The organism is Martelella sp. AMO21009 (genome assembly GCF_053484295.1).
Window position 1 is genome coordinate 1 of the sequence record NZ_JBAKFR010000036.1, and the last position, 44,455, is coordinate 44,455.

General features: G+C 63.9%; 33 protein-coding genes. 13 read left to right on the forward strand and 20 right to left on the reverse strand.

Going from position 1 to position 44,455, the window contains the following annotated elements; translation table 11 throughout:
- Nucleotides 1-79 precede the first annotated feature (79 nt).
- Both V6766_RS22460 and V6766_RS22465 read left to right on the forward strand, forming a co-directional pair.
- Nucleotides 80-1,345, forward strand: a complete 1,266-nt coding sequence (locus V6766_RS22460) for a TRAP transporter large permease (protein ID WP_448470378.1) — start codon at nucleotides 80-82, stop codon at nucleotides 1,343-1,345.
- Between the two features lie 98 nt (nucleotides 1,346-1,443).
- A complete protein-coding gene (locus V6766_RS22465) occupies nucleotides 1,444-2,139 on the forward strand; it encodes a Crp/Fnr family transcriptional regulator (RefSeq protein ID WP_448470380.1) in 696 nt (231 codons plus the stop codon).
- A gap of 37 nt (nucleotides 2,140-2,176) precedes the next feature.
- On the opposite strand, the gene trpA is transcribed toward V6766_RS22465, so the two are convergent.
- The 11 genes from trpA to V6766_RS22520 form a co-directional block, all read right to left on the reverse strand.
- Nucleotides 2,177-3,010, reverse strand: a complete 834-nt coding sequence (trpA, locus tag V6766_RS22470; RefSeq protein WP_448470382.1) for a tryptophan synthase subunit alpha — start codon at nucleotides 3,008-3,010, stop codon at nucleotides 2,177-2,179.
- A 1-nt stretch (nucleotide 3,011) separates the two neighbouring features.
- Nucleotides 3,012-4,199 (reverse strand): tryptophan synthase subunit beta, encoded by a 1,188-nt coding sequence (trpB, locus tag V6766_RS22475; protein ID WP_448470384.1) that lies wholly within the window; start codon nucleotides 4,197-4,199, stop codon nucleotides 3,012-3,014.
- Between the two features lies 1 nt (nucleotide 4,200).
- Entirely contained in the window at nucleotides 4,201-5,133 is a 933-nt protein-coding gene (locus tag V6766_RS22480; RefSeq protein ID WP_448470386.1) for an ABC transporter permease, read from the reverse strand.
- Nucleotides 5,130-6,644 carry a sugar ABC transporter ATP-binding protein gene (locus tag V6766_RS22485; RefSeq protein ID WP_448470388.1) on the reverse strand — a complete coding sequence of 505 codons (1,515 nt, stop codon included), beginning with the start codon at nucleotides 6,642-6,644 and terminating at the stop codon, nucleotides 5,130-5,132. Before V6766_RS22485 ends, V6766_RS22480 begins: the two co-directional genes overlap by 4 nt.
- 69 nt (nucleotides 6,645-6,713) lie before the next feature.
- Nucleotides 6,714-7,631, reverse strand: coding sequence for a sugar ABC transporter substrate-binding protein (locus tag V6766_RS22490; protein ID WP_448470390.1), 918 nt, complete (start codon nucleotides 7,629-7,631; stop codon nucleotides 6,714-6,716).
- A 39-nt stretch (nucleotides 7,632-7,670) separates the two neighbouring features.
- A complete protein-coding gene (locus V6766_RS22495; RefSeq protein WP_448470392.1) occupies nucleotides 7,671-9,146 on the reverse strand; it encodes a xylulokinase in 1,476 nt (491 codons plus the stop codon).
- Entirely contained in the window at nucleotides 9,139-9,918 is a 780-nt protein-coding gene (locus V6766_RS22500; protein WP_448470394.1) for a tryptophan synthase subunit alpha, read from the reverse strand. The genes V6766_RS22495 and V6766_RS22500 overlap by 8 nt, the downstream gene beginning before the upstream one ends.
- Before the next feature lie 168 nt (nucleotides 9,919-10,086).
- Nucleotides 10,087-11,040, reverse strand: coding sequence for an AraC family transcriptional regulator (locus tag V6766_RS22505; protein ID WP_448470396.1), 954 nt, complete (start codon nucleotides 11,038-11,040; stop codon nucleotides 10,087-10,089).
- A 373-nt stretch (nucleotides 11,041-11,413) separates the two neighbouring features.
- Nucleotides 11,414-12,646, reverse strand: coding sequence for a styrene monooxygenase/indole monooxygenase family protein (locus V6766_RS22510; protein WP_448470398.1), 1,233 nt, complete (start codon nucleotides 12,644-12,646; stop codon nucleotides 11,414-11,416).
- Between the two features lie 138 nt (nucleotides 12,647-12,784).
- On the reverse strand, nucleotides 12,785-13,564 hold the full coding sequence (locus V6766_RS22515; RefSeq protein ID WP_448470400.1) for an SDR family oxidoreductase: 780 nt from the start codon (nucleotides 13,562-13,564) through the stop codon (nucleotides 12,785-12,787).
- A 39-nt stretch (nucleotides 13,565-13,603) separates the two neighbouring features.
- A complete protein-coding gene (locus V6766_RS22520) occupies nucleotides 13,604-14,107 on the reverse strand; it encodes a flavin reductase family protein (protein ID WP_448470402.1) in 504 nt (167 codons plus the stop codon).
- A 148-nt stretch (nucleotides 14,108-14,255) separates the two neighbouring features.
- On the opposite strand from V6766_RS22520, the gene V6766_RS22525 reads away from it, so the two are divergent.
- Nucleotides 14,256-15,245 (forward strand): AraC family transcriptional regulator, encoded by a 990-nt coding sequence (locus tag V6766_RS22525; protein ID WP_448470404.1) that lies wholly within the window; start codon nucleotides 14,256-14,258, stop codon nucleotides 15,243-15,245.
- Here V6766_RS22525 and V6766_RS22530 read toward each other — a convergent pair.
- A complete protein-coding gene (locus V6766_RS22530; RefSeq protein WP_448470406.1) occupies nucleotides 15,197-16,141 on the reverse strand; it encodes a LysR substrate-binding domain-containing protein in 945 nt (314 codons plus the stop codon). The two genes, V6766_RS22525 and V6766_RS22530, sit on opposite strands and share 49 nt — an antisense overlap.
- A gap of 159 nt (nucleotides 16,142-16,300) precedes the next feature.
- On the opposite strand from V6766_RS22530, the gene V6766_RS22535 reads away from it, so the two are divergent.
- The 8 genes from V6766_RS22535 to V6766_RS22570 all read left to right on the forward strand — a co-directional run bounded on the left by V6766_RS22535 (nucleotide 16,301) and on the right by V6766_RS22570 (nucleotide 31,302).
- A complete protein-coding gene (locus V6766_RS22535) occupies nucleotides 16,301-17,182 on the forward strand; it encodes a carbon-nitrogen hydrolase family protein (RefSeq protein WP_448470408.1) in 882 nt (293 codons plus the stop codon).
- A gap of 79 nt (nucleotides 17,183-17,261) precedes the next feature.
- Nucleotides 17,262-18,854, forward strand: a complete 1,593-nt coding sequence (locus tag V6766_RS22540; RefSeq protein WP_448470410.1) for an ABC transporter substrate-binding protein — start codon at nucleotides 17,262-17,264, stop codon at nucleotides 18,852-18,854.
- Nucleotides 18,855-18,863: 9 nt separating this feature from the next.
- Nucleotides 18,864-20,519 (forward strand): dipeptide ABC transporter ATP-binding protein, encoded by a 1,656-nt coding sequence (locus tag V6766_RS22545; protein WP_448470412.1) that lies wholly within the window; start codon nucleotides 18,864-18,866, stop codon nucleotides 20,517-20,519.
- Entirely contained in the window at nucleotides 20,516-21,448 is a 933-nt protein-coding gene (locus V6766_RS22550) for an ABC transporter permease (protein ID WP_448470414.1), read from the forward strand. Before V6766_RS22545 ends, V6766_RS22550 begins: the two co-directional genes overlap by 4 nt.
- Nucleotides 21,445-22,293: an ABC transporter permease gene (locus V6766_RS22555; RefSeq protein ID WP_448470416.1), complete on the forward strand. Its 849-nt coding sequence runs from the start codon at nucleotides 21,445-21,447 to the stop codon at nucleotides 22,291-22,293. The genes V6766_RS22550 and V6766_RS22555 overlap by 4 nt, the downstream gene beginning before the upstream one ends.
- A gap of 31 nt (nucleotides 22,294-22,324) precedes the next feature.
- Nucleotides 22,325-22,816, forward strand: coding sequence for a hypothetical protein (locus tag V6766_RS22560; RefSeq protein ID WP_448470418.1), 492 nt, complete (start codon nucleotides 22,325-22,327; stop codon nucleotides 22,814-22,816).
- A gap of 243 nt (nucleotides 22,817-23,059) precedes the next feature.
- A complete protein-coding gene (locus V6766_RS22565; RefSeq protein ID WP_448470420.1) occupies nucleotides 23,060-30,037 on the forward strand; it encodes an autotransporter outer membrane beta-barrel domain-containing protein in 6,978 nt (2,325 codons plus the stop codon).
- A gap of 92 nt (nucleotides 30,038-30,129) precedes the next feature.
- Nucleotides 30,130-31,302, forward strand: coding sequence for a TIGR03032 family protein (locus tag V6766_RS22570; RefSeq protein WP_448470422.1), 1,173 nt, complete (start codon nucleotides 30,130-30,132; stop codon nucleotides 31,300-31,302).
- A gap of 249 nt (nucleotides 31,303-31,551) precedes the next feature.
- Here the strand turns inward: V6766_RS22570 and V6766_RS22575 are convergent, their stop codons facing one another.
- Nucleotides 31,552-31,851: a UxaA family hydrolase gene (locus V6766_RS22575; RefSeq protein WP_448470424.1), complete on the reverse strand. Its 300-nt coding sequence runs from the start codon at nucleotides 31,849-31,851 to the stop codon at nucleotides 31,552-31,554.
- A complete protein-coding gene (locus V6766_RS22580) occupies nucleotides 31,848-33,014 on the reverse strand; it encodes a UxaA family hydrolase (protein ID WP_448470426.1) in 1,167 nt (388 codons plus the stop codon). Before V6766_RS22580 ends, V6766_RS22575 begins: the two co-directional genes overlap by 4 nt.
- Nucleotides 33,015-33,440: 426 nt before the next feature.
- Between V6766_RS22580 and V6766_RS22585 the strand changes: the two genes are divergently transcribed.
- Nucleotides 33,441-33,596, forward strand: a complete 156-nt coding sequence (locus tag V6766_RS22585) for a hypothetical protein (RefSeq protein ID WP_448470428.1) — start codon at nucleotides 33,441-33,443, stop codon at nucleotides 33,594-33,596.
- 36 nt (nucleotides 33,597-33,632) lie between these two features.
- Nucleotides 33,633-35,174, forward strand: a complete 1,542-nt coding sequence (locus V6766_RS22590; RefSeq protein WP_448470442.1) for an acetolactate synthase large subunit — start codon at nucleotides 33,633-33,635, stop codon at nucleotides 35,172-35,174.
- A gap of 218 nt (nucleotides 35,175-35,392) precedes the next feature.
- Here the strand turns inward: V6766_RS22590 and cysG are convergent, their stop codons facing one another.
- Genes cysG through V6766_RS22620 form a run of 6 tightly spaced genes read right to left on the reverse strand, consistent with a single transcriptional unit; the run spans nucleotide 35,393 to nucleotide 43,969 of the window.
- Nucleotides 35,393-36,892 (reverse strand): siroheme synthase CysG, encoded by a 1,500-nt coding sequence (cysG, locus tag V6766_RS22595; RefSeq protein WP_448470430.1) that lies wholly within the window; start codon nucleotides 36,890-36,892, stop codon nucleotides 35,393-35,395.
- A 12-nt stretch (nucleotides 36,893-36,904) separates the two neighbouring features.
- Nucleotides 36,905-37,240, reverse strand: a complete 336-nt coding sequence (gene nirD, locus V6766_RS22600; protein WP_448470432.1) for a nitrite reductase small subunit NirD — start codon at nucleotides 37,238-37,240, stop codon at nucleotides 36,905-36,907.
- 10 nt (nucleotides 37,241-37,250) lie between these two features.
- Complete coding sequence (nirB, locus tag V6766_RS22605) at nucleotides 37,251-39,698, reverse strand: nitrite reductase large subunit NirB (protein ID WP_448470434.1); 2,448 nt, start codon at nucleotides 39,696-39,698, stop codon at nucleotides 37,251-37,253.
- A gap of 5 nt (nucleotides 39,699-39,703) precedes the next feature.
- Entirely contained in the window at nucleotides 39,704-41,470 is a 1,767-nt protein-coding gene (locus tag V6766_RS22610; RefSeq protein WP_448470436.1) for an ABC transporter ATP-binding protein, read from the reverse strand.
- Nucleotides 41,471-41,477: 7 nt separating this feature from the next.
- The gene (locus V6766_RS22615) at nucleotides 41,478-42,554 is read right to left on the reverse strand and encodes an ABC transporter permease (RefSeq protein ID WP_448470438.1); all 1,077 of its coding nucleotides are present in this window, start codon (nucleotides 42,552-42,554) and stop codon (nucleotides 41,478-41,480) included.
- 41 nt (nucleotides 42,555-42,595) lie between these two features.
- Complete coding sequence (locus tag V6766_RS22620; protein ID WP_448470440.1) at nucleotides 42,596-43,969, reverse strand: CmpA/NrtA family ABC transporter substrate-binding protein; 1,374 nt, start codon at nucleotides 43,967-43,969, stop codon at nucleotides 42,596-42,598.
- Nucleotides 43,970-44,455: the final 486 nt, after the last annotated feature.

A 44,455-nucleotide genomic window follows, 5' to 3' on the forward strand; every position in this document is an offset into this window, starting at 1 on the left:
GGAACTACTTCAAATCAACAGCATGCGTTGCAGACTAATCGCCCGACGCTCTAGCCCCTGCCGAAGAGGAGCAGATGGAATGATGGCCCTGCTTCTTCTCGGGGTCGCGGTCCTGCTTCTGATCCTTCGGGTCGAACTGGTGCTGATCCTGATGTTCGTCGCGGGCGCCGCCCAGCTCATCTGGGGCGGTGGCGCGCTCGAATATTTCCTTCAGGACATGTGGGCGACGATGGATCGCGAGCTGCTGCTGTCCGTGCCCCTGTTCATCCTGGTCGGCGCGGTGATGAGCCGCGGCAGCATCGCCGAGCGGCTGGTGGCGGTCATGTCCGCACTCACCCGCCCCATTCCCGGCGGCCTGGCAGTGGCCACGATCCTGTCATGCGCGGTATTCTCGGCGATTTCCGGCTCCTCCATCGTCACCATGCTGGCGGTGGGCTCGGTGCTTTATCCGGCGCTCACCGCGAATGGCTACTCTAGGTCCTTTGCGATCGGGGCGCTTTGCGCCGGCGGAACGCTGGGCATCATCATCCCGCCATCCCTGCCGTTGATTCTCTACGGCGTCGTCACCGACACCAATATCTCGGACCTGTTCCTGGCCGGGATCGGGCCGGGCCTGCTGCTGACCGGCGTATTTTCGGCCTATGCCATGGCGCGCAACTGGTCCGTGCCGCGCCAGCGTTTCAGCATGAGCGATCTGCGAGAAGCCATTTTCCGGGGCATACCCGCCCTGCTGATGCCGATCATTCTGCTGGGCGGGATTTACAGCGGCTACTATTCCCCCACCGAAGCAGCCGCCGTTGCGCTTCTCTATGCGATTGTCGTCGAGATGCTGTTCTTCCGCGAGCTGAAATCCCGCGACTATGTCGAGATATGCGTGAAGTCGGCGAAACTGGTGGGCGCGCTCTTCCCGCTGATCGCCGTCGCCGTTTCCCTCAACCTGCTCCTGGCCGAACATCGCATTCCGAACCAGATCATCGCCTTCATGACGGAGCATGTGCACAACGAAACCGTGTTCCTCCTGCTGACCAATGTGATGCTGCTCATGATCGGCTGCTTCATGGATACGGCCTCGGCCATCGCGATCACGGCGCCGCTGCTAAAGCCGTTGGCCGAGGCCTACGGCGTCGGCAGCACGCATCTGGGCGTGATCATCGTCCTGAACCTCGAAATCGGCATTCTCACGCCCCCGCTCGGGCTGAACCTGATCGTGGCCATGACGGCCTTCAGGGAAAATTTCGGCTTCGTCTGCCGCTCCGCCATACCTTTCGTGCTTTTGATGTTCCTGTGCCTTCTGCTGGTAACATTCCAGCCATGGATAGCGCTGGCGCTGGTCGGTTCGCGATAGGAGGCCGCGGCCCGGCGGGACCGGCCCGAGCAATAGAGATTGCGAGATTGTATATATTGTTACATTCTCCCTCCAACGAGCATTGAGGGAGTGCGATCATGGCAGAGAGTGTTGCCCGACTTTTCGAAGAGTTCGGCGACTCGCACGAGTTTCTGAACGGCATGACGGCCGAGCAAAAACAGCAACTCATGACGATGGCCTCGGTCAGGACGCTCGCCAATCGTCAGTTGATCGCGACGCTCGACGCGCCCGTGGACGGGATTTATTTCATCGTCCGCGGCAGTATCAGACTTGAGAACATCGGTGAAAACGGAGACCGGTTTCTGTCGGGGGATTTGCTGGCTGGCGACGTTTTCGGGTTGCTGTCCGTCATCGACGGCAAGCCCCCGGATCACTTCGCCTCCTCGCACGGCGGGAGCACGACCGTTTTCGTGCCGGCCGGCCAGTTCCGCAACTTCATCTACTCCGATATCGGTCTGACCAGGGCCTTGCTGGAGATCGTGTGCCGGCGGCTGCGCATGTCGCTGAAAATCCTCAACCGTTTCGCGCCCGGCAACCTCACCGCCCGGGTGGCGCGCAGTCTGTTGACCTACATCGATCAGCGCGGTTTCCCGGCGGAAAAACCGGGGCGGAAACAGATAGCGATCAATCAATATGATATCGCCGCAATGCTCTCTGTCTCCCGGCAAAGCGTCCATCGCGTCCTCAAGGAACTCGAAGCGAGCGGCATACTGACGGTCGGATACAATTCCATCGAAATCCGCGACCTGCAGAAATTGAGAGCGCTTCATTAGCTTCCAGGACGAATCCTCCCAGGAACTGATCGGCTTTTCAGATCGCGGCCCGGAAGGCCGCAAGCTTCTCTGCAATACGGGCCTGAAAGGCCGGATCGGCAACCGGGACTTCCTGTTCCAGCGCCACAAACGCGTCAATCAACGCAGTGGCGACGATGACGCCGTCGGCCACGCTTGCCACGCCCGCGGCCATTTCCGGCGTCTTGACGCCGAAGCCGACCATGATGGGGAGCCGGACCTGCCGGCGGCAGCGTTCCACCGCTTCGGCAATCGCGTCCTGCGAGGCCGAGGGGCCGCCGGTGGGGCCGACCACCGGTATGCAGTAGAGGAAACCGCCAAGCCCCGGCTGATCCGCGGCGAAGTCCTTGGCGTCCAGCGTCGGCGCGGCCAGCGGGATCATGTAGAGGCCGTGGCGGGCGAGCGCCTTCAACAGGTCGCCGGCCTCGCGCAGCGGCAGGTCGGCGGCGATGATGCCGTCGATCCCGGCCTCGGCTGCCTTTTCAGCGAACCGCTCGTAGCCGAGCGCGATGATCGGGTTGGCATAGCCCATCAAAACCAGCGGGGTCGTGTCATCCTCTTTCCGGAAGGCCGTGCAAAGTTCAAACGTCTTCGAAAGATTGCCACCGGCGGCAAGCGCGCGCCGGTTCGCCTTCTGGATCGTCGCCCCATCCAGGATCGGGTCGGAGAACGGATAGCCGATCTCGATCAGGTCGATGCCGGACCTAACGAATGTCTTCAGCCGGGCAAGGCTCTCCTCGAAGGTGGGGTCGCCGCCGACCGTAAAGGTCGCGAACGCCGTTCGCTTTTCGGTCTTGAGGCGGGCGAACATGGCATCGATGCGGTTTTCGCGTTTGTCGGTCTTGCGCGCCATGTCAGTCATCCTGCCAGAGAATATCGATGTCCTTGTCGCCCGAGGACGGGGCCATCACCACGACCGCCTCATGCGGCTCCATGGTCCGCGCCACATGCTCGGCGGCGGCGAGCGCGTGTCCCGCCTCCAGGCAGAGCAGAACGCCCTCGGTCTCGGCGAGCCGGCGCACGGCGGCGCGGGCCTCGCCATCCGTCACGGAAACCGTTTCGACGCGCCTTCGGTGAACGAGATCGGCAAGCTGCGGCGCGGAACCCGGATAGGCAAGCCCCGGCGCGATCGAGGCGGCCGGCAATATCTGCCCTTCCACGTCGGAAAGAACCAGCGTCTCCGCCCCGTGGAAAATGCCGCGCTGTCCGTGCGAAAGCCTTGCGGCATGGAGCGCGCCCGGCTCTCCGGTGCCCGCCGCTTCCACCGCGATCAACCGGATCGAGAGGTCGTTCACGAAGGACGAGAACAGGCCGATGGTCGAGGAACCGCCGCCGACGGCAGAAAACACCGCCGCCGGGAAAATGCCGCCCTCGATGAGTTGAAGACGGGTTTCCTTGCCGATAACCGACTGGAAGGCCGCAACCATCTCCGGATAGGGATGCGGGCCGATCGGCGCGCCGGCGAGATAGGCATCGGTGTCGGAATGGCCCATCCAATGACGGATCGCGGCGCTGGTGGCCGCGCTCAGCGCCCGGTCGGCATCGTCGACGATCTCGAGCTTCGCACCGAACAAGCGCATCTTCTTCACCGCCGCCGCCTGCTGCGCGGCATCGCGCGTGCCCATATAGATGGTGCAGCCCATGCCAAAACGGGCGGCGGTGGCCGCCGCCGCAATGCCGTTCTGGCCGGAGCCGGTGTCGGTGACCACGGCGGAAAGCCCCATGCGCTTTGCCAGCAGGCACTGGCCGACCGCCGAATTGGCATAATTTCCGCCGTTGAAGGTCAGGTCGTCGCGCTTGAGCACGATCCGCGCCCCGCCGGGGCGCGTCGGAAAGGCCGGGATATCGAACAGCGGCGTCGGGCGGCCCACGAAGCGGTTGAGCAGGAAGGTGAGCTCCGTGTGGAAGGCGGGATCCGACCAGGCCTCACGGTAGGCCGCCTCCAGCCTGTCGAGCACCGGAAGCAGCACGGGGGCGACGAACTGGCCGCCGAACGTGCCGTAGCGGCCCGGCCGCGCCTCCCGCTTTTGCATGCGCGCCATGTCAGCCTCTTTCCTTTCCGGCGCGGCGCACGAGCACGGCGGCGAGAATGATGGTTCCGGTGATGATATCCTGCAGGAAGGTAGAGACGCCGAGAATGGTGAGCCCATTGCCGATGACGGCGATGATCGCAGCCCCCACCAGCGTGCCCGGCACATTGGCCTCGCCCTCGCGAAACGCGGTCATGCCGAGAAACACCGCCGCATAGGCAGACAGAAGGTAACCGCCGCCGCCCGTCGGCCCCGCCGAGCCGATGCGCGCGGTCAGCAGAATGCCGACCAGCGCGGAAAACACGGCGGAGACGACGAAGGCGAACATGGTGTTGGAGACGATCCGCACGCCAGCAAGCCTTGCTGCCTCGCGATTGCCGCCGATCGCATAGAGCCGCCGCCCGATCTCGAACTTGTCGAGGATCAGCCAGGCGAGGATCGCGATCCCGATCAGCCACCAGGTCAGCGTCGGCAGGCCGAGCGTGCGGCCGCGACCGATATCGCGAAAGCCTGCCGGGATGTCGCCGAACAGCGTCGCCCCCTCGCTCAGCCAGAAGGTGATGCCGCCAACGATGGTGCCGACCGCAAGCGTCGCAATGAAGGACAGCACCTCGAAGCGGGCGACCACGAAGCCGGAGACCATGCCGAAGACGGAGGCCACCGCCAGCACGATGATGCAGGCGAGCGGTGCCGGCACGCCGGCCTTGAACAGAACCACCACGAATATCCCGCCGAAGGACACGATCGAGGCGGTGGAAAGGTCAAACTCGCCGACGGCCATGACCACGGTCGCGCCGATCGCCACGATGGCGAGCAGGGTCATCTGCTGCGTGATGTTGATAAGATTGTTCGCCGAACCGAAGGCGTTCGGAGACGCGATGGAAAACGCGATGATGATGACGACAAGCGCGGCAAGCGTGCCGTAACGTCTGACAAGGCCGGTCATGCAGCGGGGTCTTTCCGTGATTGATGTTGAAAGGCGGCGTCGATAATGCGCTCGGGCGTGAGCGCCGCGCCGGCAAGTTCCGCGGTCACCTCGCCCCCGGCCATCACGAGCACGCGGGCGGACAGCGCCAGCAACTCGTCCATGTCCGAGGTGGTCATCAGCACCGCCGCGCCCTCATCGGCGAAACGGCGCGCGACCGCGTGGATTTCCGCCTTGGCGCCGACATCGACGCCGCGCGTCGGCTCGTCCAGGATCAAGAGTCGGATCGGCCGCCCGAACCAGCGGCCGAAGAGAAGCTTCTGCTGATTGCCGCCCGACAGCGTCAGCGGCCTGGCGAAGGGCGATCCCATCTTGACCGACAGCGCGTCGCGTACCTCTTCCGCCCGACGCTTCAGCGCGGAAACGCTGGTCCAGGGCAGGCCGGATGAGGCCCGCACCGAGGCCAGATTGGCGATAGCGAGGTTTTCGGCAATCGTGCGGCTCACGATCAGCCCCTCATGACGGCGGTCCTCCGGCACATAGGCCCCGCCGCGCTTGATCCTGTCGTCGATCCGGCCGGGGCGAAGCGGCTTGTCCGCAAGGCTGATTGCGCCTGCGCCGTGCGAAGTCGCGCCCCAGATGATCTTCATCAGCGAAGACCGGCCCGCGCCGACAAGCCCGTAAAGGCCGAGAATTTCGCCGGCCCGGATGTCGAAGGAAACGCGCGAGCCATGCGTGCCGAAAGGCAGATCGCGAACCTTCAGCACGGTCGGCGCATCCACCGTCATCGGCCCCGGCGTCAACCGCACTTCCTCGCGGCCGGACATGAGGCGGACGAGACCGGCGCGGTCGATATCGCCGATGGCCCCTGCCCCGGCGGTCGCGCCGTTTCTGAGCACCGTGAACCGGTCGCAGATCTCCATCACCTCATCCAGCCGGTGCGAGATGAAGATGACGGCGACGCCGCGTTCGGCGAGCCGGGACACGGCGCGGTAGAGCCGGCGCGCCTCGCCATCGGACAGCGAGGCCGTGGGCTCGTCCATCACGACGAGGCGCGCGGGTTCGCCGATCAGCGCGCGAATGATCTCGACAAGCTGTTTCTGCCCGGTCGTCAACCGCGCTGCCGGCACATCCAGCGGCAGGTCGGGCGCGATATCGCGCGCGGTTTCGGCAATCTCCGCGGCCATTTTCCTGCGGTCGATGAACAGACCGCTTTTGGGATAGCGCCGGCCGACGAACGCGTTTTCCACAGCGTTGAAATGCGGCACCAGGCTCAGTTCCTGATGAATGAAGCGAAAGCCGAGCGCCTCGGCATGGCGGACATTCTCGATCTCGACCGGCTTGCCGTCGATCCGGATCTCGCCCGCATCCGGCGCAATCAGGCCTGAGAGCGTCTTGATCAGCGTCGATTTGCCGGCGCCGTTTTCGCCCAGCAGCCCGTGCACGGAGCCCGCCTCGACCGCAAGGTCAGCGCCGGCGAGCGCGCGCGCGCCGCTGAAGCGCTTTTCGAGCCCTTTTATGCTCAGCAACATAATAGTCGTCCTGCGATAGGTGAAAGACGGAGCCGCCGCTGCCGGCGGCCCCGGTTCCGAAACGGCCTGTCAGGGGCAGGTCACGCCGAGGGTTTCCGGCGTGATCATCACGGCTGGCACGTAGATTTCGTCGCTTTCGGGTGCGCCGCCGGCCAGGATCTTCTCGAGCTCTTCCGCGCCGACCGCAGCCATGCCGGGGAAATCCTGGCGGAAGGTGGCCTTGTAATGGGTGCAGGACTTGATCATGTCGACGGCCTGCTCATTGCCGTCGATGCCCATGATGATCAGGCTGGAATCCGGCAGTTCCGACTCCGTCGCCAGTTCCGCGCCAATGCCCGGATCGTCGAAGGCGGCCCAGACACCGTCGATCTGGTCGCCGTACTGGCGCAGGATGTTTTCCATGGCGATGCGGCCGTCATCGACCGGGCCCGGCACCTTGACGAAGTGATCGGCGATCACCTTGATGTCCGGATATTGCTTCAACGTCTCATCCAGTCCGAGTTCGCGCTGATGCACGCCCGGGTGGGCGGAGTGATAGAACTTCACGATATTGCCCTTGCCGTCCAGCGCCTTGAACAGCGCCTCGGAAAGCTGGGTGCCGAGCTCGAAATTGTTGGAGGTCACGTTGACGTCGACATTGTCGTGCTTCGAGCCGTCGAGCGAAATCACCGGAATGCCGGCTTCGGCCGCCATGGCCACCTGATCGCCGACCTGGCCCGGATCGGTCGAGATCAGCACGATGGCGTCGGCCTTGGCATTGACCGTGTCTTCCATGCGCGAGGCAAGCTGGCCGAAATCGTTGCGGGTGTCGATGATGGTGACATCCCAGCCGCGCTTCTCTCCTTCCGCCTTGAAGCTCTGCGCCATCTCGTTGGTCGGGATCGAACTGATATAGGGGGTGAGAATGGTGACATCCATCGCGAATGCGGCGGTGGTGCCGGCAAGTGACAGCGTCAGCGCTGCAAGGGTTGTTCTGATCAGTCTCATGGTCTGTTCCTCTCGTTTCTTTGCTGCATGTGTGACCCGTTAGCGGAGCGGGTCGCCCGTATCGATGATTCCGATGGGTTTGAGTGCGTCGATGGCCCTGGTATAAGCCTCGAACATGCGATCATAGCGTCGCGCGCGCTTCGGGTCGGGCTCGAAGACGGTCTGGACCGATGTCATCGCCGGCACCGCCTCGGCAATGGTCGCAAAAGCGCCGACGCCGACGGCGGCCATGATGCCCGCGCCAAGGCAGCCGACGTCGTTATAGGAAAACCGGTGGAGGGCGACGCCGAGACAATCGGCGCGGATCTGGCTCCACAGATCCGACCGCGCGCCGCCGCCGCCATAAAGCAGCCAGTCGGGGCGATAACCCGCCGCATCGGTCAGCGCATTGAAGAGCTGCCGGGCCGAAAGCGCCACGCCCTCCAGCACCGCGAGCGCGAATTCCGGTCCGCTCGTGCGGCTGTCGAGGCCGATGAAGGAGCCGCGGATATCGGCGTCCCACAACGGCGCGCGCTCGCCTTCCAGATGCGGCAGGAACAGGATCGGGCGGCCATCGCGGTCGGCTTTTGCGGCCAGTTCGGCGACATCTCCCGGCTCCATGCCGACGGTGCGGCTCCACCATCTGAGCGAATCCGCGCCGCTCTGGGTCGGTCCGGCATTGACGACCAGATCGTCAACCGTGGCGAAGGTGACGACACCCGGCGCGCCGATGCGCCTAGACCCGGCAAGCGCCAGAATTTCGCTGGTGCCGCTGACATACATGCCCTGGCCTGCCCTGAACACGCCGCAGCCGAACAGATTGCCCCAGGCATCCATGGTGCCGACGATCACCGGCACGCGGCGTGCATGGCTGCCAAGCTGCATTTCGCCGGCGATATCGGTGAAGAAACCGAGCGGCGGCAGCCGTTCGGCAGCGCCCTCGACGCGGGCGATCAGAGGGTCGATATAGGTGAGGTCGAGACCGACATGGCCAAAGGACGCGATCGGATCGGCAACCGCCTTCCCGGTCAGCCGCAGCAGGCAGTAATCCTTGGGCGACAGCACATAGCGGGTCTTTTCCCACAGATCGGGATGATGCTTTTGAAACCACATCATCTTGGCGAGCGCATGGCTCGCGCCGATCGGCATTTCCGCGCCCCACCAGGCCTTCTTGTCCTCGGGCGAAACCGTCCGGTCCAGCGCCTCCGCCTCGCGCGCGGCGCGCACGTCCTGCCAGACGATGGCGGGGGCGAGCGGTTCGCCGGCGGCATCCACGAACACATCGGTATTCACCTGGCTGCAAAGCCCGACGGCCACAACGCGGTCGGGATCGCGACCGACGAGGAGCCCGTCAATCGCATCGCGCACGCCATCGAGCCAGTGCTGCGGGTTCTGTTCGACGATCCCCGGGCCGGGCCGATCCGTCGGATAGTTCCGGCTCCAATGATCGACGACCGCGCCGCCGAGCGTGAACAGCCCCGCCTTGACGGCGGTCGAGCCGATATCGAAGCCGATCACATAGGAATCGTCACGCATCGAGCCCGCTCCTCAGGTCACGCAGCAGCGTTCGCAGAGCCTCGCCGCCGGCAAGCGCCGCGCGCAGCACCTGCGACCCGACGATCACGCCATCGGCGCCGAGCTCCATCGCCTGGCGCGCCTGCCGGCCGCCGGAAATGCCAAAGCCGAGAAGGATTGGCCGCCTCGCGCCCGCCGCTCGCAATCGCGCGATGCGCGCCCCGTTTTCGGGATCGAGCGTCTCGCGCGGTCCGGTCGCGCCCGCATGGGCCTGCAACATGATGTAGAAGCCGGCCTCGCGCGCGCGCTCGATGGTGTTTTCGTTGAGCGGCAGCGACAAAAACGGCGAAAGCGCCACGCCATTCTCGGCGGCGGACCGCTCCAGCCGCATGGCCAGCGGGTCGTCGTGTTTCGCGACCACCAGAAGACTGTCGAGCCCGCGCCACAGATCGCTGTCGACAAGACCCGGATGGGCCGGATCGGCATAGGTCATCAAAAGGGCGCGCGGCGGATCCCGAAATTTCGCCAGCCTCTCCAGCACGGCATCGAGGTCCGTCCGCCAGCGTCCGCGATCGGCGCGCTGCATCGACTGGCGGACATCCGGGCCGTCGAGAAACGGATCGGGCGAGGCCATGCCGATCTCGATCACGTCGACCCCCTCGCCGGCATAGATGTCCAGAAGGTCCGGGGAGACCTGCTGATCCCCCAGCGGGAAATAGCAGCTCAAAAGCGCCCTTTCCGGCAGGGCGCGCCCGCGCGCCCTCGTTTCCTCAATCTCCGTTCCGGCACTCATTGCCAAACTGCCTTCCTGCGCATTTTCAGATATCGTGTCATTGCAGCGGAAGATGCGGCAATGTCATGCGCTTGTCATCCCGCGCGCGGGGTTTTGGCCGCGCCAAACGGCGATTTATGCAGGATGTGGATAAGACGGGCCGCAGCAGTAGCACGGCGGCGGCGGCCTTCAGTGCCGGCTCTTGCTGTCCTCGGACGGCAGGGCGTCGAACAGGGCGCGGTAGGCGGAGGAGAAGCGGCCGAGATGGCGCATGCCGACGCGCCGGGCGGCGGCGCTGGCCGACAGCCCGTCCTCGACGATCAGTCGCCGGGCTTCCTCCATGCGAATCCGGCTCAACATTTCATAGGGCGTCTTCTGGTAGTGGCGCTGGAAGCCTTCATAGAGGGCCCGTTCGGAGACGCCGATCTCCCAGGCGACAGCAGACATCGACAGCCGTTCGCCGAAGCGGGCGTGAAACAGGTCCATCACCCGTTTCACATGGCGCGGCGTGGCGCTGAGGCGGTCGGGCACGACCGACTGGCCGTTCAGATAGGGAATATTGCCTAGGATGAGGTCTATGATCCGATCGGTGATCGCCTCGCGGTGCGGATCGTCCGCGTCGCCGCTCTCGGACAAATCGGCCGCCAGCACCTGAAATGCCTCCACAAGACGCCTTCCATGCGCGCTATTCAGATCGATCACCGGATCGAAGATTGGCGTTTCTGCGCTCGCGCGATGGGTGAGCCGCGCGATCCGCTGCTCCAGCCGACAGCGATCGATCTGGAGCATCCACTGCCGGGTCGCGGCCTGCCAGCGCGACCGGAACCGCGGCCCGGGCGACAGGAGCAGCGCCTGACCGGGGGCGGAGCTGATCTCCTCCTTGCCGAAATCGATCCGCACCCCGCCGCTCAGCGGCATTTCCAGCATGTAAAATTCTTCGAAGCCGTGGGCGCTGACCTCGATCTCGGCGCCGTATTCGAGGCGGTTGAAGGCCCCGCAGGCCGTCTTCACGGCATGGTGGCGAAAGCCGACCTCGCGGCCGGCATAGACCTCGAGGCGATGATCGCAGAACGACCGGGTCATGTAGTATTCGGCTTCGAGCGGGTCGCTCGCCCGATAGCTCACCGTGTTCTCGAAGTCCAAAACCGTCCCCTCCAGGACATGCGGCCCCCTGCCGCGACAGACGATCATATTGATACAATGCGTGGCATCAAGTCCACCGTGGTGCAATGGTCGGACCGGGGCAGCGTGAGATTGCCACGCCCTAAACTTATTGAGGAAGCCTACCCTATTTTTTCGGCGTCATGCTCGGGCCTGTCCCGAGCATCCAAGCACGCATCAACGCGACGGGCGTCTCGGACGAGGCCAAATCAAAGCCCTTCCAGACCGCCTACGCTGCTCGCGCGGAACCGTGGTTAGATCCTCGGCACAAGGCCGAGGATGACATCCGTAGAGAGGGTAGGCTTTCTCCGTCCGAGGGGACGGAGAAGTTCATCCCTGTCCGGGATCCAGGCCTTTAAGCGGCAAGCCGTGTCAGATAGGCATCCGCCTCTTCGGGAACCGCGAACCATGGGAAGAAATCGCGCGGATCGTTGAAGCCGTTGGCGATGCGTTTCGCCAGCTCCGGATAGGCCTGGGCCGAGCCCATGATGTTGAGCACATGCGGCGGCGGCGGGGCGAGCAGCGCGTTGGTCCAGCCGACCACGAACTGCGCGTAAGCCCAATAAGCCTCGAAGGTGGCGACCATGAAGGCCTCGTCGAAGGCCTTGTCGCCATGGGCGAGGATCGCGTCGAGATAGCATTTCGCCGCCTTGGAGGCGTTGTTCGACCCCTGCCCCGTGATTGGATCGTTGAGGCAGACCGCATCGGCCATACCGAGCACGATGGCTCCGGACGGCAGACGCCCGACCGGTTTGCGCACCGTGGGCGGGAACGCGCCGGCGAGAATGCCGTTGTCGTCGGTGAGCGCGATATCGGTGTTGCGCTCGGCTTCCCATGGCAGGAAGGTGTCGAGAATCCATTTTGACTTCGCCAGATGATCCTCCGGCGACACCACGCCCTTCCAGCAGTCCATCGGCCCGCCGGGAATGCCCTCGAACACCATGATGTCGCAGGGGCCCGTGGTCGTCAGCGCCGGGAAGGTGAAATACTCGCCGACCGTCGGGATGAGGTTGAAGCTGACCGCCGAGTGATCCGGGCGGGGGGCCATGCCGGTAACATAGGTCAGCGCCAGCGCGCGCTGCGGCCGGTCATAGGGCGAGCGCTCGGCGTCGCGTTCGAACATCTTGGCGATGTCGCCCTTGCCGGCGGCGACGATCACCAGATCGCTCTCCTTCGCATAGGTTTCGAGATCATCGAGGCTGGCATCATGGATGACCATGTCGCCGCCGAGACGGGTGAATTCCTTCATCCAGCGCGGGATCTTCACCCGCTGGTCGACGCTCTGGGCGTAGCTGTCGAGCTTGCCGTTCCAGTCGATCGCCTTGACGCCCGGCGCATCCGGCGCGGGTACGGTGAAGTTGATGGAATCGACCGTCGGGCATTCGGCCTCCCAGAAATTGATGCCGAGATCGCGCTCGTTCTGGAGTGCCGCATCAAACATGCATTGGCTGGAAAGGACCTTGCCCTTTTCGATCTCCTCGCCTGTGCGGTTCTGGACGATGCGCACGGCATGGCCGGCCTTCAGAAGGCCGATGCCGAGCTGGAGGCCGGACTGGCCGCCGCCAACAATGGTGAAATGTTTCGTCATGTCATTCCCCTTTTCGTGGATTGTTTGTTGTTGCGGTATCAGAGCGTTTCCAGGAAAAGTGGATACCGGTTTTCCGTCCGGAAACGCGTGAAAAAAGGCTGAGAGCGCCGATCTGATCCAATCAGATCGAAACGCGCTCTAGTCCATCAGCAGCGGGATCGCCGGGTCGGCCTGTTCCGGCCCCATCGCCGTGTAGCCGCCGTCTACGCGGATATCCGTGCCGGTGATGAAGCTCGCGCTGTCGGAAAGCAGGAAGGCGACCGCCTCGCCGACCTCGTCCGGGCTGCCGGTGCGGCCGAGCAGATGGAAGGGCTTGGCGACATTATCGGCCTTGGCGCGCGTGTCGTGCGTCAACTCCTGCATGATGTTCGACCATGTCCAGCCGGGCGAGACCGCGTTGACGCGAATGCCCTCGGGGGCGAGGTCCATGGCCTGGTTGCGCGTCAGTTGCAGGATCGCGGCCTTGGAGACCGGATAGACCCAGCGCCCGGTCTGGGCAACGCGGGCGGAAATCGAGCCGAAATTGACGATCGCGCCCTTGTTTGCGGCAAGATGCGGACGTGCCGCCTGCATCAACATCACCGAACCGACAATGTTGACGTCGAGGGCTGCGAGCCAGTCGGCGCGGCTGGTTTCCGCACCCTCGTCCAGATAGGTACAGGCGACGTTGACGAGATAGTCGAGCCGGCCGGTTTGCTCGACCGTCTTTGCCACCAGCGCGGCGATATCCTCGTCTTTGGTGATGTCGGTGGCGATGAAGCGCGCGCCGGTGGCCGCCGCCGCCTTTTCGCCAGCCTCGGCGTTGATATCGGCAATCACGACGTTGATGCCGTAACCCGCAAGCACCGTTGCGATGCCCTGGCCGATCAGTGTCGCGCCGCCGGATATGATGGCGGTCTTTCCGTTCAGACCTTTCATGATGGCTTCCCCTTTATTGTTGCAAGAGATTTCGAAAAATCAGGCCGGCGATGCCGCCAGGCAGGTCGTGAGGAAGGCGCCGTCGCCATAAAGCAGCGGCGGCGCCTCGCCTTCGGCGCAGCGCGTCGCGGCGACCTTGCCGATCAAAATCATGTGGGTGCCGAAGGTAACGGTTTCGGCGAGCCGACAATCGAAGCTGACGGCGGCATCGGCCAGCACCGGCGCGCCGGTTTCGGCTACGCCCCAGTCGCCGACCGAAAACCGGTCCTCGCGCTGATGGCCGGTGCGGCCGGCGAAGGTTTCGGCAACCGCACGCTGGGCTGTCGCCAGCACGTTGACGGCGAAGACGCCGCGCTGTTCGACCACTGCCGCGATCGAAGTCTCGCGATTGACGCAGGCCACCAGCGAGGGCGGATCAGTCGACAGCGAGCAGACCGCCGTCGCGGTGATCCCGCAGCGCCGCCCTTCGGCATCCAGCGATGTGATGATGGTCACGCCTCCGGCAAGGCGACGCATGCCGGCACGGAAGAGTCCGCTTCCCATATTTTCGTTCCCGCGATTGCGAATGGATTTCCCATTCATTTTATGTTTAAATTAATCATCCGCCGAACTTGACGAACCGCAATCCGGATTGCGCAACGCCTTGTCCGTTTTCGGCAGACGTGCCTTGTTTTCGATTGGGAAGCCCCCGATGATCGATGCGCATGCCACACCTTTGAAGCAGCATGGTCTTGTCGACACCAGAAGCGTCGACGAGGCGCGGGATGCGATCGGCCGCATCTTCTGTCCCCATTTCCTGACCGTGCATGACAGGCGCGCCGGGGGTTTCCACGCCGTCCACAACGTCGTCGAGCAGCCGGGCTACTCGGTCAATTTCGTCGCCTACGGGGCCGAGGTTGAGATCGATCCGGGAGAACTTTCCGATTTCTTCTTGCTGCAGCTTCCCGTCGCCGGCGCAGCGCATGTGCGTTGCGGCACGCGTGTGACCGAGGCCGAGGCCGGCCGGCGCGCCTCGCTGCTGTCGCCGACGCTCGCCTCGCGCATGGTCTGGCGCGAGAATTGCGAAAAGCTGATCGTGCTGATGCGCCGCCGCGTGGTCGAGGATTTCTTCGAGACGCTGACCCATCGCGCCGCGACGCCGCTCGAATTCGAACCCGGCGTCGATCTGACGACGCCGGTGGGCGCCAGCGTCATGTCCCACGCCCGGCTGCTGTTCGAGGCGGCGGAAGGCGGCGAGGCGCTGCCGGATTCCTACCGCGTCATGCTGCGCGACGGGTTGCTGTCGCTGCTCCTCATCGGGCTGGAGAACAACCGCTCCGAAATGCTGCACGCCCCCGCCGCCGCGGCGGGGCCGCTATCGGTGCAGAAGGCCGACGAGTTCATCCAGACGCGCGCCGCCGATACGATCGCGATGGCGGATATCGCCGCCGCCGCCGGCCTGCCGCTGCGCACCCTGCAGGATGCCTATCGCAAGGCCCGCGGCCACACCTTGTCCGACGCCGTGCAGAAGGCCCGCCTTCAGAAATTGCGCGAGCTGCTTCTCAAGCCCGGCCCCGGGCTTTCGGTCGCCGACGCCGTGCTGGCCTCCGGCTTCGGCCATCTCGGCCGCGCCGCCTCGGCCTACCGCGCAGCCTATGGCGAAAGCCCCTCCGAAACGCTGCGGCGGACGCGATTGGCCTGAGCGCCGGCCCGGCCAAGGCTTGAGCGTTCCAGCAGCCAGTCGGCAAGCGCCCTGGCGGTGCGACGATCCATGCCGTGCTGGGACAGCGCCAGATAATAGACGGAAGCATGGTCGATCCGGATATCGGACAGGCGCACCAGGTCTCCGCGCGCAAGATAAGGCTCGATCAGCGCCTCCCGGCAGAGCGCGACGCCGAGCCCGCTCAGCGCCGCATCGCAGATCAGCGCCGAGCCGGAGAAGAACAGCCGACGCCCCTCGCCGTCGGCCTTCCCCTCCATGCCGGCGGCGGACAGCCATGTGCGCCACATCCGCATGTCCTCGTCATGCAGCAGCGTGGCGCGGGCGATGTCGGCTTCGCGTCTTACGTTATGGCGAGCCTGGTAGGACGGCGCGCAGACCGGGATCGCCGAACCGGGGATGATCGGTTCGGCCCCTTGCGGAATCTGGCCGTCAAGCGAAAAGCCGATCATGAGATCGGGTTCCGGGCTCACCGGCTGGTCTGAAATATGCTCCTGAACGTAGACGGAAACATCCGGGTGCTCCGCCATGAAGGCTTCGATTTCAGGCAGCAGCCAGTTGGGAATGACGAAGCGCAGCGCCGCAACCGAGACCGGCAATTTCTCGCGCATGGTCAGCCGGTCGATCTCGTGACGGATCGCGCCGAAGCTTTCATTGATGACCTGCGCCAGGCTGTCGCCCGCCTCCGTCAGCGCCGTCTGCCGTCCGTCCCGCCGCATCAGGCGAATGCCGGCCCAATCCTCGATCTGCTTCAACTGATGGCTGACGGCGGAATGCGAGACATTCAGAACCCGCGCCGTCGCCGTAACCGATCCGCTCTGGTGAAAGGCTTCCAGCGTCTTCAGCGCCCTCAGCGGCGGCAAGCGATCCTGGGCCATGTCGGTCTCTCCCGGTCATGCAAAAATATGTTAGATTTATAGACGAGAAGGGGAAATTTTGTACTTTTTTTGTCGAATTTCTCACCGTAGCCTGTCGTTGATCTGTTTTTCAGCTCTGCCGTTTTCGAAGGCATTGCAAACCGGCCGGAGGCACCGAGGATGACCAAAACGACAAGGGGCGACCGCGCGACACTCCGGCTGGCAATGGCGCAGATGTGTTCCTCCAACACCCATGCGCGCAATATCGAGATCGTCACGGGACTTGCCGCCGAGGCCCATGCGGCGGGCGCGGAACTGCTGGCGCTTCCGGAGGCTTCCGGCATGGTCAACAAGGATGTCGCCTCCGCCCGCCTTTCCGTCACCGACGAGGCGCGCGATCCGTTTGTCGCCGCCTGCCGTGAACTCGCGGCGAAATACGGGCTGTGGATCCACACCGGCTCGACGCCGCTTGCCGGCGCGGATGGCGGCCGGTTCTCCAACACCAGTCACCTGATCGATGGCAGCGGCGCGATCGTCTCGCGCTACGACAAGATTCATCTGTTCGACGTCGATCTTCCGGGCGAGGTTTCGCGCCGCGAATCCGACCGTTATGCGCCGGGCGGAGAGGCCGTTCTCGCCGAAACGCCCTGGGGACCGTTCGGCATGTCGGTCTGCTACGATGTGCGCTTCCCGCATCTCTACCGCGATTATGCCCATGCCGGCGCGACGATCCTGTTCATCCCGTCCGCCTTTGCGATGTCCACGGGCGAGGCGCACTGGCCGACGCTGCTGCGCGCCCGCGCAATCGAGAACGGCTGCTATGTCGTGGCGGCGGCCCAGTGCGGCCATCACGATGACGGGCGCGAAACCTGGGGCCAGTCGATGATCGTCGATCCTTGGGGCACGGTCGTGGAGGACATGGGCAAGCGCATCGGGCTTGCGGTCGCCGATCTCGACCTTTCGAAGGTGGAAGCGACCCGCCGCTCCATCCCGTCGCTCGTCAATGAGCGCGACTACAGGTTTGAACCGGCGGCGATGCGCCGGGGGCGGAAGACCGCCTGAAGGATCGCAACAGCATCGTCAGCAAAATGGCGGGCAAACGGCGCGCCAGAAGAAATGATTTTCAGAGGGATCGCACATCATGTTGAAACGCAGAACGCTACTGACGACCGCCATGCTCGCGCTCGGCGCGGGCGTATCGCCGCTGGCAACGGCCCCGGCCTTCGCGCAGGAAGATAGCCGTCCGGATTTCGCCTTTGCGGTCGACAATCTCTGGTCGACGCTCGACCCGGTGATCGGCCTTTCGACCACCGGCGGCCGGGTCTACGGCAATGTCTTCGACACGCTGGTGAAGCGCAATTATTTCGAGGATCCGGAAGGCAACACCATCATCCCCGGGCTCGCCACGAGCTGGGAGCAGGTGACGCCGACCACCTGGCGGCTGCACCTGCGCGAAGGCGTGACCTTCCAGAACGGTGATCCGATGACCGCCGAGGACGTCGCCTTCTCGCTGTCCGAGGAGCGCCTGTGGGGCGAAAAGCCGCTGGCACCGCGCGGCAAGAACTATGCGCGCGGGCTTGTCGGCGTCACCGTCGTCGATGACTATACGGTCGACCTTGAGACCGCCTTTCCCGACCCGACCTTCATCAACCGTCTGACGACGCCGATCGGCTATGTTCTGCCGAAGGACTATTATGAGAGCGTCGGCACCGAGGCCTTCGGACAGAAGCCGATCGGGACCGGTCCTTACATGATCACGGATTTCGATCCCTCCGACCATGCCGTGGCCGTCGCCTATGACGATTACTGGGACGGCGCGCCGCCGCTCAAAAGCGTGACCTGGAAGATCGTGCCCGAATTTTCGACCCGCTATGCCGGCCTCGTCTCGGGCGATTACGACCTGATCATGAGCGTTCCGATCGACCAGTTGGAGGCGGTCGAAGCCACCGACGGCGTTCACCTGATCGTCAACCAGATCGGCAACTATCCGATGTTCGCCTTCAACACGCTCACCATCGAGGGCATGGACGACAATCCGCTGGTGGACGCCAATCTGCGCAAGGCGATGGTGATGGCGATCGATCGTGACGCCATTACCGAGGCGCTGTGGAACGGCATGACGTTTACGCCGACGCCGTTCAACTTCCCGGAATACGGCCCCTATTTCGACCCCGACCGCAAGGCGACCTATGGCTATGACCCCGAGCGCGCGGCCGAATTCCTGGCCGAGAGCGATTATGACGGCCAGACCCTGACCTGGAATATCGTGCGCGGCTTCTATCCGAACTACGAGGCGGCCGCCGAATACATGGTCGAGATGTGGCGCGACCTTGGCATCAATGTCGAACTCAACATCGTCGACAACTTCTCGCTCGCCTATCAGCGACCGTTCCACATGCTCAACATGTCGATGTCATCCGAGTTCACCGGCGACCCCTACCGTCCGCTGTGGCTGGACTGGGGCCCGTCGTCAAGCCGCGTCACCGCTGCCCACCGCACCTGGACCCCGACCGAAGCTTTCCTGGCCGATGGCGAGCGGTTCGAGCGGGCGCAGACCTTCGAGGAGAAGAATGCCGCCTATCTCGATCTGGTGAAGGACTGGGAAGACGTCACGCCGGGCATGTATCTGTGGCGCAATGTCCAGACCTTCGCCATGAGCGACAAGTATGAGTGGGACCCGGGCAGCTCGCAGCTGACGATCTTCACCAGCGACTTCCTGACGATCGAACCCTAGGAAACGCCGGTGGCTGACCGTCAGACCGACCTGCTCGCAATCCGCGGCCTGACGATAGCGCTGCCGGAAGGCGCGGACCGCGACCATGCGGTCCGTGGCCTCGACCTTTCGATCCGGCCGGGCGAATGCGTCTGTCTCGTCGGCGAGAGCGGCTCGGGCAAGTCGATCACCGCGCAGGCCCTGCTCGACATGCTGCCGCGCGGGCTGATGAAGACTGAAGGCGAGATCGTGTTCGAGGGCGCGCCGCTTCCCGTCGGCGACCGGTCGGCGATGCGCCGCATCAGGGGCGACCGGATCGGCCTGATCTTTCAGGAGCCGGCAGCCACGCTTGATCCGGTAATGACGGTCGGAAAGCAGATCGAGGAACTGTTGCAGGTCCACGGCATGGGTTCGGCGCGGGCGCGGAGGAGCCGTGCTCTGGAGATGATCACGGCCGTGCGGCTTGCCGATCCCGAGCGCATTCACAAATCCTATCCCCACCAGCTTTCCGGCGGGCAGGCCCAGCGGATCGCGATTGCCATGGCGCTGGCGCTGAAGCCGGCGCTCTTGATCGCCGACGAGCCGACGACGGCGCTCGACGTGACCACGCAGGCGGAAATCCTGGCGCTGATCCGCGAGCTGCAGCACGAATTCCAGGCCGGCCTGCTGTTCATCACCCACGATCTGTCCGTGGTTGCTGATATCGCCGACCGCGTGATGGTGATGCGCGAGGGCGAGGTCGTGGAGACCGGCACTCGCGATGCGATTTTCGAAAAGCCCCGCCATCCCTACACGATCCGCCTGCTGGAAAGCCTGCCGAAACCAGGCGCCAAGCCCTCGGGCGAAGACAAGCCTGTGGTGCTGGAAGCGCGCGATATCGCCATCACCTATCATCAGCGCGACGGCGTTTTCGGCAACCGCGCCATCGAGGCCGTGCGGGGCGTATCGCTTGTCCTGAAGCGCGGCGAGACCCATGGCCTTGTCGGCCAAAGCGGATCGGGCAAATCATCACTGGTGCGCGGCATCCTCCAGCTCGAGCCGCTCTCCGGCGGAACCGTGATCCTCGACGGCGCGGATATCACCGCGACCGGCATGACGCGCGCCATGCGCAAACGAATCCAGCTTGTGCAGCAGGACCCGTTCAGCGCGCTCAACCCGCGGCAGAAGGCCGGGAGGAGCGTTGCCGAGGGCGCGCTGATCCATGGCGCGACCCGGAAGCAGGCAGCCGAACGCGCCCGCGAAATGCTTGCGCTGGTCGGTCTGCCGGAACAGGCCTTCGACCGTTTCCCGCATGAATTTTCCGGCGGCCAGCGCCAGCGGCTCTGCATTGCCCGCGCGCTGGTGGTGGAGCCGGAAATTCTTGTGGCCGACGAGGCGATCTCGGCCCTCGATGTCTCGATCCAGGCACAAATCCTGGCGCTGTTTGCGTCGCTGCAGAAAAAGCTCGGCTTCGCCATGCTGTTCGTGACCCACGACCTCCGCGTCGCCGCCTCGATCTGCGACGCGGTGACGGTCATGTATCGCGGCGCGGCGGTGGAACAGGGGCCGGCCTCGCAGGTTCTGGTGACGCCCGCCCATGACTACACGCGCACGCTGCTCGACGCGGTTCCCGACCGCGCCGGTCGCGCAACCTCGTCTCTCGCCCGCGCCGGAAACGCTGCAGCCACGGGAGGCGATCCTTCATGACCCGGGTGATCCTGTTCCGCATTCTGCGTTCGCTGGCAACGCTGCTGATCGCGGTGACGATCGTGTTCTTCTTCATCCGGCTTTCGGGAGACCCGGCGCAGGCGCTCGCCCCGCCGGATGCGCCGCCCGAGGTCGTGGAGGCCTATCGCGTCAAGCTGGGACTCGACAAGCCACTGCCGGTTCAATACGCCAATTACGTTCTGGGCCTGTTTCAGGGCGATTTCGGCTATTCGATCCACACCGGAAAATCCTCGCTGACGCTGTTTCTCGAACGGCTTCCGGCGACCCTGATGCTGGGCGGAACGGCGCTTGCCATCGCGGTGATCTTCGGCATTTCGATCGGCGCGGTCGCAGCCCTCAATCGCAACAGTTTCGTCGACCGGCTGGTGATGGGCTTTTCGGTGTTCGCCTTCGCGATGCCGAACTTCTTCTTCGGTCTCGTGGTGATTTTGACGGGCGCGCTGGTCTTCGGCGTGTTCTTCGGCGCGGCGGCAAACGGCCAGATTTCGCTGCTTCTGCTGCTGCCGCCGGCGGCGACGCTGGGGCTTGCCTCGATGGGCGCCTTTGCCCGCTTTACCCGATCCTCGCTGCTGGAGACGATCAACCAGCCCTTCATGATGGCGCTCGAGGCGCGCGGCGTGCCGGCATCAAGACGTCTGTGGCGGCATGCCGCGCCCAATGCCGCCATACCGATCGTCACCATGCTTGGCCTCAGCCTCGGCAGTCTCGTCGCCGGCGCGGTGGTAACAGAGCAGGTGTTCGCATGGCCGGGCGTCGGGCAGTTGCTGGTGCGCTCGGTCGCCACCCGCGATATCGCGGTGGTGCAGTTCCTGGTGCTGGCCGTCACCTTCTCGATGACCTTCGCCAATCTCGCGGTCGATATCCTCTATTCGTTTCTCGACCCCCGAATCCGGAGGGCTGCGTCATGAATACCTTCCGCGATATGCCGCTTGCGGTGCGCATCTCCATTGGGTTCGTTATCCTGTTTGTGCTGTTCGCCCTGTTCGGCGGCTTCCTCACGCCCTACGATTTCCGCCAGACCTCGCTACTCGACCGGTTCGAGCCGCCGGTCTTTCTCGGCGGAACCTGGGACCATGTTCTCGGCACGGACGGGCGCGGCCGCGACCTGCTGGCGCGGCTTGCCATGGGCGCGAAGGTGACGCTTCTGGTCGCCATCTTCGGCACGCTGATCGGCGCGGTGTTCGGCTCGCTTCTCGGGCTGATCGCAGGCGGGCGGCGCGGCAAGGCCGATACGCTGATCATGATGGCGGTCGATGTCCAGGCCTCCGTCCCGATTATCATCATCGCGCTCTTCGTGCTGGCGCTGTTCAAGAGCAGCCTGCTGCTGATCGTGATCATGGTCGGCTTCAGCGGCTGGGAGAATTATGCCCGTCTGGTGCGCGCCTCCACGCTTTCGGTGCGCGAACGCGGCTATGTCACGGCCGAAAGGGTTCTCGGGGCATCGCCCGCGCGGATCTATCTGCGCTATATCCTGCCCAATATCTTCAACGTCATCCTGGTGCAGTTCACCATCAACCTGCCGCTGACGGTGCTTCTGGAAACGGCGTTGAGCTTCCTCGGCCTCGGCGTCCAGCCGCCGATGACCAGCCTCGGCCAGATCATGAGCGACGGGCGTGACCGGCTCTTGACCTCGTGGTGGCTCACCATGTTCCCGGGCGCGATCATCTTCTTCCTGGCGCTGTCGGTTTCGATCGTCGGGGACTGGCTACGCGACCAGCTTGACCCGACGCTTCGCAATGCCGGCCGCAGGTGAAGCTGACCCGCCCTTCCCTTCCGACAACAGAATGAAAGTGACCACCATGCTGATCGACGCTCTCGCCACGGGCCAGGGTCTCCCCGCCATCGAACCGAAACGCTTCGACAATACGCGCCTGAGCGGAATCTACCGGTCGCAACATCCGCAGAGCTACTGGAGCAACGGCCTGTTTCCCACCGGCTTCCGCCTGACGCTAACCATGCGCTTCGCGGAGAATTTCCTCGCCTATGAGGGCGTCAACGACACCAATCCCGACAAGCTCTACATCAACAAGTTCGATGCGACGCTCGACGACAAGCCCGCGCCGATTACGGGCAATGCCCGCTACAACGAAGTGCGCATCCGCCAGCTCGGCACCCTCGAATTCCAGGTGCTGGAACAGCTCGACGGCGACGTGATCATCGGCCAGTACTGGTGCTTTTCCGAGGACGCCTCGACGCTGATGCGCTGGGGCGTCGGCAAGGCGCCCGACGGCGCTTCCAAGGCATTCTTCGAGACCTTCGGCCGCGTCGCAGACTGATTCGCCAATTGAATTCGCGAGCGGAATCCGTCGCTTGGGATCCGCGATTCAGCCCGGAGTTTGGCCAAAAATACCAAAAAAAGTCCTGCGTCCGGCGGCCTTGGCGGAAAATTTCCTGATCAAACCGGGTAAAACACGTATTGTCATATGAAGTACCGCTAAAAGTGGCGGCCTGGGGGGACAATACGCATGAACAGGTCTGACACTCGGAAAGCGGCGGAGCGTCCCGCAGACCGGAAACGGATGAAATGGATCGCCTCGTCGATCCTGTTCCAGTCCACCGCCATTGCCGGAACGCTTGCCGGCGTTCCGCTGCCGCTCTATTCGCGCGGGTACACCCGCGCTTATGCGGCGGTGAGCTGCAATCCCTCTTCGGTGACGACGGAGACGGCGTCAAATATCGATGTAGACCAGTTCCAGCAGCGAAACACTGATGTCGCGGGCCAGACGATCAGTTGCACCATAGGCTCCGGAACCCTGACAGGCCCGCAATATGCCTATGGCGGCCCCTATATGGCGCTCTACAATGTCGGTGATGGCGGCAGTGACACCTATCGCGGCCAGACCTACAACGTCCATTCCAACTGGGCCTGGTCGGGATTTGGCGTCAGCGTCACCAACAATGCCGATATCACGGTCACCGAGGCCGGCGGCACGCAATTGCTGTTCGCCCCGGGCGGAAGCATAACGCTCAGCGACCTTCGCGTCTCGGATACGCAGTATAATGCGCTCGGCGCGGTCTCGCTCGGCGCGCTCAACTGGAGCGGCTCCGACGACAACATGAAGACCGGCGCCGGCAATGGCGGCGCGGTGACGATCATAAGCTCCGGCGATGTGTCGAGCACGGTCGGCGGCGGCATCTTCGCGCTCTCGCAGGGCGGCACCAACAAGCATGCCGACGATATCGGAAAACAATATGCCGGCAGCGGTTTCGCCGTTACCGTCAAATCCTACGGCACTGTCTCCGGTTCCCGTTTCGGAATTGCCGCGCTAAGCATCGGTGGACCCTCGACTTACAGCAGCGACAGCGACTTCTCCGGATCGGGGGACGGCGATTCCGTATATGTTTATGCCGGGGCCTCGGTCTCCGCCACCGCCAGCGGACCGGCGATCCTCGCTGCATCCTATGGCGGCAATACGCCTTACAACGTCAACAGTTTCGGCGATGGCGTGCAAGGCGGCAATGGCGGAAACAGCTTCGACCTGAGCGCAACCAACTGGCAGAATCGCCAGGCCTATACGGCAGCCAAGGTGCAGGTTGGCACCTCCTCCAAACCGATGGCCGGAACGATCAGCACGCAGTCCGCGGGCGCGGTCAATCTCTGGCTCAACAACCACACGGTTCAGCTGACACGCGAGACGGGTGCCGCGATCGCGGCGATCGCGCGCGGCGGCAACGGCCTTGCCGAAGGCGGCAAGCAGGCGATGTTCGGCGGTTCCGCGGTCCAGTCGAACGTCTATGTCTATGGCGCGTCAACGACAACCATCAAGACCAGCGGCTCACAGTCGCCGGGGATTTTCGCGCTCAGCCAGGGCGGCACGTCCTACGAGACGGACAAGGACGACAATGAGCGGCCAGGCGGATATGGCTCGGCGGTTCACGTGACCGTTTCAGGCGGCGGCACGATCTCGACCGGCGGCAGCAACGCGAGCGGCATTATCGCCCAGTCGCTGGGCGGCGGCGGCACATCGACGTTCAAGCAGACCAAGGGGATGGGGGCGCCGGCGGGCGCGGTCACGGTCTCCAGCGATTTTTCCATCGTCACGTCCGGCGATCATTCGCACGGCATCATCGCGCAGTCGGCCTCGGCTGCCGATGGCGACGGGATCTACACCAATGCCGGCACCGGCGCGCTGACCTGGGGAGACACCAGCGCCAGCGGGTCAACCAGCAGCGACGTGACGGTGACCAATTCGGGCAACATCACCGTTTACGGCATCGATTCGCACGGCATCGTCGCCCAATCGATCGGCGGCGGCGGCGGCCTTTTGCAGTCCACCGGAACGATATCGACCACGAGCTACGCCACCGGCTCGGCGGTTTCCGATCCGGGCGGCGGCCAGACGATTGGCGGACAGACCGCCGGCTCGGCCCCTGGTCAGGTCACCGTCACGAACAAGGGCAATATTTCCACCTATGGCGGCTATGCCGGCGCGAAGACTTCGGCCAGCAGTTCCGACCAGACGGCGCTTGGCGGCGGGATCGCGATCCTCGCGCAATCAATCGGCGGCGGCGGCGGCGTCAATACCGGCACCGGCGCCACGGGGGCGATCGGCGCGGGAACGGGTTCGTCATCCGGCAGCGGCAGCAATGGCGGGGCGGTCACCGTTCACAATTACGGCAATCTGACCACGGTGGGCTCGGAGGCGCACGGCATCGTCGCGCAATCGATCGGCGGCGGCGGCGGCCAGGGCCGGAACAAGAAGGGCCTATTCCACACCGTCGGCGGCGCCGGCGGGCCCGGCGGCGCGGGCGGAACCGTCGATCTCGTCACAGAATCTTCGACATCGATCACCCTTGGCGGCGACTATGCCATGGGCATGGTTGCCCAGTCGATCGGCGGCGGCGGCGGCGCGGGCGGTCAGGCAACCGCCTGGGGATTGTTCTTTTCCAGCGCGACCGGCGGTTCGGGCGGCGCCGGCGGTGCGGGTGGCCAGGCAAAGGTCACCCAATTCGGCTCGGGCACGAAGGGCGCCAGCGATTACAGCGCGCTTTCGACCAAGGGCGACCACGGCACCGGCATTCTGGTGCAGTCGATCGGCGGCGGCGGCGGGATCGGCGGCAATGGCAAATCGACCAGCGCCGGTTTCGGCATCGACATCTCGATTGCCCATGGTGGCTCCGGCGCTTACGGCGGCAGCGGGGGCGACGCGAAGGTCTATACCAACGGCGTTGTTGCCACCAGCGGCACGGATGCACAGGGGATCGTCGTCCAGTCGATCGGCGGCGGCGGCGGTTCGGGCGGCCAGGCCTCCTCCAAGGCGATTGCCGCCGGCGTGCCGTTCGACGAGGACGGCAACACGATCTCGTTTTCCGTTTCGATCGCCCATGGCGGGATCGGCGGCGCGGGCGGCGATGGCGGCACGGCCGAGGCGCATGTCTACAAGACCTCCAGAATTCAGACATCCGGCGATGGCGCGGCCGGCCTCGTGGTCCAGTCCATCGGCGGCGGCGGCGGCAATGGCGGCGATGCGACCGCCAGTTCCGTGGCCAAATCGATCACCTCCTGGCTGGCGGAAGACGAAGAGAAAGTCGACGCGGGCACGGATTTTGCCGTCTCGGTCAATTCCTATGTCGGCGGCTATGGCGGCGTTGGCGGCGTCGGCGGCACCGTCAGCGTCAGCCATTACGGCGCGATCAGCACCACGGGCGGCTATGCCGACGGCATTCTGGCGCATTCGATCGGCGGCGGCGGCGGTAATGCCGGAACCGGCTCCGGCTCGACCAAGGCGGCGGATGGCATCAAGACGGCCGCGTTGAATATCGGGCTCGGCGCCTATGGCGGCGCGGGCACCGATGGCGGCAGCGTCGACGTGCACATGGATGACGCCGGCGCTTCGATCTACACCGGCGGCCATGTGTCGCGCGGCATCTTCGCCCAGTCGATCGGCGGCGGCGGTGGCTCCTCCTCCGGGGGCGGCGGCAGCGGCGACGCGGACTGGGACATCACCATCGGTCTCGGCGCACAGGGTTCGGCGGGCGGCGATGGCGGCGCGGTGAGCATTTCGAGCGAAGGCGCGATCACCACCAAGGGCGACTGGTCGGATGCGATACTGGCCCAATCGATCGGGGGCGGCGGCGGCGCGGCCGGTTCCGGCAAGAGCTCGCTTTCCATCAAGGAAGACGAGGACGACGACAACGATGATGACGATGGCGGCGATGATGCCGAAGCGACGGAAACGTCGCTCGCCATGGTGTCATCATCGGATGAGGACGATGACGATGATGACGACGACAGCGACGACAAGACCCTTACATTCGGCGTAACTGTCGGCTCGACCGGCGGCGCGGGTGGAGCCGGAGGGGCGATCACCATCGGCAAGGACAGTTCGGGCACGGTCGTCGGCACCGGCACGATCCACACCTATGGCACGATGTCGGCCGGCATTGTGGCGCAGTCGATCGGCGGCGGCGGCGGCGCGGTGGCGATCTCCTCGGGCAGCGATGATTCCGATGACAGCGACACCTCCAGCAGTTGCGACACGTCCGGCGGCTCCAGCAGTTCGAGCAGCGACGATTCCAGCTCCGACGACAAGGATAGCTGCGCCACGCTCACCATCGGTTCGCAAGGCGGCAGCGGCGGCGATGGCGGCGCTGTCTCGGTCTATGCCGGCAGCATCTATACCGGCGGTTTTGCCTCCCACGGCATCGTCGCCCAGTCGATCGCGGGCGGCGGCGGCATCGGCTTTTCCTCCGGTCTTGCCGTTTCCAAGGTCAAGATCGGCCTCGGCGGCAAGGCGGACGGCAATGCCGGGACGGCGGGCACGGTAACCGTCAAGACCCTTTCCGACACCAAAATCGTCACCAAGGGCGATGCCGCGCAGGGCATCATTGCCCAGTCGATCGGTGGCGGCGGCGGTCTCTTCGGCGCGGCACTGGGCACCGACAGCGCGGTCAATGACGACAGCATATCGAAGATCTTGAGCGTGACCATGGGCTCCGGCAGCAATCCCGGCACGGCCCATGGCGGCAAGGCGGCGATCACCCACAGCGGCGCGATAACCACTTACGGCACGCGCTCGGTCGGCATCGTCGGTCAGTCGATCAGCGGCGGCGGCGGTTTCATGACGGCGGCTGAAACCGTGCTCGACGAGATCTCCTTCGTCCAGAAACAGGCGCCCAACAGCGCCGATGCGGTGACGGTCGACCTTGAGGAAGGTGCGTCCATCGTCACCTCCGGTGATGGCGCTTTCGGGATACTGGCGCAGACGATTACAGGCGGCGGCGGCGTGGCGGCCGATCTGGCACAGAAGCTCAACGCCTCCTACGGCTATTACGACAGCCTCTCGAGCGGCTCGAACTTCTACTACACAGACAACGGCAATGCCGACAGCGCCGGCACCGTTGGCGTCACCATCGCCTCCGGCGCATCGGTCAAGACCAGCGGCAAATATGCCCACGGCATCGTGGCGCAGGCCATCGGCGGTTCGGGCGGCATCTTCACGAAGAACGGCAAGACCTATGCCGGCACGCTTGGCCGCTTCAACAACACCAAGAACGGCGAGGCTGACGGCAATGCGCAATCCGGATCGCTTGCCGTAACGATCGGCGGTTCGGTTGCCGTGACGGACCCGACCGCATGGGGCGTGTGGGCCCAGACCACCGGCGAGACCATGACGCTGACGCTCGACAAGGGCGGATCGCTGACGGGCTCCACGGCCTCCGCCGTGAACGGAGCCTATCAGGGCGGCGCGGTCTATGCGTCGGCCGCCAAGCGGACCAGCATCACGCATAACAACTACGGCACGCTGACAGGCAATGTCGTGCACCACGCCTTCGATACATCATCGTCTTCCGCGGCCAATGGCGCGGTGCAGATGGCGGCGCTCGGCGGCACCAGCCTTCTCCTCAATCAGGGTACGGGCACGTTCGTGACCGGCGCGATCGCGGACGTCGACAGCGTGCTCAACGCCGGCAGCATTGATCCGGGCGGGGCATGGAACACGATTGCCACGACCTTTACCGGCGATCTGGCCGGCGTGGGTTCGGCGGGCAGCGCCTATGATGTCGCCGATCTCGGCCTTTCGACCGCGTTCTCGCCGTTCAGCTATTTCAAGCGCAGCGACCGGATCGACTGGCGCACGGAAAGCGCCAGCAAGGGCGGGCTGTTCACCAATCTCGATGTCGACATGGAGCACGGCACCGCCGACCGGCTGACGATTGCCGGCGATTTCGCCGGGACCTGGGGCGTCGACATCAACGCCAACGCCCTGCTGCCGCACACGCGCAGCGAGTTTCTGACGGTCGAGGGCAGCGACAGCTCGACGCTCACCGCTCTTTCCTCGCTGGTGTTCGATTTCACCGATGTTACCAAATCGGCAGAGGGCTGGTACGGTTTCTCGGTCGATAATGCGTATTTCACCGGTAATGGCGTCTCGCTCGGCAAGAATGCCGGCGAAGTCTCCAAGGCCATGCAACAGGCCTGGGACAAGATTGCCGACGACAGCGCAACGGAAGTGAAGTTTGCCGAAGACGAGATTTCGCTCGGCCAGGCCTTCGGCGCGTTCCATCAGTCCGAGCCGGACACCTTCTCCGACATGCTGCTGGAACTCGCCTCGCAGACGGCGGCGGCGCCGCTGGCGGATTCGCCATCTGCGGCGATCGCGGCGGCCAATAGCGTGCTGTCCTGCCCGGCCTTCGAGACCACCGGGGTGATGATGGACGAGGGCTCATGCGTGTGGAGCCGCGTGCTTGGCGGCGAGACGACGCAGGACGCCCATGGCGATGCTTCCGGCTATACGCAATCGGTAGGCGGGCTGCAGATCGGCGGCCAGACGGAGCTCAGCGATGGCTGGTTCCTCGGCTCGGGGCTCACCTATGAGAACAGTTGGTTCCGCAACGACAGCGGTTCGGAGAAGATGGATCAGCAATCCTTCACCGGCGCGGTCGCGCTGAAGCGGGAAATGGGCCCGTGGCTCTTCGGCCTTGTCGGCGGCGCGGGTTACAACTGGGGCGATTCCAAGCGCTACATCAACCTCGACACGCTCTCGGCCACGGCGCGGGGCGAACCGGATTCGGCGATGTTCTTCGCCCGGTTCCGCGCGTCCTATGAAATAGCCCTGGGCGATGAGTACTATATGCGCCCGAAGGTGGATTTCGACGTCATCAACATGCACCAGTTCGGCTATACCGAAACCGGCGCGGGCGCGTTGAACCTGATGGTCGACGGCAATTCCGACACCGCGTTCGGCGTGACCCCGGGCATCGAGTTTGGAGCACGGATTCCGTTCAAGGAGAACTGGCCGGCACGGCTTTACGGCGATCTCGGCGTGACCTTCCTGACATCGGATGAATGGGAGACGACGGCGCGGTTTGCCGGCCTCTCCTCAATGGACAGCTTCTCGACCTTCACGCCGATCGCCGATACGGTGGGCCATGTCTCGATCGGGCTCGACCTCGCGCAACGCCAGGGCATGGAGCTGAAGTTCCAGTATGACGGCTCGTTTGCCGACGACTATCAGTCGCATGTCGGCTCCGTGCGGTTCGGCTACCGGTTCTGATCAAGCAGCAGGCCACGGCCTGCCGAAAGCGCTGGAGAGCGGCAAAAGCTGTTGCCGCTCTCCCCAAGCCTACCAACGCACAGGAATGCCGCATGCCTGCCGATCCGCCCGAAAACCAAAGTGCCGCCGACGGCATCGCCGCGCCGCCCGTGCCGGACCGCGCGGATGCACCTGAGGCGCGGGTGGATCCCGCAGTGCTGCAGACCAATGTTACCTGTTCGCGCGGCTTTCCGCAGTGGCTTGCCATGCACAACTGCGCGCTCGCCTTTACCTCCTACCAGACCGGTCAGCTGTTTCTCGTCGGCACGCTGCCCAACGGGTCGCTGTCGCTTCACCAGCGCAATTTCGTGCGGGCCATGGGGCTGATCGGCGACGCCCAGCGCCTGCTTCTGGCTGGCCTTGCCCAGATCTGGCGCTTTGAAAACGTGCTGGCGCCCAATGAGCGCGCCAACGAACATTTCGACAAGCTCTATGTGCCGCGGCGCGGACAGACCGTATCGGACCTCGATGTCCATGAACTGGGTATCGACGCCGCCGGCCGGCTGCTTTTCGTCAACACCAAATATTCGTGTCTGGCAACCGACAGCGTCGCCCATTCGTTCAAGCCGGTCTGGCGCCCGCCCTTCATCTCCCGGCTGGCGCCGGAGGATCGCTGCCACCTGAACGGCCTTGCGATGGAGAACGGCATTCCGCGCTTCGTCACCTCCGTCTCGACATCGGACATCGTCGACGGCTGGCGCGAGCATCGCCGCGATGGCGGCGTGGTCGTGGATATCGAGACGGACGAGATTATCGCCGAAGGTCTGTCGATGCCGCATTCCCCGCGCCTGCATGACGGTGCGCTGTGGTTTCTTGATTCCGGCAATGGCTATCTCACCCGGCTCGACCTTCAAAGCAGATCCCGCGAGCGCGTTGCCTTCTGCCCCGGCTTTCTGCGCGGCCTGTCCTTCCATGACGGCCATGCCCTGGTCGGGCTTTCGCTGGCGCGGCGCGAGGGCGTGTTTTCCGGGCTCAACCTTCAGGACGAGCTCGAGCGCCGCAAGGCCGAGGCCTGGTGCGGGCTGCAGATCGTCAACACGGCCAATGGCGATATCGTCGAATGGCTGCGTCTCGAAGGCGGCATCAAGGAACTCTTCGACGTGCGCGTCCTGCCCGGCGTGCGCTGCCCGATGGCGCTGCCGACCTTCGGTCCCGAACTCGCCAGCTTCATCACCATCGAGGCGCCGGATCAGCCCTTGTCGGAACGCGGCTGGAAACCGGCGTGAAAGGCGTGTTGCGACGATCTCCAGATAGTCAAGCCGGCGCGCTTCACCGCAATGCATCGTGGATTCAGCGTTCGATGTCTCTGGCGCGCACGTCGCGCAGAATATCGGCAACATCTCTTGCAAGCAGCTCGGCGACCTTGGTGGCAATGCGCGGGAGAGCGGACGGCGGGCGCTGTTACCTTGCGAGATGGTTCGCGGCCCTCGAATATATCCTCCATTACCGCTTCTCCTCCTACGTGGTGTCAAAACTCAATTCACGCCATAGCGTGCACTTTTCAGGTTGCTGATGTGCAGATGGCTCCCCGCGGGGACATTTTTCGTGGTCATGCCGATCACCTCTCCCCCCTTGATCACAAGCGTCTTGTCGGCAAGCGGTTCGACCGTGAACTTGTGATAGCGTGGTATGACCTCCCTGATCTCCACGCGGCGCTCGCCGTCCGGCGACGTGATCAGCGCCATGTCCCCCGGCTCAAGCGGCATGAGCGCCAGAGCCACGTGGTCATCACTGTGGAGCATCAAGCCCGAATATTGCGTCGCGTTTTCCGTCATAGCGACTCTCCGCATCTGCTGATGGTCTCAGCCCCCTCGGACAGAATCTCGCCGTAGGTGAGCGTTCCCGAAGCGACGTCAACCATGTGCGCCAGCAGCATTTGCGTCGCCTCGGCGAAACCAAGCGCGCCCGTCAGAATGGCGCTGGCGTCGAAATCGATCTGCTCGGTCAGATTGGCGCAGGTATCGGCATTGGCCGACAGTTTGATGGTCGGCGCCAGCAGGCTGACGAAATTGTTTCCCGGACCTGTGGTGAACAGGATCATGTGGGCGCCCGCCGCGACGAAACCGGACAGGGACTCAGGGCTGTAATAGGGTTGATCCATCAGCCAGACGCCAGCCCCCTTGGGTGGCTCGCCCTGTTGTAGCAGGCCCTGTATCGGCACCGAACCCGATTTCCTGACGGCGCCGAGCGATTTTTCCTCAAGTGTCGAAAGGCCCATCGCTATATTGACCGGACCCGGATTTGTGCCGATCAGGTCAATCCCGGCCGCCTCGGCCCGATCTATCCGCCGGTTGATCGCATCGCGCAGCGCCTGCATGACTTCAGGCGTTTTGGCGCGCTTTTCCAGAAGGTGCTCGGCCCCGAACCATTCCATCGTCTCACCGGCAATGACCCTGCCGCCGGTGTTTGCGATGGCGTCGGCGACATGGCCAACCAGGGGGTTGGACGCAATCCCCGATGTCGTGTCGGATCGCCCGCACTCAACGCCGATGCACAGTTCCGACAGATCGGCCGGACTGCGGCGCGCAGCCGACAATTGCTTGAGTAGACGGGCGCCGGATCTGACGGCGGCATCGGTCAGGCGCAGGCTGTCATGACCGAAGTCATCGAGAACCAGCATTTCGACCGGGCGGCCCGACGCGGCAATCCTGTCGCGAAAACTCCGGCCTTCCGGAAAATTGCAGCTGACCACGAGCACGGCGCCGACATTCGGATGCAGCGCAAATCCTTCCAGCATGCGCAGCCTCAAGCTGGCATCCTCGGCTATGATGCCGCCCGTATAGGCGGTCGTGATAACCTTGGCCTGTTTCAAAATGCCGCCGATCCGCTGTGCAATAGGGACTGTCAGCCCAGATATCGAAAGGATCAGCAGGTCATTTCTCAGCCCGATCGAGCCGTCTGGCCTGCGATAGGCGTCAAAGTGGAAAGTGTCAGTCATCACTGTCGACCATCCTTGCTCCGAAAAAGTGTCCATTCCCATTCTAGCCTCTGCCGACCTGCCGGCCCGAGTTGCCGGAGAAGCAAAGGCAATCGCGATCCGTTCTCGCGCTTGTTTGTGCCCTAGAAGATCTTGCCGCCAGCCGGTGGGTCCACGACGCGCCGCCTCCCGTTACGGTTGCATATACTCTTCACTACCCCTCTCTTTTGTTCGCAATGTGTCCGCCGGTGCGACGGCAAAGACGCGCCCACCTGACAACGATACCGATAGGCGGGCAGATGGAGGAGCGCTCGCCTGGCGGAACCGGCATCAGTACATCCATGCAGAAAGACAATCTGCTACACTCGGTTCGCGGGAAAGGTATCCTCATATCGCCTTTTCCGCGCCGCAGTCTTATGGCGATATTTCCGAAAAGGAACGCTTCCGATGATGATGTTGAATGTTTATCGCTTGCGCGGCGACAGGTTTCACCGGCAGGCGCGTGGCCAGCGTGAGATGGCATTGGACCTCCGGCAGCGCGCGGATGGGAACGTGTCCGCCACTTTGTTTCTGGTTTTAAATCTGCGTCAGGCGTCATTCTGAGGGATAGGAGGAGAGCAAATGTCCATGCAAGCTGAAATGAATGGAGCCGAGAGTCTCGTCCGCACGCTCTTGAAATCGGGTGTCGATACCTGTTTTGCCAATCCGGGGACCAGCGAAATGCACTTCGTTGGCGCGTTGGATCGCATTCCGGGCATGCATTGTGTGCTCGGCCTTCAGGAAAATGTCGTAACCGGGATGGCGGACGGCTACTACCGGATCGCCGGCAAACCGGCCTGCACCCTGCTTCATTGCGGCCCGGGCCTGGCCAATGGAATGGCCAATCTGCACAATGCGCGCCGCGCGCGCGCCGGCATCGTCAACATCGTCGGCGATCAGGCCACCTATCACCGGCCGCTGGATGCTCCCCTGACCGCCGATACCGAGGGCATGGCGCGCACCGTTTCCCATTGGGTCCGCACCTGCTCGAATGCCCGGGATGTCGGGCGCGATGCAGCCGCTGCCGTGCAAGCGTCAAGCGCCGCGTCCGGCCAGATCGCAACGCTGATCCTTCCCGCGGATTCATCATGGAACACGGGCGGCGTGGTTGCAGAACCGCTTTCCGTGCCGCCGCCACCGCCGATCGACCCGCATGCCGTCACGACGGCGAGCCGCATCCTGCGCTCGCAAAAGAACGTCCTGATCCTGATTGCCGATCAGGCGACGCTTGCGCCTTCCCAGCACCTTGCCTGGCGCGTGGCCAAGGCGACCGGCGCCGACCTTATGGGCAGCTACACCAACGGACATTTGCAACGCGGGCGCGGGCGCGTTCCCCTGCCCCGCGTTCCTTATGTCGTCGATGCCGCGGTGGCGGCGCTCGAAAAATACGAGCATATCATTCTGGTGAACGCCGACCCGCCCGTCGGCTTCTTTGCCTATCCCAACCGGCCGTCGGCCTTGTATCGGCCGGATGCCCAGCTTCATGTCCTGTCCCGACCGGATCAGGATTCCGAGGCAGCGCTTCAGGCGCTCGTGGACGAGATCGGTGCACCGGAAACGGCCATTCCGGACCCTGGCCCCCTGCCCGCCGCCGGCACAGGCGCGCCAACGCCGGAGGGGCTGGCGCAAACCCTGGCCGCCCTGATGCCGGAGGGCGCCATCATATCGAACGAGAGCATTTCGTTCGGCGGATATCTCGAGCATTTCACCTATGCCGCCCCCGCGCATGACTGGCTCAATCTCGGCGGTGGGGCGATTGGCGACGGCCTTCCGGTTGCGACCGGCGCCGCGGTGGCATCCAGGGGCGAACGGCGGGTGATCAACCTGCAGGCGGATGGCTCGGCGATGTATTCCCTGCAATCCTTGTGGACACAGGCGCGCGAACAACTGCCCTGCACCACGATCCTGCTCAACAATCGCAGATACAATATCCTCATCGGCGAATACGAGAATGTCGGCGCCGAACCGGGCCCGACCGCAATGGGCATGCTGGATTTGTCCAGACCGGATCTGGACTGGGTGAAATTGGCCAACGGCATGGGGGTCGAGGCCGCCCGCGCGACGACGCTGGAGCAATGCGCGGACCTGATGCGCCAAAGCTTCAATCAGGCCGGCCCGTTCCTGATCGACCTGATCATCTGACCAGCCGGACCAAGGGCAATGCCTGCCGAGGCGGACCCCGTGGTCCGCTCCTTCGGCCCGGTTTTCAGGTCTGCTTGCGAGGTTCGGGTCTCGGATATGCGGGTTGACGCCGCATTGCTTGACGGACTGCCTCTGTCGTCGTGGCGCTACGCTGTAGAGTATGATCCAAAGTGCTTCCCGCCATCCACACGAGAAATTTCCACCATCAAAATCTGCGATCAGCCACCCAAACCAATCAACTGCGTTTGGGGAGCATGCATAGCCGATCGGTTTGAGTGACGGCCTTCATCATACTGGCCGCCTCGGCCAAGATTGCAGCGCGCGAAGACCTTGCCAATGCCGAACAGGACCGGGTTGTCGTGGCCGATCTCCGCCATGCCCCGGCCAAGGCTTGCGAGCGTGCCGTGCCAGCGCCTCTCATCCGCACGACTGATATTGGAGGCGATCAGGACCGGGGTTTCGGGCGGCAAGCCTTCCGCGATCAGCCGCGCACTGATTTCGCCCGCGGTGCGGCCGCCCATATAGAACATTGTCGTGGTCGTCGGGTCGGCGATGGCGCGCCAGTCGATATCCTCCGGCAACGCGCCCTTTTTCGAGTGCCCGGTGACGAAGCGGACCGACTGGGCGCAATCGCGATGGGTGAGCGAGGTGGTGGTTCCGGCGGCGAGCGCGCTTGCAGCGGTAATGCCGGGGATGACAGAGACCGGAATGCCCGCATCGCGAAGAGCCGCAATTTCCTCGCCGGACCGCCCGAACACCGAAGGATCGCCCGATTTCAGCCGCACGACGCGCTTTCCGACCCGCGCCAGATCGAGCATCATCCGGTTGATATCCTCCTGCCGGCAGCTTGTCCGCCCGCCGCGTTTTCCCACCAGCATGCGCTTCGCCTCGCGCCGCGCAAGTTCGAGGATTTCCGGCGAAATCAGGTCGTCGAACAGGATGACGTCGGCCGATTGCAGCGCCCGCATGGCCTTCAGCGTCAGGAGTTCCGGATCGCCCGGCCCCGCGCCGACGAGCGTGACGCTGCCGGTTTGCGGCGATGCCGCGATCTTCGTCGCACGCGCCAGAAGACGGTCGGCTGCACTATCATCAGGGCCGGAAGTACCAGAAAAACTCAGATCAACGAAATGCTCCCAGAAGGCCCGGCGCGGGCCGCCCGGTTTCAGCTTCTGGCCGATGGCATCGCGCAGGGAGGCGGCAAGCCCCGCCCATTCGGCAAGCGCCTTCGGCAGCAGCGTTTCGATCCGCCGCCGGATCGCCTGTCCCAGGATCGGCGCGGCACCGTCCGTGGAGATGCCGACGACAACCGGCGAGCGGTTGACGATCGAACCGAACTGGAAATCGCAATAATCCGGTTTGTCGATGACATTGACCGGTACGCCTTCCGCCTTCGCCCTTGTCCGGAAGGCCTGCGCCTCCGCATCGTTCTCGCAATCGCCCAGCGCCAGTTCAAACCCCGTCCAGTCGGCGGTCGACCAGTGCGCGCCGGAAAGCCGCACCCGGCCATCGGCTTCGAGCGCAAGCAGCACCTCGTCGGCGGCCTCGCGGCCCAGAAAGACCGTAACATCCGCCCCGGCGGCGGCCATAAGCTCTGCCTTCCAGGCGGCGGCATCGCTGCCGCCGGCGACCAGAACCGCCTTGCCCTTCAGCCGGAAGAACAGCGGCAGGACGGCGAGGTCCTCCATGCGGGCGGGTGTTTTTGCGCGTCCGGTGGCCATGGGTCCGCCTCCCTATTCCGCCGCCATCGGCAGGGCCGCAAGCGCGATCGAGAGGCGGCCGTCTTCAACGCGAACAGGATAGGTCTGCACCTCGCCCTCATCCGCGCCTTGCGCCGTGCCGCTTTCCAGCGAGATCACCATGTTATGCAATGGGCAGGTCACGGCCCTGCCATGCACCATGCCCTCGGACAACGGTCCGCCCTTGTGCGGGCAGCGGTCGTCGATGGCGAAGACCTCGTCCTCCGCGGTGCGGAACACCGCAATCCGCCCGAAACCTGTGTTGACGCAGCGCGCGCCGCGTTGCGGGATGTCGTCGATATGACCGATGGCGATGAAATCACTGCTCATGATGGGCTCCTCACTCCGCCGGCTCGGGATGGCCGACCACGGCCATCGGCTTGAACTCATGCTTGTCCTTGCCGGAGACGCGTTCCGACCACGGATCGACCTGGGCATATTTCTGGCTCTCGACGAAGCGGTCAAAATAGGCCTTGCGCTTTTCGGCATCGTCCATGATCTGGGCACGGACCTCGTCATAGCCGATGCGTTTTGCCCATTTGTAGATGCGCTCCAGATAGCGCGCCTGTTCGCGGTACATCTGGGTGAGCGCCACGATATGCTCCAGCGCCTCGTTCTCGGTCTTCACCATGCCGAGCACCTCAGTGCCCCGGATTTCGAGCCCGGCCGCACCCGCGAAATGGATTTCGAAGCCGGAATCGACGCAGATCACGCCGATATCCTTGCAGGTTGCCTCCGCGCAGTTGCGCGGGCAGCCGGAGACGGCGAGCTTCAGCTTGGCCGGCGTCCACGAGCCCCACATGAATTTTTCAAGGCGAACACCAAGCCCGGTCGAATCCTGCGTGCCGAAGCGGCACCAATCGCTGCCGACGCAGGTCTTCACCGTGCGCAGGCCCTTGGCATAGGCCTGGCCGGAAACGAAGCCCGCCTTGCCGAGATCGGCCCAGACCGCCGGCAGGTCCTCCTTCTTCACGCCCAGCATGTCGATGCGCTGGCCGCCGGTGCATTTGACGGTCGGGATCTCGTATTTGTCGACGACATCGGCAATCGCACGCAGCTCCTTCGACGAGGTAACCCCGCCCCACATGCGCGGCACCACCGAATAGGTGCCGTCCTTCTGGATATTGGCGTGGACGCGCTCGTTGATGAAGCGCGACTGATAGTCATCGGCATATTCGCCGGGCCAGTCGCAGACGAGGTAGTAGTTCAGCGCTGGCCGGCATTTGGCGCAGCCGCAGGAGGTTTTCCATTCAAGCTCCTGCATCACGGCGGGAATGGTCTTCAGCCCCTTGGCGCGGATCAGGCGGCGGACATCGTCATGGCCGAGATCGGTGCAGCCGCAAACCGGTTGCACGGCGGCGGGGTTATAGGCATCACCCAGCGTCAGCGCCATCAGCTGTTCGACGAGCCCGGTGCAGGTGCCGCAGGACGCCGAGGCCTTCGTGTGGGCGCGGACATCATCGAGCGAGGTCAGGCCCTTGTCCTTGATCGCGGCGACGATCTTGCCCTTGCAGATGCCGTTGCAGCCGCAGATTTCCGCGTCATCGGGAAGCGCCGCGACAGCGGCAGCCGGATCGGCAGCAGCACCGCCCTGATAGGCCTGGCCGTAGATCAGCGTCTCGCGCATTTCGGAAACGTCCATCCCGCGCTTCAGCATGTCGAAATACCAGGCGCCATCGGCGGTATCGCCATAAAGCACGGCGCCGATCACGCGGTTATCCTGCAGGATCACGCGCTTGTAGACACCGCGCGTGGCATCGCGCAGCACCACCTCCTCACGGTCCGGCCCCTCGGCGAAATCGCCGGCGGAAAACAGCTTGATGCCGGTGACCTTCAGCTTGGTGTTGACATGCGAGCCCTTGTATTCGGCCGCACCGCCGGCAAGCCTGTCGGCAAGCACGCCCGCACTCTCATAAAGCGGCGCGACCAGACCGTAGCAGGTGCCGCGATGCTCGGCGCATTCGCCGAGCGCGAAGATCGAAGGATCGGAGGTCGCCATGCCGTCATCGACGACGATGCCGCGATTGGTTTCCAGTCCAGCATCCTTGGCAAGCCCTGCCGCCGGACGGATGCCGACCGCCATCACCACCATGTCGGCGGAGATGATGCGGCCGTCCTCCAGTTCGACGCCCTCGACCCTGCCCTCTCCAAGGATTTGCTTGGTGTTGGCCTTGGTGATGATCTCGATGCCGCGATCGTCGAGCGCCTTTTCCAGCAGATAGGCCGCTGCCGGGTCGAGCTGCCGCTCCATGATCGTGTCCATCAGGTGCAGCACGGTGACGCTCATGCCGCGCTGCTTCAGCCCGTAGGCCGCCTCAAGCCCAAGAAGCCCACCGCCGATGACAACCGCATGGCCCTGCCCCGCGGCAATCTTCAGCATCTTCTCGACATCATCGAGGTCGCGATAGGCGAGCACGCCGGGCAGATCATGCCCCGGCACCGGGATGATGAAGGGCGCGGAGCCGGTCGCGATCACCAGCCGGTCATAGGCCGCTGTGATGCCGTTTTCGGCGGTGACGGTCTTCGCCTCGCGGTCGATCTTCGCGACCTTCGCGCCGCGATGCAGCGTCACGCCGTTCGCCTCATACCAATCATCGCCATGGATGATGATGTCTTCATAGGTCTTCTCGCCCGAAAGCACGGGCGACAGCATGATGCGGTCGTAATTCACCCGCGGCTCGGCGTTGAAGATGGTGACGTCATAGAGACCGGGCGCGCGCTCGAACAGGTCTTCGAGCATGCGGCCGGGGGCCATGCCGTTTCCGATGATGACGAGTTTCTGGGCCATGATATCTACTCCGCTGCGACGCGTTTGTTGCAGGTCTGCCGGCTGATGCGCTGGTCGCGCTTCTGCCTGATGGCGGCGAGTTGGTCTTCGGCCGGCTCCGCACCGCCCTCATAGGCTTCGAGAAACTCCAGCAATTCCTCGCGGTAGGCGTAGTAATCCGGATGATCGAGCAGCGCCTTTCGCGAGCGCGGACGCGGCAGGTCGACCTCCATGATGTTGCCGATGCGGGCATTGGGCCCGTTCGACATCATCACCACCCGGTCGGCCAGGAGAATGGCCTCGTCGACGTCGTGGGTGACGCAGATGGCGGTGACCTTGGTGCGCGACCACACTTCCATCAGCACCTCCTGCAGCTCCCAGCGCGTCAGGCTGTCGAGCATGCCGAAGGGCTCGTCGAGCAGCAGCAGTTTCGGCGACAGCGCGAAGGCGCGGGCGATGCCAACGCGCTGCTTCATGCCGTTCGACATGTCGGCTGCCGCCCGGTGCATGGCATCGCCAAGGCCGACGCGCTCGAGATAATATTCGACGATATCGCGGCGCTCGGCCGGGCTTGCCTTCGGATAGACCCGGTCAACGCCGAGGGCGACATTCTCGCGCGCCGTCAGCCATGGCATCAGCGAGGGGGCCTGAAACACCACGGCGCGGTCCGGCCCGGCGCCGGAAATCTCGCGGCCATCGAGAATGATGCCGCCGGCATTGATCGGGTTCAGCCCCGCCGCCATGGAGAGCACCGTGGATTTTCCGCAGCCGGAGTGGCCGATCACGGAAATGAACTCGCCCTTCTTCATCTTCAGGTCGAAGCCGTCGACGACGGTGAGCGGGCCCTTGGGCGTCGGATAGATCTTGGTGACGCTAGAAAATTCGACATAGCCGCTCTCGATGGGCGATTGCGCCTTTTCGCGATAGGCGGCCGGCAGCGGCTTCGAGGTCGACTTGATCGAAATCGGGACGACATTGGGAAGCGCTTCGACACGGCTCGTTTCCGGTTTGGCGCTGAGGCCGACATCCATCAGATATTCGGTGATCGACGCGCGCAGGCGGATGAAATCGGGGTCGGAGTTCATCGCCGCACGCTCGCGCGGCCGGGCGATATTCACATCGAAGGACGGGCCGAAAGTGGCGTTGGGACCGGGGGTGAGCGGCACGATCCGGTCTGCCAGAAGAATGGCCTCGTCGACATCATTGGTGACGAGGATGATGGTCTTCTTCTCTTTCTGCGAGATATCGGCAAGCTCGTCCTGAAGCTTGGCGCGGGTCAGCGCATCGAGCGCCGACAGCGGCTCGTCGAGCAGCAGCAGGTCCGGCTGCATGGCAAGCGCGCGGGCGACCGAGACGCGCTGGCGCATGCCGCCGGACAGTTCCGACGGCTTGCGGTCGCGGGCATGTTTCAGGCCAACCATCGCCACATACCAGTCGACGAGCGCGGCCCGCTCCTTTGCCGGTTTTTCCTGATGCACGGCGTCGACGGCAAGCCGCACATTGGCCTCCACCGAAAGCCAGGGCATCAGCGCATAGTTCTGGAACACGATACCGCGCTTTGGCGACGGGCCTTCGACCTTTTCGCCGCGAAACAGGATTTCGCCGCCGTCCGGCTTTTCGAGACCGGCGAGCATCGACATCAGCGTCGTCTTGCCCGCGCCGGAAAAGCCGAGGATCGCGATAAACTCGCCTTCCTGCACATCGAGCGAGATATCGGAGAGCACCGGGTTGCGCCTGACGCCTTTGCCAAAGCCCTTTTCGACATTGTTCAGCTGGAGAATGGGTTTCATCATGCTCTCCTTACCGGTTCGCCGAATAGGTGAAGGCGGTCTGCAGCGCGAACATCACCCGGTCGAGGAAGAAGCCGATCAGGCCGATGGTAATCACCGCGACCATGATGCGGGCGAGCGAGTCTGAAGAACCGTTCTGGAACTCGTCCCAGACGAATTTGCCGAGGCCGGGGTTCTGCGCCAGCATTTCCGCGGCGATCAGCACCATCCAGCCCACACCGAGGGACAACCGCATGCCGGTGAAGATCAGCGGCAATGAGGATGGCAGCACCAGCTTGCGGATCGTCGTCCAGGTGGACAGTTGCAGCACCTTGCCGACATTGACGAGATCGCGATCGATCGAGGCGACGCCGAGCGCCGTGTTGATGATCGTCGGCCAGATGGAACAGAGCGTCACCGTGACGGCGGAAATCACCATGGATTTCGGCAGGAGGTCGCTCGGGTTCTGGTAAAGGGCTGCCACTACCATCGTCACGATCGGCAGCCAGGCGAGCGGCGAGACCGGCTTGAACAATTGGATCAGCGGATTGATCGCCCCCTCGAAGGTTTTCGACAACCCGCAGGCGATGCCGACAGGGACGGCGATCGCCGTGCCAATGAAGAAGCCGAGCGCAACCGTCATCAGCGAGGTCCAGATCTGGTCGAAATAGGTCGGCTTTCCGGTATAGGGGCGAACCTTGACGCGGTCGGCATAGCCCTCGGCAATCAGCATCTGGTTGCGCTCGTCCTGGCGGGCGTAAAATTCTTCGGCCTTCTGCCGCTCGGCGAAATGATCGTCCATCAGCACCTCGGCCTGGTGGAATACCGCCGCCGGGCCGGGGATCGCGCCCAGCGAGGTCTGCACCTTCGGCGCCAGAAACGCCCAGGCGGCGAGGAAGGCGAGGATACCGACAAGCGGCACCAGCAGCATCTGCTTCAGATCCGCCCATTGCTCCGACGGCGTGTCGCCGGCGGCAAGCTTCAGAAGCGGCACGACGAAGCCGAGGCCGAAGGGGGCGAGCACCTTGCCCGCCCGGTTGATCCGGGCGATGCGCCGCTCGCGGCGGGCGGCGATTTCGGGGTCCATCATGTCTGTGGCAATGGTCATAACGTCTGAGCCTTCCTTGTCCGTGCCGGTGTCAATCGCGCTCAGCGGCCGGCGATCTTGTTGCCGTCGATCACCTCATCGCCCTTCAGGCCGATCGGGAAGCTGTCGAGATAGGCGTTCGGATGACGCCCGTCATAGGTCACGCCGTCGATAAATTCGCTGGTGGCGGGCTTGTAGCCGTCGGTGTCGAAGGGGAAGTCGGCTTCCGTGGCATGGCCCTCCTCGATCAGCTGGCGGGCGGCTTCCAGGTAGATGTCGGGGCGGTAGACCTCGCTTGCGACATCGGCATACCAGCCATCGGCCTTCGGCTCGGCGATCTGGCCCCAGCGGCGCATCTGGGTCAGGTACCAGACGGCATCGGAATAATAGGGATAGGTGGCATAGTGGCGGAAGAAGACGTTGAAGTCTGCGGCCGGGCGCTTGTCGCCTTTCTCATATTCGAACGTGCCGGTCATCGAATTGGCGATCACCTCGGCGTCGGCGCCGACATATTCCGGCCGCGACAGGATTTCGACCGCCTCTTCGCGGTTGGCATTGTCGTTTTCGTCCAGCCACATGGCCGCGCGGATCAGGGCCTTGGTCAGTCCCAGCGTTGTCTGCGGATATTTTTCCGTGAATTCCTCGGTCAGACCGAAGACCTTTTCCGGGTTGTTTTTCCAGATATCGTAGTCCGTGACCACTGGCACGCCGATGCCCTTGAACACCGCCGCCTGGTTCCACGGCTCTCCGACGCAATAGCCCTCGATCGTGCCGGCCTCCATCGTCGCCGGCATCTGCGGCGGCGGGGTGACGGAAAGCAGCGCATCGGCCTGGATCTGGCCGGAGACATCGCTCGGCGAATAATAGCCGGGATTGATGCCGCCGGCAGCAAGCCAGTAGCGCAGCTCGTAATTATGGGTGGAGACCGGGAAGACCATGCCCATCTTGAACGGCTTGCCCTCGGCCCGGTAGGCCTCGACCACCGGCTTCAGCGCATCGGCCTTGATCGGATGTTCCGGCTTGCCATCGGGACCTGCAGGAATATTTTCCTTCATCCGGTCCCAGACCGCATTCGAGACCGTGATCGCGTTGCCGTTGAGATCCATCGAGAACGGCGTGACGATATCCGCCTTGGTGCCATAGCCGATGGTCGCCGCCAGCGGCTGGCCGGCCAGCATATGCGCGCCGTCGAGCTCCCCGGTGATCACCCGGTCGAGCAGCACCTTCCAGTTCGCTTGCGCCTCCAGCGTGACGTAAAGCCCTTCGTCCTCGAAGAAGTGCATCTCCTTGGCAATCGCCAGCGGCGCCATATCGGTCAGCTTGATGAAGCCGATGGTCAGTTCGTCCTTTTCGGGAAACAGCATTTCGGCATGGGTGGCCGTCGCCGCGAATGTCAGCGAACAGAGCATGGTGGCAGAGCAAAGGAAATGGCGCATGGCGTCCTCCAGATGGATCGGGAATGTCGGAAAAACGAAAAAAACCGCCTAACGGTCCTCGGGCCATTTCTGGCTCGAATGCGTTGGCGGCGTTGCCTGGCACCCTCCATTGGGCACCGAATTCTTGAGACTTATGGAAACACACTATGTCGCTTCAGACAAGCGGCATCAGTGGATTTTTGCATAAAAAATATCTTTATAAAGAATTTGCCTTCATTTTATGCAAATGCATCCGAGAGGCGCACAAAATACAAGCTTGGATACGCTTTGATAGACCTATCCCTTCTACGGACGTCATCCTTGGGCCTGTCCCGAGGAACTAACCACAGTTCCGCACGAGCGGCGTTGGCGTTTCGTAATGGACTGTATTCAAAAAGGCTTTTCATCCAACACGCCTGTCGCATTGAGACGTGCTTAGATGCTCGGGACAGGCCCGAGCATTGTTTGTTGGATCTGCGCTATTGTTGTGATGCAGCTGCGGGCCGC

Bases quoted from the DNA above. Each gene is read 5' to 3' on its own strand.
- V6766_RS22515 (WP_448470400.1), bottom strand. From the start codon at position 13,564: ATGAAAGGTCTGAACGGAAAGACCGCCATCATATCCGGCGGCGCGACA.
- V6766_RS22575 (WP_448470424.1), bottom strand. From the start codon at position 31,851: ATGACGGAAAACGCGACGCAATATTCGGGCTTGATGCTCCACAGTGAT.
- trpB (WP_448470384.1), bottom strand. From the start codon at position 4,199: ATGGCGCGCATGCAAAAGCGGGAGGCGCGGCCGGGCCGCTACGGCACG.
- cysG (WP_448470430.1), bottom strand. From the start codon at position 36,892: ATGGCCACCGGACGCGCAAAAACACCCGCCCGCATGGAGGACCTCGCC.
- V6766_RS22480 (WP_448470386.1), bottom strand. From the start codon at position 5,133: ATGACCGGCCTTGTCAGACGTTACGGCACGCTTGCCGCGCTTGTCGTC.
- V6766_RS22525 (WP_448470404.1), top strand. From the start codon at position 14,256: ATGATCGATGCGCATGCCACACCTTTGAAGCAGCATGGTCTTGTCGAC.
- nirB (WP_448470434.1), bottom strand. From the start codon at position 39,698: ATGGCCCAGAAACTCGTCATCATCGGAAACGGCATGGCCCCCGGCCGC.
- V6766_RS22530 (WP_448470406.1), bottom strand. From the start codon at position 16,141: ATGGCCCAGGATCGCTTGCCGCCGCTGAGGGCGCTGAAGACGCTGGAA.
- V6766_RS22550 (WP_448470414.1), top strand. From the start codon at position 20,516: ATGACCCGGGTGATCCTGTTCCGCATTCTGCGTTCGCTGGCAACGCTG.
- V6766_RS22495 (WP_448470392.1), bottom strand. From the start codon at position 9,146: ATGCGTGACGATTCCTATGTGATCGGCTTCGATATCGGCTCGACCGCC.
- trpA (WP_448470382.1), bottom strand. From the start codon at position 3,010: ATGGCGCGCAAGACCGACAAACGCGAAAACCGCATCGATGCCATGTTC.
- V6766_RS22580 (WP_448470426.1), bottom strand. From the start codon at position 33,014: ATGACTGACACTTTCCACTTTGACGCCTATCGCAGGCCAGACGGCTCG.
- V6766_RS22610 (WP_448470436.1), bottom strand. From the start codon at position 41,470: ATGATGAAACCCATTCTCCAGCTGAACAATGTCGAAAAGGGCTTTGGC.
- V6766_RS22555 (WP_448470416.1), top strand. From the start codon at position 21,445: ATGAATACCTTCCGCGATATGCCGCTTGCGGTGCGCATCTCCATTGGG.
- nirD (WP_448470432.1), bottom strand. From the start codon at position 37,240: ATGAGCAGTGATTTCATCGCCATCGGTCATATCGACGACATCCCGCAA.
- V6766_RS22620 (WP_448470440.1), bottom strand. From the start codon at position 43,969: ATGCGCCATTTCCTTTGCTCTGCCACCATGCTCTGTTCGCTGACATTC.
- V6766_RS22500 (WP_448470394.1), bottom strand. From the start codon at position 9,918: ATGAGTGCCGGAACGGAGATTGAGGAAACGAGGGCGCGCGGGCGCGCC.
- V6766_RS22590 (WP_448470442.1), top strand. From the start codon at position 33,633: ATGAATGGAGCCGAGAGTCTCGTCCGCACGCTCTTGAAATCGGGTGTC.
- V6766_RS22540 (WP_448470410.1), top strand. From the start codon at position 17,262: ATGTTGAAACGCAGAACGCTACTGACGACCGCCATGCTCGCGCTCGGC.
- V6766_RS22465 (WP_448470380.1), top strand. From the start codon at position 1,444: ATGGCAGAGAGTGTTGCCCGACTTTTCGAAGAGTTCGGCGACTCGCAC.
- V6766_RS22565 (WP_448470420.1), top strand. From the start codon at position 23,060: ATGAAATGGATCGCCTCGTCGATCCTGTTCCAGTCCACCGCCATTGCC.
- V6766_RS22485 (WP_448470388.1), bottom strand. From the start codon at position 6,644: ATGTTGCTGAGCATAAAAGGGCTCGAAAAGCGCTTCAGCGGCGCGCGC.
- V6766_RS22520 (WP_448470402.1), bottom strand. From the start codon at position 14,107: ATGGGAAGCGGACTCTTCCGTGCCGGCATGCGTCGCCTTGCCGGAGGC.
- V6766_RS22560 (WP_448470418.1), top strand. From the start codon at position 22,325: ATGAAAGTGACCACCATGCTGATCGACGCTCTCGCCACGGGCCAGGGT.
- V6766_RS22490 (WP_448470390.1), bottom strand. From the start codon at position 7,631: ATGAGACTGATCAGAACAACCCTTGCAGCGCTGACGCTGTCACTTGCC.
- V6766_RS22510 (WP_448470398.1), bottom strand. From the start codon at position 12,646: ATGACGAAACATTTCACCATTGTTGGCGGCGGCCAGTCCGGCCTCCAG.
- V6766_RS22570 (WP_448470422.1), top strand. From the start codon at position 30,130: ATGCCTGCCGATCCGCCCGAAAACCAAAGTGCCGCCGACGGCATCGCC.
- V6766_RS22615 (WP_448470438.1), bottom strand. From the start codon at position 42,554: ATGACCATTGCCACAGACATGATGGACCCCGAAATCGCCGCCCGCCGC.
- V6766_RS22585 (WP_448470428.1), top strand. From the start codon at position 33,441: ATGATGATGTTGAATGTTTATCGCTTGCGCGGCGACAGGTTTCACCGG.
- V6766_RS22460 (WP_448470378.1), top strand. From the start codon at position 80: ATGATGGCCCTGCTTCTTCTCGGGGTCGCGGTCCTGCTTCTGATCCTT.
- V6766_RS22535 (WP_448470408.1), top strand. From the start codon at position 16,301: ATGACCAAAACGACAAGGGGCGACCGCGCGACACTCCGGCTGGCAATG.